The sequence below is a fragment of the Hydrogenophaga pseudoflava NBRC 102511 genome (assembly GCF_001592285.1).
GTDB classification, from domain to species: Bacteria; Pseudomonadota; Gammaproteobacteria; order Burkholderiales; family Burkholderiaceae_C; genus Hydrogenophaga; species Hydrogenophaga pseudoflava.
Map to the genome: position 1 here is coordinate 57,123 of NZ_BCWQ01000015.1, position 56,073 is coordinate 113,195.

The following is a 56,073-nucleotide window of genomic DNA, read 5'->3' on the forward strand; positions in this document are numbered from 1 at the left end:
GTCGTCGGCACCACGGGCGAGTCGCCCACGGTGAGCGTCGAAGAGCACTGCGAGATCATCCGCGTCTCCGTCGAACAGGCCGCCAAGCGCGTGCCGATCATGGCCGGCTGCGGCGCCAACTCCACCGCCGAAGCCATCGAGCTGGCGAAATTTGCCCGTGGCGTCGGTGCCGACTGCCAGCTGCAGGTCGTGCCCTACTACAACAAACCGACGCAAGAAGGCCAGTACCAGCACTTCAAGGCGATTGCCGAAGCCACCGGCGACCTGCCCATCGTCCTGTACAACGTGCCCGGCCGTTCCGTCGCCGATATGAGCGTGGACACCGCACTGCGCCTGGCGGCGGTGCCCGGCATCGTCGGGATCAAGGAAGCCACCGGCAACATCGAGCGCGCCCAGTGGCTGATCCGCGAGGCGCCGGAAGGCTTTGCCATCTACTCGGGCGACGACCCGACGGCGGTCGCCCTGATGCTGTGTGGTGGCCAGGGCAATGTCAGCGTGACCGCCAACATCGCGCCCCGACTGATGCACGAAATGTGTATGGCCGCCATCGCCGGTGACGCCCGCAAGGCGATGGAGATCCAGCGCCGCCTGATGCCCGTGCACAAGAACCTCTTTGTCGAAGCCAATCCGATCCCCTTGAAGTGGGCGATGGAACGCATGGGCCTGTGTGGTGGCACCATGCGCCTGCCCCTCACGCCCATGAGCTCCCCGTTGGAACCGGTGGTCGAGGCGGCACTCAAAGAGAGCGGCCTGATCTGATCACGCCGCTGCCAGGTCCCACCAAGACGTCATCCAAGCTGCCCATGTCCATCACCTCACGCTCTCTGTCTTCGCGCATCCGCCCCACCGTGTCGCTCCGCTGGGGCGCCGTGGCCATGGCAGCCTTTCTCGCCACGGGCTGCTCCGTGCTCGAGGAAGACAAGATCGACTACCGCAGCGCCCGCCAGGTCAACTCCCTCGAAGTGCCGCCGGACCTGACCCAGCTCAGCCGCGAGTCGCGCTACCAGGTGCCTGGCGCCACCGTGACGGCCAGCGGCTACCAGACGGCCCAGCCAGTTGCGGGCTCCTCCGACACCGCCGCCAGCAAGATCGGCGATGTCCGCATCGAGCGCGCGGGCAGCCAGCGCTGGCTGGTGGTGGACCGCCCTGCCGACAAGGTGTGGGGCCCCGTCAAGGACTTCTGGCAGGAGAACGGCTTTGTGCTCACCCTGGACCAGGAAACCCTGGGGGTGATGGAGACCGACTGGGCCGAGAACCGCGCCAAGCTGCCGCAGGACGTCATCCGATCCACACTGGGCAAAGTGTTCGACAGCCTCTATTCAACGGGGGAGAAGGACAAGTTCCGCACCCGGCTGGAGCGCAACCCGTCGGGCGCTACCGAGATCTACATCAGCCACCGCGGCATGATCGAGGTCTACACCGATGCCCGCAAGGACCAGACCGTCTGGCAGCCACGCGCAGCCGACCCCGAGCTTGAAACGGAGTTCATGCGCCGGCTGATGGTCAAGCTCGGCGTGACCGAGGCCCAGGCCAAAGCGGTCACCGCATCGGCGCCGGCTCCTTCTGCGACCCGTGTGGTCACCGTCAACAACCAGCCCACCGTGCAGCTGGAGGACGACTTTGATCGTGCCTGGCGCAGGGTCGGCCTGTCGCTGGACCGCACCGGTTTCACCGTCGAAGACCGTGATCGCAGCCAAGGCGTGTATTTCGTTCGCTACGTGCCCGCAGACGCCACCGCCGAGTCGGCCAAGCCCGGCTTCTTCAGCCGTCTTTTCAGCAGTTCGCCCGCCCAGGCCAAGCCGGTGCAATACCGGATTGCCGTGCGCAGCAGCGGCACGAGCACCACGGTGTCCGTGCTGAACGCCCAGGGACAACCCGACACCACGGCCGACGGCCAGCGCATCGTCGAGTTGCTGGCCGCTGATCTGAAGTAAGGGCCACGCAGGCAAAAGAAATGCCGCCCGAGGGCGGCATTTCTTTTGGCCGGACGATTCGGACCTGGGCCCGAACCGGCTGGGCAATTACTGAGCGGGCTTGGCGGCAGCCTTGGCAGCTTCGGCGGCCTTGTCTGCAGCTTCCTTGGCAGCGTCGGCGCCAGCCTTGGCGGCGTCGGCGGCGGCACCAGCGGCGTCCTTGGCGGCATCGGCAGCAGCGCCAGCGGCGTCGGCAGCAGCCGCACCGGCAGCGGCGCCAGCGGCGGCACCAGCGTTGGCAGCGGCAGCGCCAGCATCCTTGGCGGCATCGACAGCGGCGCCAGCGGCGTCCTTGGCAGCTTCAACGGCGGGGGCTGCAGCGGGAGCAGCAGCTTCCTCCTTCTTGCCACAAGCGGTCAGGGCGATGGCGGCGAGCAGGCTGGCCAGCAGAACGGTCTTTTTCATGGTGATTCCTCAGGATGTGGATGAAAACAAAAAAATGAATCAACCACAAAAAAACCCGAATCGATGATCCGGGCTTGGTTGACCCAGTCGCTTACCGCTATTAACGATTGCGATCTGGAACGAAATCATACGCCGGAACTGCAAATCCGTATTTACCCTTGTCAACTTTTTCTTTTGTTGACAGTTGGCGTTGCAAAAACACACGCCGTTAGGATTCTTGTCACAAACCGAGGACCGTCGCAGGAAACGAAGGGCAGCCCTGCTGCCAGCAGGCCTGCAACCGTTCCTGGAGCAGCGTTCGGCGCTCGGGTCGGCGACTGGCGACCATCAGACAACGGCCGATGTCCAGCCGCTCCATGGTCCAGTCGGGTGACCAGATGGCACTGGGCAGTTCACCCCCCGCCACCGCGCGGCATGCGTGGGCTTCGACGATGTGCGACCAGGTCGTGCGCCACTGCACGAGCCTGGGATGCAACTCGCGCAGCCGGTCAAAGTCCATGGCCATGAACTGGATCTTTCTGCCGCGACAGGCCCAGTCATTGAGGGCGTCAATGACGGACCTCTCGCCCAGAGGCCAGTCGGCGAAATCAGGATCACTGAGCACAATCTGGGTCCAGCCATCGCGGGCGGCGGTTTGCAATGCCAGCCGCACCAGATCCGCAAACTCGCGGCGCCCCTGAATACGCCCTTCCGGCAATGCCGGGAGATCGTCCGGTATCGGCTGTTGCGTCATCTCTCAGTCCTTTTCACCACCCGCCGTGGACTCCGCATGGAGCCAGCCGGCCTCGAACCAGTCCTTCAACAGGGCCTGAGCGTCGGCGCTGGCACGGCGCACCTGCGCCGCACCCAGGCGACGTTGATCTGCCAGGACGCGCATGAGGCGAGCGTCGGCTCCGCCGGCCCGAAAACTCTCTCCGTTGATGAACAGGTGCCTTGCGTCGTACATCATTCGGGTGCGCCGGTCCAGGCGCAACGCCGTCCCAGGCTGCCATGGGCCCACAGGCTCTTCGAACCACACACGGGGCTTGGGCTCGGTCATCACTTCGCCGAGGGCGCAGGCCAGCGAAGTGCGCTCGGCGAGCATGCGCTGCAGGGCATCGGCCGCGAATGCCTCCAGTGAGGCCGGCATCGCGGCCGGGTGGTCGGTGGCCTCCTGCCCGGGGTCGCGGTACAGCGTGCTGTCCTCGAACTCGTCGGCCATGCGTTGGAGCAGTTCGCCGGCGAGCCCTCCGCGCTGGGGCACGCGGAATCCCGCCGAGTAGGTCATGCAGTCGTCGCCGACGGCAATGCCGTCGTGTGCCCAGCGCGGCGGCAGGTACAGCATGTCCCCGGGGTTGAGCAGGTGCTCCTGCTCGGGCTCGAAGTTGCTCAGTATCTTGAGCGGAACATCAGGCTCCAGCGAGAGGTCCTTTTGCCGCCCGATGCGCCACAGACGCTGGCCGCTGGCCTGCAGCAGGAATACGTCGTAACTGTCGAAATGGGGCCCTACACCACCGCCATCGCTGGCCCAGGAAATCATCAGGTCGTCCAGGCGCGCGTCGGGCACAAAACGGAACCGGCCCAGCAGATCGTGCGCCGCGTCCAGGTGAAGGTCCACCCCCTGCACCAGCAGGGTCCAGCGCTTCTGTTTCAGGGGCGGAAAGGCCGTGCGGGCAAAGGGACCGTGCCGGAGCTGCCACCCGGCCGGCTTGTGCACGATCAGGCGGGACTCGACCGATTCCTGCGCGGCCAGCGCAAACAGCTCGGGACGTGTGAGCAGGGGCTGGAAACCGGGGAAGGCATTGCGGATCAGCAGGGGCTTTTTCTGCCAGTAGCGCTGCATGAACCGGGCCGGCGACATGCCGCCCAGCATCTGCGCCGGCAGGTCCACAGAAGGAGCGCCTGCGATGGAATCGGTGTGTGGTGTCATGGGACAATTGTCGGATGAAAATCACCGAACAATGTGTGGTCGCGCTGACCTGGACACTCAAGGACACGCTGGGCGAAGAACTCGATGCACTGGACGAGCCCGTCGAGTTCCTGGTGGGTGGCAATGATCTGCTGGCCAGCCTGGAGAAGGCGCTCCAGGGCCACGAGGCCGGCGATTCGCTGGAACTGCAGCTGGAGCCGCACGACGCCTTCGGTGACTACGACGACCGGCTGCTGTTCCTGGAGCCGCGCCACCTGTTTCCCGAGCACCTGGAAGAAGGCATGGGCTTCGAGGGACTGCCGGAGGGTTGCAGCGCCGCTGCCCCCAAGGACCGTCTGTTCTTCGTCAGCGACATCTACCCGGACCACGTGGTCATGGACGGCAACCACCCGCTGGCGGGCATCGCGCTGCGCATCCGGCTGAAAGTGCACGACGTGCGCGAGGCCGAGGTCAGCGAAATCGGCCGGGGCACGCTGGGCACCGGCTTTTTCCGGATGCAGGTGGACCCCTCAGGTCCCGGCGACGAACCGCCTCAGGCTCCCACCCTGCACTGACGCAGCGCGCGGGCTGCGCCGGTCAGCCGCGCCCGGTCGATCCGTAACCGCCCGCGCCGCGTTCGCTGGCCTGGGCGAAATCACTCACCACATTGAAGCGGGCCTGCACCACGGGCACGATGACCATCTGCGCAATGCGCTCCATGGGTTCGATGGTGAAGGCCACATCGCTGCGATTCCAGGCGCTCACCATCAGCTGGCCCTGGTAGTCGCTGTCGATCAGACCGACCAGGTTGCCCAGCACGATGCCGTGCTTGTGGCCCAGCCCCGACCGGGGCAGGATCATGGCGGCGTAGCCCGGGTCGGCGAGGTGGATCGCCAGCCCGGTCGGCACCAGTTGCCAGGCGTTGGGCGCCAGGGTCAGCGGCGCGTCCAGGCAGGCACGCAGATCCAGGCCCGCGCTGCCGGCCGTCGCGTAGGAGGGAAGCTGGCCCGCCATGCGCGGATCCAGCACCTTGACATCAATCTGCATGTTTCGGGTTCCGCAGAAGGGGCTCACTGCCCCGTCTTCTCGCTCTTGAGTTCGTCTTCCAGCGCCTTGGCAGGATCGACCTCCTCTTCATCAGCGGGTTCGGCCGCATCGCCTTCGGCGGGCTGCTCGGCCCCCTCCATGCCCTGGGTCGGGTCCTGCTCCTCTTCCTGTTCGAGGCCCGGCATGTTGTTGAGCATGTCGGTCACAGTGGCGTCGTCCACCTTGGCGGCGGCCTCGATATTGCCGATCACCAGCTTCGGGTAGGCAATGACGACGGACACCATGATCAGCTGCAGGATGATGAAGGCGATGGAGCCCTTGTAGATCTGCGCCGTGGTCACCGCAGGGATGCGCTGCTTGGTCACCTGGTCGGTGTAGTCGTTGCGGGCAGCCACCGAGCGCAGGTAGAACAGAGCGAAGCCGAAGGGTGGTGTGAGGAACGAGGTCTGCAGGTTCATCGCAAGGATGATGCCGAACCAGATCAGAGCCATCTCCGGCGGCGCGCCTTCAGGCAGCAGCTCCGGCAGCACCTTGGCCGCCACTGGCGCGAGCATCGGCACCACGATGAAGGCGATCTCGAAGAAGTCGATGAACATGCCCAGCACGAAGACCAGCAGGTTCACAATGATCAGGAAGCCCAGCGCACCGCCCGGCAGCTTGTCGAACAGGTGCTCGACCCAGATGTGACCGTCGGCTGCGTTGAAAGTAAAGCTGAACACGGTGGAGCCGATCAGGATCGACAGCACGAAGATGGCCAGCTTGGTCGTGTTCTCGCCGGCCTGCCTCATCAGGTCGAGGCTCAGGCGCTTGCGCGAGGCCGCCATGATCAGCGCGCCCAGGGCGCCCATGGCGCCGCCTTCGGTGGGCGTTGCAATGCCCAGGAAGATGGTGCCCAGCACCAGGAAGATCAGGACCAGCGGCGGGATCAGCACGAAGGTGACCTGCTCGGCCAGGCGGGACAGCAGGCCCATGCGGGTGATGCGGTTGACGATGGCCAGGGCCAGAGCCAGCAGCGAGGCCACGGTGATGGACATGATGACCACCTCGTCGCCTGCGGCCTCCATTTCGCGCCCGATCATCGGGTTGATGATGGCGTTGTGGTTCTGGGCCCAGATGTAGCCAGCCACGCCGCAGATCGCCAGCAGCACCAGCAATGAACGGTGGCCGCTCGCGCCGTTGGGTTCGCGGTAGATGCGCGCCTCCTGGGGCAGCGCCGGCACCCAGTCGGGCTTGAAGATGGCCACGGCCGCGATGAAGGCCAGATACAGGCCCACCAGCATCAGGCCGGGCAGCAGGCCACCGGCGTACATGTCGCCCACCGAACGGCCGAGCTGGTCGGCCAGCACGATCAGCACCAGCGACGGCGGAATCGCCTGCGCCAGCGTGCCCGATGCGGTGATGGTGCCGGTGGCGATCGTCCGGTTGTAGCCGTAGCGCAGCATGATGGGCAGCGAGATCAGGCCCATTGAGATCACGGCCGCAGCGACCACGCCGGTGGTGGCGGCCAGCAGCGCGCCCACCAGGATCACGGCCACGGCCAGGCCACCGCGCACGGGGCCGAACACCTGGGCCACAGTCTCCAGCAGGTCCTCGGCCATCCGGCTTCGCTCCAGGATGATGCCCATGAAGGTGAAGAACGGAATGGCCAGCAGGGTGTCGTTCTGCATGATGCCGAACACCCGCAGCGGCAGGGCCTGGAACAGGTTGGACGGAAACAGCCCGACCTCCATGCCGATGAAACCGAAAAAGAGGCCAGTGGCGGCCAGAGAAAACGCAACCGGGAAGCCCATGAGCAGGAACACCAGCAAGCCGGTGAACATGATGGGCACGAAATTGGATGCAATGAATTCCATGATGGTTCTCTCGCCTCTTATTGCGCGGCCTTGAGGCGCTGCTGCTCTTCTTCCAGCAGTTGCTGGGCCAGGAGTTCTTCTTCGCTCGGACCTTCATGGGCCAGCACGTCCGGACCGTTGCCGGTCAGGAAGGCGATGCGCTTGATGAGCTCGCTCAGGCTCTGCAGCGCGAGCAGCGCAAAACCGGCGGGAATCAGCGCATACACCGGCCAGCGGATCAGGCCGCCCGCGTTGGACGACATTTCGCCGGATTCGTAGGCGTTCACGAACAGCGGCCAGCCCAGCGTGGCCATCATGTAGCACAGCGGAAACACGAAGACGATGATGCCGATCACGTCCACCCAGTTGCGGCCGCGCGCGCTGAACTTCGACGAGATGAAGTCGATGCGCACATGGGCATTGCGCAGGAAGGCGTAGCCGCTGCCCAGCATGAACACCGCCGCGAACAGGTACCACTGGATTTCCAGGAAGGCGTTGGAGCTGGTGTCGAAGAGCTTGCGCACGATGGCGTTGCCGGCACTGATCATGGTGGTCGCCAGGATGAACCACATGGCGAGCTTGCCGATGCGCTCGGTCAGCGCGTCGATCAGGCGGGAGAGCGTGAGGAGGAATGACATGAAGGTCCCCTTGTGTTGAAGGGTGCAGGCGCGAGGGATTCAGAAAAATGTCAGGGTACCTTCCACGCAAAAAAACCCCGTGGGGACGGGGTTCTTTTTGCGGAAGGCCGTGAAGCTTACAGCTTCTGGCGCTGCATGAAGTTGTCGAAGTTGGCTTCGGTGAAGCGGAACCAGACGTTGGCGTCCTTGCGGAAGGCCGAGTAGTCGGTGTAGATCTTCTTCCAGGCTGGGTTGGTGTCGTTCAGCTCGGTGTAGAGGGCCATCGATTGCTTGAAGGCCTCGTCCATGACGGCCTTGGGGAACGGCAGCACCTTGGCGCCGTTGGCCACCAGGCGCTTGATCGCCTGCGGATTGCGGGCGTCGTAGCGGGCCTGCATCTCGGTGTGGGCGTAGGCCGTTGCAGCTTCAACAATGGCCTGGTATTCCTTCGACAGGGCGTTGAAGGCGGCCTTGTTGATGTAGAAGTCGAGTTGGGCACCGCCTTCCCACCATCCAGGGTAGTAGTAGTTCTTGGCAACCTTGAAGAAGCCCAGCTTCTCATCGTCGTACGGACCGACCCATTCGGTCGCGTCGATGGTGCCCTTTTCCAGCGCCTGGTAGATCTCGCCGCCAGGAATGTTCTGCGGCACACCACCCATGCGGGTCAGCACCTTGCCGGCAAAACCGCCAATGCGCATCTTCAGGCCCTTGATGTCGGCCACGGTCTTGACTTCCTTTCGGTACCAGCCGCCCATCTGGGACCCGGTGTTGCCGCCAGGGAAGTTGATGATGTTGTACTTGTCGTAGAACTCGCGGAACAGCTTCATGCCGTTGCCGTCGAAGTACCAGGCGGTCAGCTGGCGGCTGTTCAGGCCGAAAGGAATGGCCGTACCCATGGCGAAGGTGTCGTCCTTGCCGAAGTAGTAGTAGGGGGCGGTGTGACCAGCTTCGACGGTGCCTTGCTGCACACCGTCCACGATGCCGAACGCGGGCATCAGTTCACCGGCGGGGTGCACGGAGACGACGAACTTGCCGCCGGACATCGCATTGACTTTTTCCGCGAACACTTCGGCGGCACCGTAGATGGTGTCCAGCGCCTTGGGGAAGCTGGAGGCCAGGCGCCAGCGGATGGCGGCCTGTGCATGCACAGCGGGGGCTGCTCCTGCGGCCAGCACACCGGCGATGCCGGCGTGCTTGAGGATGGAACGACGATCCATGTTGTATGACTCCGTGGTTGGTATTTCATGCCCGCCCGGAAGGGTCGGGGACTTCTGCAGTCCGGGCCATTGTAGGAACGCCCCCCCCCCCTTCCGTGGGGGTTTTCCCTCGAAATCAGAGCAAGATCGTGAACGCTTTCAGGCTTTTGCAAGCTTGCTGCACTCAAACCGTGCAGGCTTTCGAAACGCCTCAAACAGGCCGTGAAATTTCTTCAACGCGGTCGTTCAGGCGGCCGCCTTGAGACCACCGGAGCCACCCAGCACGTCGGCAAAACGCTGCCTGATGGACGACTCGATGCCGCTGGCATCCAGCCCCACATTGGCCAGCAGCCTGGCGGGATCACCGTGCTCGATGAACTCGTCGGGCAACCCGAGCTGCAGCACGGGCATCGACAGACCCTCGGCCTGCAGGGCCTCCAGCACGGCACTGCCGGCGCCACCCATGACGCAGCCCTCTTCCACCGTGACGAGCGCCTGGTGGCTGTGCGCCATCTCGCGCAGCAGGTCCATGTCAAGCGGTTTGGCCCAGCGCATGTTGGCGACGCTGGCACCGAGCGCCTCGGCGGCCGCCAGCGCCGGATGCAGCAGGGTTCCAAAGGCCAGGATGGCCACGCCATGACCACGCCGCCGCACCTCGCCCTTGCCGAACGGCAGCCCATCCAGACTGGCCGGCACCGCCGCGCCCACACCGGCACCGCGCGGATAGCGCACCGCCACCGGGTGGTCCTGGTGGTGGGCCGTCGACAGCAACTGGCGCGTTTCCGCTTCGTCCGACGGACAGGCGATCGACATGTTGGGGATGCAGCGCAGGTAGGCGATGTCGTAGGCACCGGCGTGGGTCGCGCCATCGGCACCCACCAGGCCCGCGCGGTCCAGTGCGAACACCATGGGCAGCTTCTGCAGCGCCACATCGTGGATCAGCTGGTCGTAGCCCCGCTGCAGGAAGGTGGAGTAGATCGCGACCACCGGCTTCATGCCTTCGCAAGCCAGCCCGGCGGCAAAGGTCACCGCATGCTGTTCGGCGATGCCGACGTCGAAATAACGGCCCGGGAACCTCTGGTGGAACTCCACCATGCCCGAGCCTTCGCGCATGGCGGGCGTGATGCCCACCAGCTTGGGGTCGGCGGCAGCCATGTCGCACAACCACTGTCCGAACACCTGCGTGAACGTGGGTTTGGGGGGCGTGGCCGGTTTGACCAGGCCCACGGCGGGATCGAACTTGCCGGGGCCGTGGTAGGCCACGGGGTCCGCCTCGGCCAGCTTGTAGCCCTGCCCCTTCTTCGTGACCACGTGGAGGAACTGCGGCCCCGCACCGTTGTCCAGCAGGTGGCGCACGTTCTCCAGCGTGGGGATGAGCGAGTCGAGGTCGTGCCCGTCGATGGGGCCGACGTAGTTGAAGCCGAACTTCTCGAACAGCGTGGCCGGCACCACCATGCCTTTGGCGTGCTCTTCCAGCCGCTTGGCCAGTTCGAACAGCGGCGGCGCGCCCTTGAGCACAGTCTTGCCGACGTTCTTGGCGGCGGCGTAGAACTGGCCGCTCATGAGCTGGGCCAGGTAGCGGTTGAGCGCGCCCACCGGGGGCGAGATCGACATGTCGTTGTCGTTGAGGATCACCAGCAGGCGGCCGTGTTCGACACCGGCGTTGTTCAGCGCCTCGAAGGCCATGCCCGCGGTCATGGCGCCGTCACCGATGATGGCCACCGCGTGGCGGCTCTCGCCTTTCATCTTGGCGGCCAGTGCCATGCCCAGCGCCGCCGAGATGCTGGTGGACGAGTGGGCGGTGCCAAAGGTGTCGTACTCGCTCTCGTCGCGGCGCGGAAAACCGCTGATGCCACCGAGCTGGCGCAGCGTGGACATGCGGTCGCGGCGGCCGGTCAGGATCTTGTGCGGGTAGGTCTGGTGGCCCACGTCCCAGACCAGCCGGTCTTCGGGCGTGTTGAAGACATAGTGCAGCGCCACCGTGAGCTCCACCGTGCCGAGGTTGGAGCTGAGGTGCCCGCCGGTTTTCGAGACGCTCTGCAGCACATGGTCGCGCAGTTCGTCGGCCAGGGGGCGCAGCTGCGTGCGGGACAGGCGCCGCAGGTCGGCCGGGGATTCGATGGTGGACAGCAGGTTGCTCATGGGGCAGGTATTTCGCTTGAGGGCGGCTTTCCGGGTTCAGGACGCGCGGCGGCCAACCCAGTCGGCCAGCGCATGCAGGGTGTCGGTGTGGGGCAAGGCACTGGCGGACAACGCCTGGTGCGCCTGGTCCAGCACCTCGTCGGCGTAGGCCTGGGCCGACTCCAGGCCCATGAGCGACACAAAGGTGGGCTTGTCGGCGGCGGCGTCCTTGCCCGCGGTCTTGCCCAGCGTCGCGGAGTCGGTGGTGACGTCCAGGATGTCGTCGACCACCTGGAAGGCCAGGCCGATGCAGGCGCCGTAGGTGGACAACTGCCGCAGCACGGCCGCGTCCAGGGCGGCGGTGGACGCGCCCATCATGACGCTGGCCTGCAGCAGCGCACCGGTCTTGAGACGGTGCATGCCCTCCAGGGCCTTCTGGTCCAGCGCCACGCCGACGCTGGCGAGGTCGACGGCTTGCCCCCCGGCCATGCCGGATGCACCGGCCGCCACGGCCAGCTGGCGGCACAGGCGGGCCGACAGCGCCGCAGGCACCGAACCGTCGTCGGGCACCAGCAACTCGAACGCCAGGGCCTGCAGGGCGTCGCCGGCCAGCAGCGCCTGCGCCTCGCCGTACTTCACATGCACTGTGGGCTTGCCCCGCCGCAACACATCGTTGTCCATGCAAGGCATGTCGTCGTGGACCAAGGAATACGCATGGATGAGCTCCACCGCACAGGCCGCCCGCATGGCCACTGCAGGGTCGCCCTGCACGGCCTCGCAAGCTGCCAGCGCCAGCAGCGGGCGCAGGCGCTTGCCGCCGTCCAGTACCGCATAGCGCATGACCAGCCCCAGACCCGCCGGCGCATCGGCCAGCACCCAGTTCGACAGGGCCTGCTCCACGTGCTCCTGCTGGCGCACCCGCCAGGCCACGAACGCGGTGTTGTCCGACAGGCCCGCGCTCATTGGCCGTCCCAGGGTTTGGGCTCGCCGTTTTCGAGCACCTTGATCTGCTGCTCCACCGCCTCCAGCCGGGTGCGGCAGTAGGCCAGCAGCTCGGCGCCGCGCTGGTAGCGACCCAGCAGCTGGTCCAGCGGCAACTGCCCCGCATCCAGCTGGGCGACCAGCTGCTCCAGCTCCTCCAGCGCGGCCTCGTAGCTGGCCGGGGTGGCAGACGCTTCGGCCGAGCGGCTTGATCGGGTGGACTTTGTGGGGGTCGGAGAGGTCATTCGCTGAAGTCGATTGCGGGTGGCAAACACCCGACGGACACCCTGCGGACGGCAGGGCCAGCGCGCGATTTTATCCCCCGGTCCGCTCAATCTCCAGCCACCGCAGGGGCCTGGAAGGGGCGGGGTACAATCCCGCCTCTTTTTTGTTCAACTGACGGGCCTCGCACGCCCGGAGGGACGCAGCACTTCACCCATCCCGCGCAGATCGTTCACTCGCTCGAGCGCTTCACCCTGCCCCTTCATAGGGGGAGTCTTTAGGTCAAGACCACCATGTCTGATTTGAGTCTTCAATTGCAGCAGGCCGCAAGCCAATTGCCGGTTTCCAGCTACTTCGACGAGGCATTGTTCCGCAGGGAACTTGAAACGATCTTTCAGCACGGGCCCCGCTACGTGGGGCACGTGAACGCGGTTCCCGAGCTGGGCGACTACTTCGCCCTGCCACAGGAGGGTGAAGGACGCGCGCTGGTTCGCACCGCCAACGGCGTCGAACTCGTCTCCAACATCTGCCGCCACCGACAGGCCGTGATGCTCAAGGGCCGCGGCAACCTGAACCAGAACGCCAAGGGTCACAGCGGTGGCCACATCGTCTGCCCCCTGCACCGCTGGACCTACAGCGGTGGCCAGTCGGCCAACAGCAAGCTGGGCAACCTGCTGGGCGCCCCGCATTTCTCGCACGACCCCTGCGCCGATCTCAAGCGCTATTCGCTGCGCGAATGGAACGGCCTGCTGTTCGAAGACAACGGCCGCGACATCGCCGCCGATCTGGCGAACATGGGTCCGGCGTCCACGCTGAGCTTCGAGGGCATGGTGCTGGGCCACGTCGAACTGCACACCTGCAACTACAACTGGAAGACCTTCATCGAGGTCTATCTGGAGGACTACCACGTCGTGCCCTTCCACCCCGGACTGGGCAACTTCGTCACCTGCGACGACCTGCAGTGGGAGTTCAAGCCCGAGTACTCGGTGCAGACCGTGGGCATCCAGAACCTGCTCAAGTCCGGCAGCGCCACGTACCAGAAGTGGCACGAGGTGCTGATGCAGTACCGCAACGGCGAGCTGCCCGCACAGGGCGCGGTGTGGCTGACCTACTACCCGCACATCATGGTGGAGTGGTACCCGCACGTGCTGACGGTCTCGACCCTGCACCCGCTGGGGGTCGACAAGACACTCAACATGGTGGAGTTCTACTACCCCGAGGAGATCGCCGCCTTCGAACCCGGTTTCATGGAGGCGCAGCGCGCCGCCTACATGGAGACCTGCATCGAGGACGACGAGATCGCCGAGCGCATGGACGCGGGCCGCAAGGCCCTGTACGAGCGCGGCGACAACGAGGTCGGTCCCTACCAGAGCCCGATGGAAGACGGCATGCAGCACTTCCACGAGTGGTACCGCGGCCGCCTCGGCGACGCGCTGAAAGGCTGAGACCCCATGCAGGCCCTCTGGATGCTGCTGGCGTCCCTGTTTTTCGCCAGCATGGGGGTCTGCATCAAGTTCGCATCCGCGCACTTCAACAGCTTCGAGATCGTCACCTACCGCGGTCTGGTGGGGGTGGTGTTTCTCTACGGGTTCACCCGGTTCAGCGGCGTCTCGCTGCGCACCACGGTGCCCATGATGCATGTCTGGCGCAGCGTGGTGGGCACCATCTCGCTGACCGCCTGGTTCTACGCCATTGCCATCCTCCCGCTGGCGACGGCGATGACGCTCAACTACATGAGCAGCGTCTGGATCGCCACCTTCCTGCTCGGCGGTGCCCTGCTGACCCAGGGCCGCAATGCGCCGGTCCGGCAACAGGCTCCCCTGTTCCTGACCGTGCTGGCGGGCTTCGGCGGCGTGGCGATGATGCTGCGCCCCACCCTGGCTCCCGACCAGATGCTGGGCGCACTGGTTGGCCTGATGTCCGGCATCTTCGCGGCCTTTGCCTACCTGCAGGTGTCGGCGCTGAGCCGGGCGGGTGAGCCCGAGAGCCGCACGGTGTTCTATTTCTCCATCGGGGCTGTGGTCGCCGGCCTGATCGGCATGCTGTTCGTCGGTGCCACGCCATGGAGCTGGCCTTCCGCGCTCTGGCTGCTGCCCATCGGGCTGCTGGCGCTGGGCGGCCAGCTGTGCATGACCCGTGCCTACGCCAGCGGTGCCACCATGGTCGTGGCCAACCTGCAGTATTCGGGCATCGTGTTCGCCGGCATCTTCGGACTGACCGTGTTCGGCGACCGGCTGCCCCTGATCGGCTGGGCCGGCATGGGCCTGATCATCGTCAGCGGCATTGCGGCGACCGTGCTGCGCACGCGAACCGTGCCCCACGCGCCGGCAGAAGAGCACTGAATCCGTGCGCGCCTGCACGCGGCGGGTGGGTCTTTAGGACTTTGGTGTGATGGTCAGTGGTCCCTCTGTGCAGGAAAATCAGTCGCATGTACACCACCCTCATTTCCGCCGCGCAGCTGCGGCAACTCCTGGACGACCGCCAGCCGGTGCTGGTGATGGACTGCAGCTTCGACCTGATGAACCCCGCCGCCGGGCGCCAGCAGTTCGAAGCCGCCCACATCCCCGGCGCGGTGCATGTGGACCTGGACGAGCACCTGAGCGACAAGACCGGGCCCGACCGCGCCAGTGGCGGAAGGCATCCCCTGCCCTCCCGCGAAACATTTGCCATGCGTCTGCAGGCGCTGGGTCTGAACCCGGGCCAGCAGGTGGTGGCGATGGACCGGCAGGGCGCGAACTACTGTGGCCGGCTCTGGTGGATGCTCAAGTGGTGCGGCCACGAGGCCGTGGCGGTGCTCGACGGCGGACTGGCCGCCTGGGAGGCCGCGGGCGGTGCGGTCGCCGAAGGTCCGTCGCCGCCGCCCGCCAACGGCCGGTTCGAACTGCAGCCCGCCCGCGCCGAGACCCTGGCCGCGCCCGACATCGCACGCCGGCTGGGCCAGCCCGACCTCACACTGGTCGACGCACGCGCCGCGGCCCGCTTCCGCGGCGAGGTCGAACCACTGGACCCGGTAGCGGGCCACATCCCGGGGGCGCTCAACCGGCCGTTCACCGAGAACATCGGACCGGACGGCCGCTTCAAGCCGGCCTCCGAACTGCGGGCCGACTTCGAGCGCCTGCTGGGGTCGCGCGACCCGGCTGCGGTGGTGCACCACTGCGGCAGTGGCGTGAGCGCCATCCCCAACCTGCTGGCCATGGAAATCGCCGGCTTCGGACGCACAGCCCTCTTTCCAGGCAGCTGGAGCGAATGGTGCAACACGCCAGGCCTGCCCTGTGCCCGGAGTCAAGTTCCCGGCTGACGGGACGATAGGTCAGACACGCGCCCATGCGCCAACCGATGCCTGAAGCCCTGTCCCGCGTGTCCAGCCCGTCCTCCGAACCCTCTTCCAGTCCACTGCGGGCCATCGGTCTGCTGGTGGCCATTGCTGCCACCGTCCAGGCACCCCTGGTGTATCTGAGCACATCCAACCTGTCGGAGGTGATCGCGCCCGCGCTGATCGCGCTGTCGGCCTGGACGGTCCTGCTGTTGCTGAGCAAGGGATTCCAGCGACTCGTAGCACCGCTGCTGGTGACCGCGGTCCTGATCTCGACGGTGATCGCCATCGTGGCTTTCGGCTCGGTGCGCACCGCCGCGGGCTTCCTGTTCGTGGCAGTGGTGGCCGGTGCCGGCATCTTCCTGCCCCGGCGCGCGCTGTTCGTCACCGTGACCCTGAGCGTGGTGGTCCTGGGCGTCCTCACCTGGATGGAGTGGAGTGGCTGGTTCAAACCGGCCAACTTCAAGGTCGGGTTCACGGTGTGGCTGACCCAGTCCATGACCATGGTCGTGGTGGCGATCATGGTCTACCACAGCCGCAGCCGGGCCCAGCAGGCGCTGGATCTTCAGCGCCGCGAGCTGGAGCGGCGCATCCGCAGCGAGCAGGAACGGGACCAGAGCCTGGAGCGGTTCACCCGGATCTTCCGCAACAGCCCCAGCCCGATGATTGCGCAGTCGGCCCGCAGCGGCCTGATCCTGGACGTCAACCCGGCCTTCGAGCGCTGCTACGGACACACCCGCGAGGACGTGCTCGGCTGCACCGACGCCATGCTCTGGGCCGAACCGGAGCAGCGCGCCCTCTACCTGGAACAACTGTTCGCCCTGCGCCGCGCAGACCAGGTCCATGTCCAGGGACTGCGGGCCGACGGCAGCCGCTTCGAGGCGCTGATCAGCAGCGAGATGGGTGACGATCCGCAGGACCGGCTGATCATCACCACGGTCACCGACATCACCGAGCAGAACGCCACCATCGAACGCCTGCGGCGCTCGGAGGAGCGCTTCGCCAAGGCCTTCAACTTCAGTCCGATGAACCTCGCGATCACGCGCCTGTCCGACGGCCGGATCCTGGAGGTCAACCGGGCGGGGCTCATCCACGACAACGTCGGCGCGGACGGCCTGCGCGGCTGGACCACTCTGGAAACCGGCGCCTGGCTCACACCAGCCCACCGGCAGGCCTACGTCGACCAGCTCAAGCGCGACGGGCGGGTGCTGGCCTACGAGAGCCAGATGCGCGGCAGGGACGGCAAGCCGGTCGACGTGAGGCTGTGGGCGGTGCTGATCGACATCGAAGGCGAAGAGTGCATTCTGTCGTCCACAGTGAACGTTTCGGAAGAGAAGCGGCGCGAGGCCTTGCTGCTGAGCGTGGCGCAGGGCATGACGGGCGAAACGGGCACGGCCTTTTTCACCGCGCTGGCCCGCCACGCAGCCCCCGCCCTGAAGGCCGACGTGGTGATGGTCAGCGAGCTGATGCCCGACCAGGAGGTGCAGACACTGGCGATGTCCATGGACGGCGCCCTGGTACCCAACATCGTCTATGCCCCCGAGGGCACCCCCTGCGGCGAGGCCCTTTCGCGCAGCGACCTGTGCGTCCACGAGCAAGGCCTCGCCCACACCTACCCATCGCTATCGTCGATGACCGGGATGCAGGCCAGCGCCTACATCGGCCAGAGCCTGCGCGACCAGGACGGCACCGCCATTGGCTTGCTCTCGGCCATGTGGCGCCAGCCCATCACGCTCACCGCCGAGATGCGCGCGCTGATGTCGATCTTTGCGAGCCGGGCCACGGCCGAACTGATGCGGCTGCGGCGCGAGCGCGAAATCCAGCAACTCAACGCGACGCTGGAGCAACGGGTGCAGTCGCGCACCGCCGAATTGCAGAAGCTCAACGCGGAACTCGACTCGTTCGCCTACTCGGTGTCGCACGACCTGAAGTCGCCATTGCGTGCGATCGACGGCTTCACGAGCCTGCTGAGCGAACAGTTGCAGGGACGGCTGACCGCCGATGAGGAGCAGCTGCTGCAGCGCGTGCTGGCGTCGACCCACCGCATGAGCACCCTGATCGCCGACATGCTGGCACTGGCCCGCGTGAGCCAGGGCAAGATGGCGCTGAGCCCGACCAATCTGAGCGAGATCGCCGAACAGGTGATGCGCGCGGAACAGGCCAAGCACCCGGGCAGACCTCTCGCGTGGCGCATCGAGCCGGACCTGGTCAGCGTCTGCGACGCCCGGCTGGCGCGCATCGCGCTGGAGAACCTGCTGGGCAACGCCATCAAGTACACCCGGGACCAGCCACAGCCGCTGATCGAGATGGGGCGCTGCAAGGACGGTGGCCCGGGCCGCGCGAGCTTTTTCGTGCGGGACAACGGCGTAGGCTTCAATATGGCCTATGCCGACAAGCTGTTCAAGCCATTCCAGCGCCTGCACGGACCGAGCGAGTTCGAAGGCACGGGCATCGGCCTGGCCACGGTGCGCCGTATCGTGGACCGGCACGGTGGCCAGATCCAGGGTGTCGGCAAGCCCGGGGAAGGCGCCGAGTTCCGCTTCTCCCTGACACCCGCGCCAACATCCCGATGAACGCGCCAGCCCCCCTCCCCGCCGCTGAGGCGACCGGCCAGCCGCCCAGTCTGCAGCGCTACCAGGAGCGATCCCTGCTGGCATTGCTGCTGTGCATCGGAATCGCCGGTCCGCTGGTGGCGTTCGGCGTCCATCTGAGGGACGGCCTGGTGGCGCTGACCTGGGTGGCCCTCGCTTTCTCGCTCACCGACTACCTGCTGCTGGTCCTGTACGCCACGCGCCTGCGCCCGCTGGTGGCGCCGCTGCTGGTGTACACGCTGATCTTCACGTCGGGTGCGGCCATCGTGGCCCATGGCACGGTGCGCAGCATGGCCGCGCTGGTCATGATCGCGGCGGTGGTCGCTGCGGGTGTTTTTCTCTCACGCAGGAACATGCTGGTCAGCGGCGCGCTGGGCATCGCCATCCTCGGGGTGCTCAACATCGCCGAGAACCTGCAGCTGATGCCGACGCCCGAGACGCGCACCGGCTGGACCGTGTGGATTGTGCAGACCACCATCCTCATCAGCCTGATGATCACGGTCAACCTGGGCCGGCGGCGGCTGCTGGACGCCTACCGCAGCCAGAACCTGGCACTGGAGCACAGCCGCGAGGTCGAGCGCCTGCTGCGCCAGAGCCAGGACCGTTTCCAGGCCCTGTTCCGCAGCACGCCGGCCGCCTGCCTGGTGCAGTCGCTGGACACGCAGGACGTGCTCGACGCCAACCAGGCCTTCCAGTCGCTGTTCGGATACACGAACGAGGAGCTGGTGGGTCATCCTCCACCCAGGGTGTGGGCCCGCGACGAGGAACAGACCGAGTTCCGCCGGCTCATCGACACCCAGGGGCGGGTTGGCGGCCTCCGGGGACTGGCCCAGCGCAAGGACGGGTGTGCGTTCCCGGCCATGGTGCATGCCGAGGTCACGCAGAGCGCCACCGAACGGCTGCTGATCGCGGTGGTGTTCGACCTGTCGGCCGATGTGGCCTCGCGCCGCGAACTGGAGATCTCGCGCGAGCGCTTCTCGAAGGCGTTCAACTTCAGCCCGCTGGGCATGACCATCACCCGCCTGAGCGACGGCCGCTTCGTCGAGGTCAACCCCGCCAACGAGCGGGTGCTGGGATGGACACAGGCGGAATTCGAAGGCAAGACGTCGATGGAGGTGGGCGTCTGGGTTTCCGAGACCGACCGCAACCACTATGTGGCCACCCTTCGGCGCGACGGCCGGCTGCAGGGATACGAGACCCGGATGCGGACCAAGGCGGGTGCCATCGTTCCCGTGAGGGTGTGGGCGGAGATCATCGAGATCGACAACGAGCCTTGCGCCCTCTCCTTCACCCTGAATGTGGACGAAGAGAAGCGGCGCGAAGCCATGCTGCTGAACGTGGCCGAGGGCGTCTCTGGCGACACGGGCGAGGCCTTCTTCCGCTCGCTGGTCGAGCACCTAGCCGACGCCATCGGCGCCGACGGCGTCGTGGTGGGCGAGGTGGATCCTCTGAAACAGATGAACACCCTGGCCCTGGTGTGGGACGGCCGGTTGCTCCCCAACAGCACCCACCCGCTGCACCGGACCCTTTGCGAACAGGCCCTGCTGCAGCCTGCACTGCTGCGCTTCGAGAGTCCCCGCCCTGCCCACCTGAACCTGGTGCCGCCGTTTTCGGAAGCCCCGCTCCAGTCCGTGCTGGGCCTGCCGCTGCGCGATGGGGACGGCTCGGTGGTGGGCCTGCTCATCGCCGTCTGGCGCCAGCGGCCGCCACCGAACGCCCAGCTGGACGCCCTGCTGACCATCTTCGCCAGCCGCTGCAACGCCGAGCTGCAGCGGCTGCGCCGCGACCGTGAAATCCACAAGCTGCACGACACGCTGGAGCACCGTGTGGCGGCGCGCACCGCCCAGCTGCAGTACCTCAACCGCGAGCTGGACTCTTTCGCCTACTCCGTCTCGCACGACCTCAAGTCGCCGCTGCGCTCCATCGACGGCTTCAGCCACCTGCTGCGCGAGCAGATGGCCGGGCGCATGACCGCGGAGGACATCGACCTGTTCGAGCGCATCGAGGCTTCGGTCCATCGCATGAACAGCCTGATCACCGATCTGCTGGCGCTGGCGCGCGTGAGCCAGGGCACCCTGCAGCGCATGAACACCAACCTCAGCGAGCTGGCGCACGACGTGATCCGCCAGGAGCGCCACCGTGATCCGACGCGCGAGGTCGAGGTGGCGATCGAAGAAGGGCTGTATGCCGACTGCGACCCGCGCATGGCGCAGATCGTGCTGGAGAACCTGCTGGGCAACGCCTGGAAATACACCCGCCAGACCGCCAACGCCCGCATCAGCTTCAACCGCGCCGAGCCAACGGCTCCGGGTGGTGCGCCGGTGTTCTGCATCCGCGACAACGGAGCGGGCTTCGACATGGCGCGGGCCGAACGCCTGTTCAAGGCCTTCAACCGGCTGCACACCAGCAGCGAGTTCGAGGGCTCCGGCATCGGGCTGGCCACGGTGCGGCGCATCCTGGAGCGCCACGGTGGCCACATCTGGGGCGAAGGCGCCGTGGGCCAGGGCGCCCGTTTCGAGTTCTGTTTCGGCAGCGAGGCGACCGGCTGAGGCCGCTGGCGGGCTCAGTGGGCGTGCGCCATCCCGCTGACCAGGGTCACCAGGGCAATGCCCGCCAGCAGCCAGGCAATCTGGGCGACCGTCGCGCGAAGGCCGAGCCGCTTCTGCAACTGGGGAATCAGGTCGGCCAGCGCCACATAGACGAAGCTGCTGGAGGCCGCGACCAGGAAGTACGGCAGCCAGTCTTCGAGCTGGCCCAGCAGCAGGTAGCCCACCAGCCCGCCCAGGGCCGTCACCGTGCCCGCCAGCGACACCTTCACCAGGGCCGCGCGGCGCGTGCCCGAGGTCTGCTGCAGAACGACCAGATCGCCCATGTGGTGGGGCACCTCGTGGGCCAGCACCGCCAGCGCGGTCACCGCACCCAGCCGCAGGTCGGCCACAAACGCCGAAGCGATCAGGATGCCGTCGCCGAACGCATGCACGCTGTCGCCGGCCAGCACCGTCCAGCCGCCGGAACGGGCGCCATGCCCGTGGTCGTGGTTGTGACCGTGCGCATGGTCATGACCGTGGGCGTGCGCATGCCCGTGTCCATGGTGCCCACCGCCGTGGTGGTGTTCATGGCCGTGGTGCCACAGCTCGGCCTTGTCCAGCAGGAAGAAGAACACCAGACCACCCAGCAGCAGGGAGAAGAGTTCGTGCGCGCCCGCCTGGCTCTCGAACGCCTCGGGCAGCAGGTGCATGAAGGCGGTGGCCAGCAGCGCCCCGGCAGCCAGGCTCAGCATGTGCTGCGTGAACCGCGCCAGCACCCCCATGCCCAGCGCCGCGGCCAGCCACACGCTGCCCACCCCCGCCGCCACGGTGCCCAACAGGATCGCAATCAGGGTCATGAAATGTCGTCAACCAAAAGAAAGGGCCGCACAGGCGGCCCGGGGGTGGGGTCTGCAGGGCAGCGTCAGGCGACGCCGTGCTGCTGGAACCAGGCCTGTGCCCGCTTCCAGCCGTCTTCGGCCGGCTCCTTGCGGAAGCTCGGCCGGTAGTCGGCGTGGAATGCGTGCGGCGCGTCCGGGTACACCACAAAGCTCGACACCTTGGCCGCCGCATTGCCGGCCGCCAAAGCGGCTTTCATCTTATCAACCGTGTCAAGCGGAATGCCGGTGTCGGCCGCGCCGTAAAGACCCAGCACCGGACCGTGCAGGCCGGCCGCCACATCCACCGGGTGCTTCGGATTGAGGTCGCTGGTCTGACCGACCAGCCGGCCGTACCAGGCCACACCGGCCTTCACCGCCGGGTTGTGCGCCGCATACAGCCAGACCTGGCGCCCGCCCCAGCAGAAGCCGGTCACGCCCAGCTTCTTGGCATCGCCGCCGTTGGCCGCGGCCCACTTCACCGTGGCGTCCAGATCGGCCATCACCTGGGCATCCGGCACCTTGGAGATCACCTCGGCGATCAGCTTGGCCATCTCGCCATAGCTCTGCGCATCGCCCTGGCGCACGAACAGCTCGGGTGCGATGGCCAGGTAGCCTGCCTTGGCAAACCGGCGCGCGGTGTCGGCGATGTACTCGTGCACGCCAAAGATCTCCGACAACACCAGCACCACCGGCAGCCCGGTCTTGCCGGCCGGCGCCGCGCGGTAGGCGGGCATCTTGAAGCCGTTGACATCGATCATCACCTCGCCCGCGGTCAGCCCGTCGGTGGACGTCTTGATCGCCGTCTGCGCCATCACCGGCAGCACCGAGGCGGCGTAGCCCACTCCCAGGGCGGCCTTGAGTGCGGTGCGGCGGGTGGCATGGCCGTGCGAAGCCTTCGCGTCGAGCAGGGCCTGGCTGTCGGTGATCAGGTCGGTGTTGAGCATCGGTGTCTCCTTGTGGGTGGTTGAAAAGGGGATGCGGCGCGCACGGGTCGGGCACACAATGGCGCGCATCGGAGGACAGCGCCATGACCCTGACCGGACCCATTCTGCAGTTTCTCGGATGCCAGGGTGGCGTCTGGGGTTTGAGCCTGATGATCGTCTGCGACGCCACCGATCCGCAGCCGGCGCTGCGCCTGAATGTGCCGGCCGAGCTGGTCAACGGCGCCAGCGGACCGGTGCCCGGCCTGGACGCCACCGCCTGGCGCTTCGACATCGCGGTGCGCCAGACGGCGATGCCCCAGCGCATCGGCTACCGGCTGGCCGGCCGCAGCCACAGCTTCCAGGTGCCGGCCCTGGGCGCCACGCCAAGCATGGCCTACGTCTCATGCAACGGCTTTTCCGACGCGCGCACCCGCAAGACCATGAAGTCACCCAACGCGATGTGGGCCCGCATGGGCCGCCTGCACGAACAGCAGGAGCGCGTCGACGGCATTCCGGTCGGGCCGCTGGAGCTGCTGCTCATGGGCGGCGACCAGATCTACAGCGACGACATCTGGGCCACCGTGCCCGAGCTGCGGGCATGGACCGAGGTCGAGTGGTTCACCCGCACCCACATGCCCTTGAGCGACAGCCTGCGCGCCGCGCTGCAGACCCGTTTCGCCGGGTTCTACCTGGAACGCTGGAACCAGCCCGAGACTGCCGCGCTGCTGGCCTCGGTGCCCAGCGTGATGATGTGGGACGACCACGACATCATCGACGGCTGGGGCTCACACCCGTGCGAGTTGCACGGCAGCCCCGTGTTCCAGGGCCTGTTCGAGGTCGCCCGCTCTGCGTTCGAACTGTTCCAGCGCCAGATGCTGGGCGCACCGCCGCCCGCCACCCTGAACGCCCAGACCGCGCACAACAGCGCCTACCGCTTCGGCAGCACCGGCCTGCTGGTGCTCGACCTGCGCAGCGAGCGCCGGCCGCGCAGCGTAACCACCGACGCCGCCGGACGCAGGACCGTGCTCGCCGACCAGGTGATGAGCCCGGCCAGCTGGAGCGCCGTCTACGCCTGGCTCGACGCCCAGCTGGCCGCCGGCGACCTGCGGCACCTGCTGGTGATGAGCAGCATCCCGGTGATGCACCCCAGCTTCGAGCAGCTGGAGACGATGCTCGGCGCCCTGCCGGCCATCGAGGAACTGGAGGACGACCTGCGCGACCACTGGACCAGCCACCCCCACCAGGCCGAGCGCCTGCGCCTGGTGCGCCGCCTGCTGGACGCCAGTGCGCGCGGCCTGCGGGTGACCGTGCTCTCAGGCGACGTGCACGTGGCCGCCATCGGCGTGATCGAATCGGACCGCAGCGACCTTTCGCCCGAGGCGCGCAGCCTGACCCAGCTCACCAGCAGCGGCGTGACCCACCCGCCGCCGGCCGGCGTGGCGCGCTACTTCCTCGAAGAGGCCTGCAAGCAGACCGAGACCCTGGAGCCGGGGCTCACCGGCCAGATGGTGGAATTCCCGACCGCCCGGCGGCGGCTGATCGGCTGCCGCAATTTCATGACCCTGCAGGCCGACGCGCCGGGCGGCGCGAACCGGCTGTGGGCGAACTGGTGGGCAGAAGGCGTCGACCACCCGTACACGAAGGTGGTGCTGCCGGTGGGTTGAGACCGCGGGCGCTCAGTGCGCCTGGTCCCAGTTCGCCCCCACGCCCACCTCGGCCAGCAGCGGCACCTTCAGCTGCGCCACGCCCGCCATCAGGCGCGGGATCTCGGTGCGCAGCCAGTCCAGTTCGGCTTCGGGCACCTCGAACACCAGTTCGTCGTGCACCTGCATGATCATCTTCGTGCCCTTGCCCTGCTCGTCCAGCGCCTTCTGCACCGCCACCATGGCCAGCTTGATCAGGTCGGCCGCCGTGCCCTGCATGGGCGCGTTGATGGCCTGGCGCTCCAGCGCGGCCAGCTTGGCGCCCTTGGCGTTCTTGATGTCCGGCAGCACCAGCTTGCGGCCGAACACGGTCTCCACATAGCCCTGTTCCTTGGCGAGCGCGCGCGTGTCGTCCATGTACTGCTTGACGCCGGCAAAGCGCGCGAAGTAGCGGTCGATGTAGGTCTTGGCGGCCGCGTTCTCGATACCCAGCGACTTGGCCAGGCCGAAGGTGCCCATGCCGTAGATCAGGCCGAAGTTGATGGTCTTGGCGTAGCGGCGCTGCTCGCTGCTGACCTCCTCGGGCTTGATGCCGAACACCTCGGCCGCGGTGGCGCGGTGCACGTCGTGCCCCTCGTGGAAGGCGCGCAGCAGGGCCGCATCGTCGCTCAGGTGGGCCATGATGCGCAGCTCGATCTGCGAGTAGTCGGCGCTGGCGATCACATGGCCCGGCGCGGCCACGAAGGCCTCGCGCACCTTGCGGCCTTCGGCGGTGCGGATGGGGATGTTCTGCAGGTTGGGGTCGTTGCTGGACAGGCGCCCGGTCACCGCCACGGCCTGCGCGTAGTGGGTGTGCACGCGGCCGGTGCGCGGCAGCGCCAGCTGGGCCAGCTTGTCGGTGTAGGTGCCCTTGAGCTTGATGAGGCTGCGGTGTTCCAGGATCTTGGCCGGCAGCGGGTAGTCCTCGGCCAGCTTCTCCAGCACCTCCTCGTCGGTGCTGCGCGCGCCGGTGGCGGTCTTCTTGATGACCGGCAGGCCCAGCTTGTCGAAGAAGATCTCGCCCAGCTGCTTGGGGCTGCTGAGGTTGAAGGGCTGGCCCGCGATTTCATACGCCTCCTGCTCCAGCGCGAAGATGCGCTGGCCCAGCTCATGGCTCTGTTTGGCCAGCGTGGGCGCGTCGATCAGCACGCCGTTGCGTTCGATGCGGTAGAGCGTTTCGCTGCTGGCGATCTCCAGCTCGTAGATGAACTTCAGCTTCGCGTCGGCTTCGATCTGCGGCCACAGCACTCGGTGCACGTCCAGGGTCTGGTCGCTGTCCTCGCACGAGTATTCGGCGGCTTTCGCCACGTCCACCCGGGCAAACGGGATCTGGTGCGCGCCTTTGCCACACAGGTCTTCGTAGCTGATGCCGCCGCGGCCCAGGTGGCGCTCGGCCAAGCTCGACAGACCGTGCGGCTTGTGCACTTCGAGCACGTAGCTCTGCAGCATGGTGTCGTGCGCGTAGCCCTGCACCTCGATGCCGTGGTTGGCGAAGACGTGGCGGTCGTACTTGATGTGCTGGCCGAGCTTTTGCCTGGCCGGGTTTTCCAGCCAGGGCTTGAGCCGGGCCAGCACCTCGTCCAGTGGCAGCTGCTCGGGCGCGTCCGGGCCTTCGTGCCTGAGCGGGATGTAGGCGGCTTCGCCCGGCCTCACGCTGAAGCTGATGCCCACGATCTGCGCGACCATTTCATCCAGCGAGGTGGTTTCGGAGTCGATGGCGGTCAGCTCGGCGGCCTCCAGCTTGTTCAGCCAGGCGTCGAAGGCCTCCCAGGTGAGGATGGTGTCGTAGGCGAGGTTCGACGCCCTCGGAATGTCGGACGCCGGATCGCTGAACAGGTCGTTGGTGGAGCCGGGCACAGGGGCGGACGCAGCCGCGGGCACAGCCGCCTCGCCGCCCCCCAGCGCCTTGGCCAGGCCCTTGAAGCCATAGGTCTCGTAGAACGCGCGCAGCGGCTCCTTCTGCGGTTCGCCCATGCGCACCGCATCCAGCGCCGGCAGGCCGGGCACCCAGCCGTTGAGGTCGCAGTCGGTTTTGATAGTCAGCAGCTGGCGGCCGGTGGGCAGCCAGTCCAGCGCCTGGCGGAGGTTCTCGCCCACGGCGCCTTTCACTTGGTCCGCCTGCGCGATCAGGTTGTCGATGGAGCCGTACTCCTGCAGCAGCTTCACGGCCGTCTTGGGGCCGACCTTGTTCACCCCGGGCACGTTGTCGATGGAGTCGCCCACCAGCATCTGGTAGTCCAGCATCAGGCGCGCGGGCACTCCAAACTCCGCCTCCACCCCGGCCAGGTCGCGCACCTTGCCGCTCATGGTGTCGATGATGGTGATGTGCTCGTTCACCAGCTGCGCCAGGTCCTTGTCGCCGCTGCTGATCAGCACCTCGATGCCCTGACTGGCCGCCGCGACCGCCAGGGTGCCGATCACGTCGTCGGCCTCGACACCCGGCACGTCCAGCACCGGCCAACCCGAGAGGCGCACCACCTCGTGGATCGGTGCGATCTGGCTGCGCAGGTCGTCGGGCATGGGGCTGCGGTGCTGCTTGTACTCGGGGTAGAGCGCGTCGCGGAAGGTCGGGCCCGAGGCGTCGAACACGCAGGCGGCCCAGGTGGACGGGTGGTCCTTGAGCAGCTTCTGCATCATGTTGATCATGATGCGGATGGCGCCGGTCTTCTGCACTGTGCCGTCGGGCAGGGTGGTGCTCATGGCGTCGCCGCCAGCGAAGAAGGCGCGGTAGAGGTAGCTGGAGCCGTCGACCAGCAGCAGGCGCGGGGTGGATTGTTCGGACATGGGGGCGATTGTCGGGGATGCCAGGGTGCGGCGCAGGCGCTCCATGCCTACAATGCGGCATGCGCGCCCCAACCCTGCTCCGATCCCTCCCGCTGGCCCTCGCCATTGCCGCGTCCCTGCCCGTGCTGGCACAGACCGGCACCCCGGCGCCCACCCCGGTCGAACAGCCCCGGCTGCCGGCGGGCGAGGCCAAGGTGATCGAACGCATCACGCACGAAGACGCTGGCTCCCGCATCGACGAGGTGCGCATCGGCGGCCAGACCCGCAGCATCGACGTGCAGCCCAAGAACGGCGCCCCGGCCTATGAAATTGCCCCCCAGAGTGGCGCGGATCTGCCCACCGAAGGCCAGGGCAGCAGCGGCCGCAGCCGCTGGCGCCTTCTGAGCTTCTGACCCTTTCCCGTTTCCATGGCCGTTTACACCGAAGTCCCGCAGGACGAAGCCGCTGCGCTGCTGCGCGAACTCCAACTGGGTGAGCTCACCGCCTTGCGCGGCATCCAGGGAGGCATTGAAAACACCAACTACTTCGCCACCACGGTGCTGGACGGCGCCGAGACCGAGCACGTGCTCACGGTGTTCGAGCGCCTGGGCTTCGAACAGCTGCCGTACTACCTGCGCCTGATGAAGCATCTGGCCCAAAAGGGCATCCCGGTGCCCGAGCCTGCTGCCAACACCAAAGGCGAGATCCTGCACCGGCTGCAGGGCAAGCCCGCGGCCGTGGTCAACAAGCTGGCCGGGCACAGCGAACTGCGGCCCTCTGTGGTGCACTGCGAGGCCGTGGGCGCCATGCTCGCACGCATGCACCTGGCCGGCCAGGACTTCGCCATGCAACAGCCCAACCTGCGCGGCCTGGCCTGGTGGAACGAAACCGTGCCGGTGGTGCTGCCGCACCTGAGCGACAACCAGGCCACCCTGATCCGCAGCGAACTGGCCTACCAGAACCACGTGGCCGCGCAGTCCGCCTTCAAGGCGCTGCCCCATGGCCCGGTGCACGCCGACCTGTTCCGCGACAACGTGATGTTCGACGGCGACCGCCTCTGCGGCTTCTTCGACTTCTACTTCGCCGGCAACGACAGCTGGCTGTTCGACCTGGCTGTCACCCTCAACGACTGGTGCATCTTCCACGGCGACGAGGCGGCCGACGGCCTGCACGACGAGCGCCGCGCGCACGCCATGCTGGCGTCCTACCAGTCGGTGCGACCGCTGACGGCGGCCGAGCGCCAGCTGCTGCCCGCCATGCTGCGCGCCGGCGCGCTGCGCTTCTGGCTCTCGCGCCTGTGGGACTGGCACCTGCCGCGCGAGGCGGCCATGCTCAAGCCGCACGACCCGGGCCATTTCGAGCGTGTGCTGCGCGAGCGCGTGCGCCAGGCCCGCGACCTGGCGGACTCGCTGCGCGACGCCGGCGGCGTGCCCGCCTGAGGGCCGTGCCATGAAGCTGCGCACCGTGCCCGCATCCACCGGCCTGCAATGGGTCCGGCTGGGCGTAAAGACCTTTCTGCGGCAACCCCTGGCCATGTCGGGCCTGTTCTTCATGTTCATGGCGGTGGTGTCGGTGCTGGCCCTGGTGCCGTTTCTTGGCACCGCCCTGGCCACCCTGCTGACCCCGGCGGTCAACCTGGGCCTGATGTCGGCCTCGCGCGAGGCCGAGGCCGGGCGGTTCCCGATGCCCAAGCAGCTGGTCACCGCCTTCCGTGGCGGCCCCGCCAAAACCCGGGGCATGCTCACCCTGGGCGGTCTGTATGGCCTGGGGCTGCTGGTGATCCTGCTGCTGGTGGGCCTGCTGGAAGGCAACCCCGAGGGCGCCGCCACCATGACCGCCGAAGAGGCCATGCGCAGCATGGTCACCAGCCCTGCCCTCTGGTTCGGGCTGGTTGCCATGATGCCGCTGCAGATGCTGTTCTGGCACGCGCCCGCCCTGCTCTTCTGGCACGGCGTGCCGCCGGTCAAGAGCCTGTTCTTCAGCCTGATGGCCTGCTGGGCCAACAAGGGCGCGCTGCTGGTGTTTCTGCTGGGCTGGACCGGGCTGTTCGTGGCCTTCAGCGTGTCCCTCAGCCTGCTCAGCGCCCTGCTCGGTGGCGCGCAGGCCGCGGGCCTGATCGTCTACCCGGCGGTGCTCTTCATGGCCTCGATGTTCTTCACATCGATCTGGTTCACGTTCCGCGACAGCTTCGACGACAGCGAGCCCGCAGGGGTGGTGGCGACGGACGACTTCGCGCCCCACTGAGCGGCCTCCAGGCCCCGGCGGCCGTTGCGGTGCAACTCCATCGCCCGCAGGAACAGCGCTTCCACCTGCAAGGTGATCTGCGGCCAGTCCAGCGGCTCCACCGAGGCGCGGGCCTGCCCGGCGGCCCGAGCCACCCGTCCCGGCTCCCGCGCCAGCGCCACCGCCGCCTGCACAAAGGCCCGCTCATCACCGGCCGGCACTGTCCAGCCGTTGTGGTCGGACTGCACCCACTCGGCTGCTGCGGCGCAAGCGTAGGCCAGCACCGGCAGCCCGCTGGCCAGTGCCTCCAGGGTCACGTTGCCAAAAGTCTCGGAGAGGCTGGGAAACAGCAGCAGGTCGGCCGAGGCGTAGCTGCGCGCCAGCTCGGCCTGGGTCTGCGAACCCATGAACCGCGCCTGCGGGCAGCGCCGCTCCAGCGCATCGCGCATCGGCCCGTCGCCCACGAACACCAGGCGCACGCCCTCGTGGACCGCCTGCATGGCTTCGAAAGTCTCCAGCACCAGGTCGAGGTTCTTCTCGGGCGCCAGGCGCCCGACCACCAGCAGCACCAGGTCGCCGGGGCCAGCGCCCCAGTGCGCCCGCAGCGTGTTGTCGTGAAGGCCGGGGTCGAACAGCCGGGTGTCGACGCCGCGCGCCACCACCTGCAAGCGCTCGAAGCCCTGTGACAGCAGCTCGGCGCACAGGGCGCGGGTGGGCACCATGGTGCACAGGGTCTGGTTGTGGAACTTGCGCAGGTAGGCCGCAATTGGCCGCCGCAGCCAGCCCAGGCCGTAGTGCTGGCTGTAGCTGTGGAAATTGGTGCGGAAGTCGGACGTGACCGGGATGCGCAGCTGCCGCGCCGCCTTCAGCGCCGACCAGCCCAGCGGCCCTTCGGTGGCGATGTGGACCAGGTCGGGGCGCTGCAGCGACCACGAGGCCATCAGCGCCTTGCGGCCCGGCAGCCCGAGCTTGAGCTGGGGATAGCGCGGGATCGGCATGCCGCGCATCAGCTTTTCTTCGAACCCGATGTCCCGCGCGCCGCGATCGCCCGTGGTCTGCCGGGGCCGCACCAGCTGCACCTGGTGGTTGCGCTCGCACAGGCCCTGCACCAACCGGGACAGCGTCAGCGCCACACCATTGACCTCGGGTGGCCAGGTTTCCGTGACCACCGCCAGACGCAGCGAGGGGCGCGCGGCAGGAAAGTCCTGCAGCACGATGTCTTGGGAGTCGGGTGTCGTCATGCCCCGATGGTCCGCCCGGGGCGCAACAGATTTGTGACAGCGCACCCGCCGATGTGACCGCCTGAAGACCGAACCGTGAAGCCCCGGTGTTGTCACCGCGATTTCACGCAATCGCGACACGATGCGCACACCCCCAACCCCTTGCAGGAGCCCGCATGACCGCGTTTTTCGACGCCCTGAAGACCCAGCGCTGGGACGACCACCGCTACTACCACCACAACCGCATCAACCAGACGCTGCACTTCATCAGCGCGGTCAGTTTCGTGGTGGCCTACGGGTGGCTGGTCATCGACCCGGTGGTCTCGGCGCTGATCGGCTGGCTGGTGTCGATGACGACGCGACAGTCCGGCCACTTCTTCTTCGAACCCCTGGGCTACGACCATGTGAACCAGGTCACCAACGAATACAAGGAGGAGATCAAGGTGGGCTACAACCTGCGCCGCAAGGTGGTGCTGATCGCCATCTGGGCCGCGGTGCCGCTGGCGCTGCTGGCCAGCCCCGACCTGATGGGCCTGATCGAGCCGCACACCGACTGGACGGGCTACGTGCGCGACGTCGGTGCCGCCTGGCTGGCGCTCGGCGTGGCCGGGCTGCTGTTCCGCACCGTGCACCTGTTCTTCCTCCGCGACGTGCAGACCGGCCTGGTGTGGATGACCAAGATCCTCACCGACCCGTTCCACGACATCAAGCTCTACCACCGGGCCCCGCTGCAGCTGCTGCGCGGCGAGCTGTACGACCCCGCGCACGGCCGCGCCTGACGCCGTTCAAGGGCGTGCGGTCCTCCTCGTCATGCGCCCGGTCGGCGCCCCAGGGCGGTGGCGATCACCTCGCGCAGGATGCCGCGGCGGATGCCCCGGTTGCTCTGCCCCGCCACCGGTGCCCACCAGCCCTGCTCGCGCATGTCGCGCCCGGCGCGCACGAACTTTTCCAGCACGGCGTCGAAGTCGGCGTCGCTGACGTTCAGGCTGAAGATCAGCCGGCCCGTGCCCACCCAGCTCAGCGCCACACCGTGCCAGCGCAGCAGGTACTGCAGCATCCAGTTGTAGCGCGAGGGCTCGGTGTAGTTGATGGTCCAGATGCTGTGCAGGTTGGTCGCGCGCATGGGCAGGCCCTCGCGTTCCATGGTCTCGTTGAAGCGCCGGGCCCGTGCGTTCCAGCGCTCGTCCTGCCCTTCGTACACCGCCTGCACCTCGGGCGTCTGCAGGCGCTCCAGGAACACCGACATGCCGCCCATCACCTGCGGGTGCGCGTTGAAGGTGCCGCGCGCCAGGCAGAGGTCGGCCGGCCGGTCGGCGCGGAAGCGCTGCATCAGCGCGTGGCGGCCGCAGACCACGCCCACCGGGTAGCCTCCGGCCAGCGTCTTGCCGTAGGTGACCATGTCGGCCTTAACGCCGAAGTACTCCTGCGCGCCGCCCGGCGCGAGCCGGAAGCCGAGGAACACCTCGTCGAAGATCAGCACGATGCCGCGCTCGGTGCAGACCTCGCGCAGGCGCTGCAGCCAGGCGGTGTAGGCGGCGCGGTCGAAGTGGGCCTGCCGGCCACTGTCGACCAGGGCGGAGTCGGCGGGCGGCACGCGGTTGGTGTGCAGCGCCTGCAGCGGGTTGACCAGCACGCAGGCGATGTCGCGGCGCGTGCGCAGCACCCGCAGGCTGCGTTCGCTCATGTCGGCCAGGGTGTAGGTCTCGCGCGGTGGCAGCGGGTTGCCGGGGCCGGGCTGCACGTCCTCCCACCAACCGTGATAGGCGCCGGGGAAGCGCACCAGGTGGCGCTTGCGGGTGTGGAAGCGCGCCAGCCGAACCGCCTGCATCACGGCCTCGGTGCCGGACATGTGGAACGAGACCTCGTCCATGCCCGAGATCTCGCGCAGGCGCTGGACGTTGCCCGCCACGCAGGGGTGGTAGGCGCCGAGCACCAGCCCGAGGTCCTGCACGCGGGCCGCACCTTCGGCCATGCAGGCCTTGTAGAAGTCCACGCCGAACACGTTGACGCCGTAGGAGCCGGTGAGGTCGTGAAAGCGGTAGCCGTCCAGGTCGGTCAGCGTCACGCCGTCGGCCGACTGCACGAAGGCGCCGACCTTGAGCCGCTCGCTCACGATGGGGCTGAACTGGAAGGGCACGCGGTAGCGGCCGGTGAACTGCAGATCGGCCAGGCCTTCGCGGGCCTGCGCCGTCATCGCCAGCGTCTTCGGATGGCGGCTGGCGAGGCCGGCGGCGAGCGCCTCGAAGGCCGCGCGGCGCCGGGCCACCACCTCCGGCGCTGCACCGTCGCAGGCGAAGAACTCGGTCTCGTCGTAGGCGTAGCCCGGCAGCCAGCGCGCCAGCCGCTTGGCCATGCGCGAGTGCCCGGCCAGGGAACGGTGCTTGGCGCGCGAGAGGTCGATCCGGCGTTTGATCATCGGCGCTGCGAGGGCGAGCGCGCCCGCCGGCAGGGCAATTTCCAACAAGGACATGGGTTCGGGCTCCAGAGGGGATGTCGGCCCTGTTTCTATTTCAAGCGCGTGTCATCTCCATGAATCCCGTTGCCACCCTGCGCCGCATCGCGCAGCACGAAGACCTCAACTTCCTGCTGACCAACCGCGTGCCCCGCATCGCCCTCACCCACGCCATCGGCTGGTGGAGCCGCATCCGCCACCCCTGGGTGCGCGACCTCTCGCTGGCGGTCTGGAAGGCCTTCAGCGACCTGGACCTGAGCGACGCGAAACAGCAGCGCTTCGCCAGCCTGCACGACTGCTTCATCCGCGAGCTGCGCCCCGGCGCCAGACCAGTGGACCCACGCACCGGCGTCATCACCAGCCCCAGCGACGGCATCGTCGGCGCCTGCGGCCGCATCGAGGCCGTGGACGGCGAGCCCCAGGTGTTCCAGGCCAAGGGCTTTCCGTACAAGCTGGCCGAGCTGCTGGGCGACTCGGCCCACACCGCCGCGCTGTGTCGCGAACTGCAGGGCGGCAGCTATGTGACCCTGCGGCTCACGTCCAGCATGTACCACCGCTTCCACGCACCCTGCGACGCGCGGCTCGAACACGTCACCTACATCAGCGGGGACACCTGGAACGTGAACCCGATCGCGCTGCAGCGCGTGGAGCGCCTGTTCTGCCGCAACGAGCGCGCGGTGCTGCACCTGCGCCAGCCCGATGGCGCGCGCCTGCTGCTGGTGCCGGTGGCGGCGATCCTGGTGGCGAGCATGCGCCTGCACGCGCTGGACGTGCCGCTGAACCTGCGCTACCGCGGCCCCAACGAGCTGCCCTGCGACGCGCCCTGCACCAAGGGCCAGGAGCTGGGCTGGTTCGAGCACGGTTCGACCATCCTGGTGTTTGCACCGCCAGGGCACGTGCTGGCGCCGGGGCTGGCCACCGGGCAGACGCTGCGCATGGGGCAGCCGTTGCTGGTGCGCGAGGACAGGCGGCGTTCAAGCTGACGTCAGCTTTCTTTCACAAAACCGTCATCAAAAGCCGCTGGCCGGCCGGTAAGCTCGGTTGAACGGTTGTCTGACACCACGTCCGCACCGAACCACCAACGTTGGAAGAAAGGCCTCATGTGAAAGCCCTGAAGAAAGCCCGCAAGCTGATCGAAAACGCGCCCGAGTCCAGTGAAGCGCGCATCCTGTCGGCCCTGGTCGTCGCCCTCGAGTCGGAGGCGGCCTACCCGGTCAACGACCTCTACAAGCTCAACTTCGACAACTTCGAACTCGCGCTCGACCTGCTCAAGGAATGGCGCCTGGACCGCTACTACATGAGCAAGGTGCGCCTGCTGGACCTGTCGGTGCAGCTCGGCGACATGGAGAAGGCCGCAGCCGCCCCGGCCGCCCGGGAGGCGACGGCCAAGGCGGACTGAACCGGCCCGGGCTAGCGCCACCAGGGCGGCAACGCCCCGCGCTGGCGCAACTGCACGCGCCAGCGCTGCAAGGCCAGGAACTCCACCAGCCCACCCGCCAGACCACACACCACCACCCCCGCCTGCACGCACCGGCACAACAGGGTTGGCCGCGCGGGGCGGCGGGAAGGATCGCTGAAGCTGGCGGTCATGTTCTCTTCATTGCACAGGTCGGAGCCCCACGGTAGGGCCGGTCTGTGACAACCCTGTGTCACCCCGCCCATGAGCACCGCCCACCCGCTGCCCGAGTTGCAGACGCTCGAACGGCTGATCGAGCTGGGCGGCCAGCACCTGCAGGCGCGGCCGGTGCGCCATGTCTCAATCCCCGGCGGTCCGGGCTTTCCAGTCTGGGCCATCACCCTGGGCAGCCCCGATCCGCACTGCCCCGGCGTCGGCTACTTCGGCGGCGTGCACGGGCTGGAGCGCATCGGCGCGGAGGTGGTGATCGCCTTTCTGCAGAACATCGTCACCCGGCTGGGCTGGGACCGTTCGCTGCACCGCTTGCTGGAAGATGTGCGGCTGGTGTTCATGCCCATCGTCAACCCCGGCGGCATGTGGGCCGCGACCCGCGCCAACCCGCGCGGTGTGGATCTGATGCGCAACGCTCCGGTGGAGGCGCGCGAGAAGGTGCCCTGGCTGATGGGCGGCCAGCGCCTGAGCGCCGGCCTGCCCTGGTACCGCGGCCGCCTGGGCGATCCGCTGGAAACCGAGAGCGCGGCGCTGTGCGAGGTGGTGCAGGCCGAGCTGCTGGCGCGCCCGTTCTCGCTGGCGCTGGACTGCCACTCGGGCTTCGGCATCAGCGACCGGCTGTGGTTCCCCTTCGCCCACACGCGCAAGCCCATCCCCCACCTGGCCGAGGTGCGGGCGCTCAGGACCATCTTCGAGCAGGCGCACCACCACCATCCCTACATCATCGAACCGCAGAGCGCCCAGTACCTGACCCACGGCGACCTCTGGGACCACCTCTACCTGCAGGCCTGCACCGACCCGGCGCGCACCTTCCTGCCGCTGACGCTGGAGATGGGATCGTGGCTGTGGGTCAAGAAGAACCCGCGCCAGCTGTTCTCGCGCAAGGGCATCTTCAACCCGCTCATCGGCCACCGGCAGCAGCGTGTGCTGCGGCGCCACCTGGCGCTGCTGGACTTCCTGGCGCGCGCCGCCGGCAGCCATGCGCAGTGGACACCCGCGCCGCACGAGCGCGCCGATGGCCACGCCCAGGCGCTGGCCGACTGGTTCTGAAAGGATGGCAGCCATGAGCAACTGGGTGTTCCTGCGCGGACTGACCCGCGAATCGGCGCACTGGGGAGATTTCCCGCAGCGCTTCGCAGCTGCTCTGCCCGGCGCCCGCGTGCACCTGATCGATCTGGCCGGCAACGGCCTGCGCTGCCACGAGCGCAGCCCGGCCGCGGTGGCCGCCATGGTGGCCGACGGCCGGGCGCAGTGCCAGCGCCTGGGCCTCACCGGCCCGGTGCACCTGCTGGCCCTGTCGCTGGGTGGGATGGTGGCCACAGAGTGGCTGCACAGCGCGCCCCAGGACATCGCGTCGGCGGTGCTGGTCAACACCAGCATGCGGCCCTTCAGCCCGATGCACCGGCGGCTGCGGCCGCACAACCTGCCGACGCTGCTGCGGCTGGTGTTTGGCCGCCCCTCGCCCGACGCGGCCGAGCGGCTGATCTGGCGCATGACCAGCGCGCAGACCGGGGTGGACGAGGCGGTTATGGCCACCTGGGTCGCTGCGCGGCGGCAGCGCCCGGTGCAGGCGGCCAACGCGCTGCGGCAGCTGCTGGCGGCGGCCCGCTTCCGGGCCCCCGCCCAGGCGCCGCAGCGGCCAGTGCTGGTGCTGACCAGCCGAGGAGACCGGCTGGTCCACACCAGTTGCTCGGAAGCGCTCGCGCGGGCCTGGGGCAGCCCGCTGGCGCGGCACCCCGGCGCGGGGCACGACTTGCCGCTGGACGACCCTGGGTGGGTGATCGAACAGGTGCGCGACTGGGTGGAGCGGCGGTCGTCACGGCCATGACACACGAGGCGCCTAGGCTGCGGCGCTTTGTGTCCATCCCTTCCATCGCCACCATGCCCCTGTTCCGCCTGACCGCGCCGGCCTTTGCATCCGCGCTCACTTTCGTCGTCGCATTCGCCACCACCACACCCGCCCTCGCCGCCCCGCCCACGGGCCGCTTCGCCATGGTCCACCACCTGCCGGTGGACGGCGTGGCCGAGATCATCACCGCCACCCCCGACGGCCGGACCCTGCTCTACACCAGCGCCGATGCTGGCGCCCTGGGCCTGGTGGACATCCGCGATCCGGCCCGCCCGGCCCACCTGCCGCGCGTGGACGTGCGCCTGGGCGGCGTGGGTGAGCCCACCTCGGTGGCGGTCAGCCCCGACGGGCGCTACGCCGTGGTGGCCATGCGCATGGACGACGACGTGGCCAACGCGCGCCGCGGCTTCCTGCGCATCTACGACGTGCGCGACCCGCAAGCGGTCCGGCATGTGAAAGACATCACCGTGGGCGTCGGCCCCGACTCGCTGGCCCTGGCCGGCAGCGGCAAGACCCTGCGTGCCATCGTTGCCATCGAGGACGAAGAGACCGACGCCAAGGGCGACGCCACGCTGGACGGCAAGCGCCCCGGCCGCATCGACGTGGTGGGCCTGCAGGACCTGTACGTGGCCACCTCCAGCGGCCTGCAGAGCATCGAGCTGGTGGAAGCGCTGAAGTCCCTGCCCGGCGCGATCTACCCGCAAGACCCACAGCCGGAGTTCGTGTCCATCTCGCCGGACGGCCGCACCGCCGCCGTGACGCTGCAGGAGAACAACGCCGTGGCCCTGCTCGACCTGCGCCACCCGCGCCAGGCCCGTCTGCTGCGGGTGCTCTCCGCCGGCACGGTGGAACGCAAGGGCAACGCCGACCTGCAGCGCGACAAGGAGATCGGCTTCAAGGACAGCTTCAGCGGCCGGCGCGAACCCGACGCCGTCACCTGGGTGTCCAACGACGTGTTCGCCCTGGCCAACGAGGGCGACGGCAAGAAGGGCGCGGACGGCAGCCTGCCCGGTGGCCGCGGCTTCACCCTCATGAACACCCGCGGCGCCGTGGTGTACGAAACCGGCGAGCGCACCGAGCAGCAGGCGGTGCTGCACGGCCACTACCCCGACAGCCGCTCGGCCGCCAAGGGTGTGGAGATCGAGGGCATCACCAGCGCCCGCTTCGGCGGCCGGCCGTACCTGCTGGTGGGCTCGGAGCGCGGCGCCTTCCTGGAGGTGCACGAGGTCAGCGACCCGCAGCAGCCGCGCTTCGTGCAGCTGCTGCCCACCGGAATGTCGCCCGAGGGCATCACCACCATCACGCGCCGCGCCGACGGCCAGCAGCTCGCTGTGACGGCCAACGAAGGCGACGGCTCGATCAACCTCTACCGCTTCCACGCCCAGGGCGCGCCAGCGGGCGAACCGCAGATCGTCGCGCGCGATGGCTCCATGCCCTGGGGCGCGCTCTCGGGCCTCACCACCGACGGCAGCCACCTCTACACCGTGCCGGACAACGCGTTCGGACAGTCGCGCATCTGGCGCCTGAACATGGCCGAGGCCGCGCGGGGCCGCGTGGTGATCGACCAGGTGGTACCGCTGACCGAGCAGGGCCAGCCGCTGAAGGTGGACCCCGAAGGCATCGCCCGCGTGGCCGATGGCTTCTGGATCGCCTCCGAAGGCGCCACCGTCGACGGCAACGAGCTGATCAAGGTGAACGCGGCCGGCGCGGTGCAGCAGCGCATCAAGCTGCCCGCCAGCGTGCAGGCGAAGTTCGCGAATGCGAAGACCAGCACCGGCTACGAGGGCGTGGCCGCCAGCGCCGACGGACAGACGCTCTACATGGCCGTCCAGCGCGGCTACGACCTGTCCAGGCCGCAGGCGGCCATCCTCAAGCTGCACCTGCCCACCATGGCCTGGACCAGCGCGTTCTACCCGCTGGAGCAGCACAGCAAGGACGCCAAGACCTACTGGATGGGGCTGTCGGAAATCCAGCTCATGGAAGGCGGCCCCGGCAGTCAGGACGACCGCCTGCTGCTGCTCGAACGCGACAAGGGCGGTGGCGAAGGCCGCGCCATCCACGCCGAGGTCAAGCGGGTCTACAGCGTCGACGCGGCCGATGTGGTCGAGGGCGCGGTGCTGAAAAAGACCTTGGTGAAGGACCTGCGCCAGGACTTCCACTGGCTGCACGAGAAGGCCGAAGGCATGGTGGTCTTCCAGGGCGGCCTCTGGGTCGTGAACGACAACGACGGCGCCGGCTGGACCCGCCTGCTCAACGCGGGCAAGCCTTGATGAAAGCCCTGTGACAGCGTTGTCTGCTGCGTGTTTTGTAGCAACAGCGACACACTGTCACGAAGTTTTTATACCCGCCGGTTGCAATGGCACCACCTGAATGTCTTTTGCATCAGGTGGGCATCCGCCCCACACGTTCCAACGAATCCAACAAGGAAACATCATGAAGAAGAGCCTGATCGCTCTGGCCGTGCTGGCCGCTTCCGGCGCCGCCATGGCCCAATCCTCCGTCACCGTGTACGGCCGCGTCGACCTGTCGGTCGGCAGCCTCAAGGAGCTCGACAAGGGCAGCCAGACCAAGCTGTTCAACGGCGGTGACGGCGGTCTGACGACCTCGCGTCTGGGCTTCCGCGGGTCCGAAGACCTGGGTGGAGGCCTCAAGGCCAACTTCAAGCTGGAGCACCGCCTGAACGCCGACGACGGCACCTCGCAGGACCCGTTCTGGAAGGGCGAGTCGACCGTGAGCCTGGCCGGTGGCTTCGGTGAAGTCAAGCTGGGCCGCAGCTCCACCATCTACGACGAAGTGCGTGGCCTGGCGCTCAGCTCCAACGTGTTCGACTCCGCCTTCACCCCCGCCTCCAACGGCGTCTGGGGCTCGGGTGGCGACTACAGCAGCCGGTTCAACAACAAGATCACCTACGCCCTGCCCAAGCTGGGCGGCGTGTACGGCGGCATCGAGTACGCACTCGACGAAGACGCCACGGTGGACGCCAACATGCTGGGTGCCAAGATCGGCTACAAGGCCGGCCCGCTGGACGTGGCCCTGGGCCTGCAGCAGGAAAAGGGCAAGGACAACGACTACATGCTGATCGCCGCCGCCTACGACCTGGGCGCCGTGAGCCTCTCGGGTGGCTACAACACCCGCCGCGGCAACGACGAAAAGGGCGACGACAACGAGCTGACCGTGGGCCTGAACGTGCCGATGGGCAACGTCAACCTGTCGTTCGGCTTCGCCACCAGCAAGACCGAAATCGGTGGTTCCACCGCCGCCAAGTCCTCGGGCTTCGGCGTCGGCGCCACCTACGCCCTGTCCAAGCGCACCAAGGTGTACGGCGGCTTCCGTTCGCACAACGTGAAGGACGGCGCCGGCACCAAGACGGCCGACACCCGCCTGTTCGCCGTGGGCCTGCGCCACGACTTCTGAGCACCCTTTCCGGGGAAGTTGCGCAGGGGGAACTTCCGAATCCGCAATCAGAGTCTGCGCAACATTTTGATGCCACCGGCGGTCACACGCCGGTGGCTTTTTTCATTCGTCGACCGGGGTGAGCTTGGCCACCGACAGCGCCAGCCACTTGACACCGTGGCGGCTGAAGTTCACCTGCGCCCGGGCATCGGCGCCGGCGCCTTCGAGCGCCAGCACCTTGCCTTCACCGAACTTGTTGTGGAACACCTTCTGGCCGGTGCGGATGTCCACACCGCGGTCGGGTTCGCTGGCCTTGGGCGGCGGCGTGCCGCTGCCGGTGGACAGGAAACCCGGCGACCAGGCCGGGTTCGCGGCCGGTGATCCGCCGGTGGCGTACAGACCCCGGCGCCCGCCCTGCCACCCGCCCACCGACGGCGCCGCGGCGGCCCAGGCCGGTTGTGGCGGCGTGAGCCACTTCAGGCAGGCCTCGGGCAGCTCGTCGAAAAAGCGGCTCTTCATGTTGTAGCGCGTCTGGCCGTGCAGCATGCGCGTCTGCGAATGGCTCAGGTACAGGCGCTTGCGCGCGCGGGTGATGGCCACGTACATCAGGCGGCGCTCTTCCTCCAGCCCGTCGCGGTCGCTCATCGAGTTCTCGTGCGGGAACAGTCCTTCTTCCAGACCGGTGATGAACACGCAGTCGAACTCCAGGCCCTTGGCGGCGTGCACCGTCATCAGCTGCACCGCGTCCTGCCCGGCCTGGGCCTGGTTGTCGCCGGACTCCAGCGCGGCGTGCGTGAGGAAGGCGGCCAGGGGGCTGAGGGTTTCGCCGGTTTCGGCGTCGGGGGCCAGCGATTCGTTCAGCAAAGGCGCGTCCGGGTCCAGGCCCTGGCTGACCGGGCTTTGCGACAGGCTCGTGCCGTGTTCATCGACCGGCAGCGCCACCGCGTCGCGGCCGAAGCCCTCCTGCATCACGAAGCTCTCGGCGGCGTTGACCAGTTCCTCCAGGTTCTCCACCCGGTCCTCGCCTTCGCGCTCGTTGCGGAAGTGTTCGATCAGGCCGCTCTTGTCGAGCACCAGCTCGATGATCTCCTTGAGGGTCATGGCCTCCGTCTTCTCGCGCATCACATCCAGCAGCGCGACGAAGTTGGCAATGGCGGTGCCGGCGCGCCCGGTCACGCCGCTCACCGCGTCGTGCAGCGAGCAGCCGCTGGCACGCGCCACGTCCTGCAGCTGCTCCACGCTGCGCGCGCCGATGCCGCGCGGCGGAAAATTCACCACGCGCAGAAAGCTGGTGTCGTCGTGCGGGTTCTCCAGCAGCCGCAGGTAGGCCAGCGCGTGCTTGATCTCGGCGCGCTCGAAGAAGCGCAGGCCACCATACACGCGGTAAGGAATGGCGGCGTTGAACAGCGCGGTCTCGACCACGCGGCTCTGCGCGTTGCTGCGGTAGAGCACCGCCATCTCGCTGCGCGGCGTGCCCTCGCGTTCGAGCTGCTTCATCTCGTCCACCATCCACTGCGCCTCGGCGAAGTCGCTCACCGATTCGTAGACGCGCACCGGTTCGCCCGCGCCCGCGTCGGTGCGCAGGTTCTTGCCCAGGCGGCGGCTGTTGTGGCTGATGAGCTCGTTGGCGGTGTTGAGGATATTGCTGGCGCTGCGGTAGTTCTGCTCCAGCTTGATCTGGTGCTTCACCTGGAACTCGCGCACGAAATCGGCCATGTTGCCCACGCGCGCGCCGCGGAAGGCGTAGATGCTCTGGTCGTCGTCGCCCACGGCGAACACGGCGTTGCCCGAGGCCGGCAGGCCTTCGAGCGGCGGCGAGGAGAACATCTTGATCCAGGCGTACTGCAGGCGGTTGGTGTCCTGGAACTCGTCGATCAGGATGTGCTTGAAACGCCGCTGGTAGTGCACGCGGATCGGGTCGTTGTCGCGCAGCACCTCGTAGCTGCGCAGCATCAGCTCGCCAAAGTCCACCACGCCTTCGCGCTGGCACTGCTCTTCGTAGAGCTGGTAGATCTCGACCTTGCGCCGCGTCTCGTCGTCGCGCACCACCACGTCGCGCGGGCGCTGGCCATCTTCCTTGCAGCCGCTGATGAACCACTGCAGTTGCTTGGGCGGGAAGCGCTCATCGTCCACGTTGTGCTGCTTGCACAGGCGCTTGATGGCCGAGAGCTGGTCCTGCGTGTCCAGGATCTGGAAGGTCTGCGGCAGGCCGGCCGCCTGGTGGTGCGCGCGCAGGAAGCGGTTGCACAGGCCGTGGAAGGTGCCGATCCACATGCCGCGCACGTTCACCGGCAGCATGGCGGTCAGGCGGGTCATCATTTCCTTGGCCGCCTTGTTGGTGAAGGTCACTGCCATGATGCCGCCCGGCCCCGCCTGACCGCTCTGCAGCAGCCAGGCGATGCGGGTGGTGAGCACCCGGGTCTTGCCCGAGCCGGCACCGGCCAGGATGAGGGCGTGTTCGGGCGGCAGGGTGACGGCCGCGGCCTGCTCGGGGTTCAGGCCCGCGACCAGCGGGGTGGGATCTTCAAACAGCATCCGGGGATTGTAGGAAGCGGCCCGCCATACAGCCCTTCGTATAGCCCTCATATGCGCACGGCGCCACCCACGCCGGGTGGCATCGGCCTAGAATCAATCACCGGGCCCAAGCAATTGCGCCCGGTTTTTGTTTTCCGGCGTCCGGAAGACGCGAACCGGCCAGTTCCAAGCGCCTTTTCACCAACCCACCCCCGACCGCGGGGTGACTGAAAGGCCCACATGGAAATCTTCGACTACGACAACATCCTGCTGCTGCCGCGCAAATGCCGCGTGGAAAGCCGCAGCGAATGCGACCCCTCCATCGAGTTCGGCGGCCGGCGCTTCAAGCTGCCGGTGGTGCCTGCCAACATGAAGACGGTGCTGGACGAGTCCATCAGCGAATGGCTGGCCGCCAACGGCTACTTCTACGTGATGCACCGCTTCGACCTGGACAACGTGGCCTATGCGAAGCGCATGCGCGAGAAGGGCCTGTTCGTCTCGATCAGCTCGGGCGTGAAGGCACCGGACTACGAGGTGATCGACCGCCTGGCCGCCGATGGCGTGGGCGCCGACTACATCACCATCGACATCGCGCACGGCCACGCCGAAAGCGTGCGCCTGATGATCGAGCACATCAAGAAAAAACTGCCGAACGCCTTCGTGATCGCCGGCAACGTGGCCACACCCGAAGCCGTGATCGACCTGGAGAACTGGGGCGCGGACGCGACCAAAGTGGGCGTCGGCCCAGGCAAGGTCTGCATCACCAAGCTCAAGACCGGCTTCGGCACCGGCGGCTGGCAGCTCTCGGCGCTCAAGTGGTGCGCACGCGTGGCGACCAAGCCCATCATCGCGGACGGCGGCATCCGCCACCACGGTGACATCGCCAAGAGCGTGCGCTTTGGCGCCACCATGGTGATGATCGGCTCGCTGTTCGCCGGCCACGAGGAATCGCCCGGCCAGACGGTCGAGGTCGACGGCAAGCTCTACAAGGAGTACTACGGCTCGGCCAGCGACTTCAACAAGGGCGAATACAAGCACGTCGAAGGCAAGCGCATCCTCGAGCCCATCAAGGGCCGGCTGGCCGACACGCTGCGCGAGATGCAGGAAGACGTGCAGAGCTCGATCAGCTACGCGGGTGGCACGCAGCTGAGCGACCTGAAGAAAGTGAACTACGTGATCCTCGGCGGCGAGAACGCCGGCGAGCACCTGTTCATGTGAGGTCCAGCAGCTGGCGCGCCAGGTGGTTCAGCCGGTGGCGCGGCTGCACCAGCGCGTCCAGCACGCTGAAATGGTTGAGGCCCGGCAGGGTCTCACAGATCGGCACCACGGCCTCGCCCCAGGTCTCGCGGATCAGGCGGGCCTGGCGCTGGAACTCGGCGCTCTCGTCGCCGCCGGCCACGCTCAGCAGCACCCCCCGCTCCTCCTCGGTGTCGGGCTGCGCCTTGGGCAGCCAGGCCGGGCTCGCCATGCGCACCTGTTCGGGCGTCAGGCGCAGCGAGTCCTTGAGGAAGGGTGTGTGGCGCAGCGGCTCCAGGTCGAACACGCCGGAGATCGACAGCGCGTTGTAGACCAGGTCCTCGGGCAGATCGGGCGCAAAGCGCGACCATTCGCAGGCCAGCAGCATCGCCGCCAGGTGCCCGCCCGCCGAGTGGCCGACGACGGAAATGCGGCGCGGGTCGCCGCCGTGCACCGCGATGTGGCGGTAGGTCCAGACCAGGGCCTGCACCATCTGCATCGTGATGTCTGAAATCGTGACCGCCGGGCACAGCGCGTAGTTCGGAATCACCACGCAGGCGCCCTGCTTCACGAAGGCCGGAGCCAGGAAGCTGTGGTCCGACTTGTCCAGGCTGCGCCAGTAGCCGCCGTGAATGAACACCAGCACTGGCGCCAGCGGGTCGCTGTCGCGGCGCTGAGCGGGGAACAGGTCCAGCGTCTCACCCGGTCCGTGCCCGTAGGCCAGGTCGGGCAGGCAGACCAGATGTTCGCGCGCTGCCTTCGAATCACGCGCCCAGCGCTCGAAGTACTGCGCATGGTCGGGTACCAGGGCGCGGTTGTTGTACTGGGCGTCGAGCCAGGCCGGGTCGGGTGGGAGGGGCGTGTTCATGGCTGGAAATTGTGTCACGGGGAAGCGTCAGGCCATTGACAGCCTGCTGGCGACCGAGTTGACGTATTCTGTATACAGAGTACAGAATACACATCATGACCGCCCAGTTGCTGCAACTCGAAACCGCGCCCGACCTGGTCGACCAGGTCTACCGCGCCCTGCTGGATGCCATCAGCGCGGGCGCGCTGGCGCCCGGGCAACGGATCACGCAGGAAGAGCTGGCAGAGCGCCTGGCGGTCTCGCGCCAGCCGGTGATGCAGGCGCTGCGCCTGCTCAAGCGCGACGGTTTCGTGCAGGACGCGCCGCTGGCGGGCAACGCCGGCCGCTGCCGTGGCCTGCAGGTGACGCCGCTGGACCCGGCCTGGATCGCGCAGGTGTATGAGGTGCGCGGCGCGCTGGACACCCTGGCCGCCCGGCTGGCCGCCGAGCGCCGTGCGCACCTCGATCCGGCGCTGATCGAACAAGGCCGCCAGGCCGTGGAAGCCGGCGACATCAAGGCCATGATCGACGCCGATCTGGCCTTTCACCGCGCGCTCTACCAGGCCTCGGCCAACCCGCTGATCGAACAGAGTGCCCTGCTGCATTGGCACCACATCCGCCGCGCCATGGGCGAGGCCCTGCAGCACGATGGCCTGCGCGACCCGGTCTGGGACGAACACACCGCCATCGCACAGGCCGTGGCGCAGGGCGATGCGGAGCATGCCGAAGCCCTGATGCGCGAGCACAGCCTTCAGGCCAGCCTGTACCTGGGTGCCCAGGCAGCCCCCGCTGCCAGCGCGCCCAGCCCCGACAACTCCGTGGTTCGTTGAACCACTTCAAGCGGTTTCCGGGACACTCCCGGAAACCGCTTTTTTTTTATTCCCCCGGATTCATGACCTCCGCATCCGCCACCGCGCCCCTGTCCATTGCCGTGCTGGGCATCGGCATGATGGGCTTTCCCATGGCCCGCCGCCTGTGCGAGGCCGGCCACCGCGTCAGCGCCTGGAACCGCTCGCGCGCCAAGGCCGAGCGCCTGCTGCCTGTCGGCGCCCAGGTGTTCGACCGCCCGGCCGACGCCGTGGCCCAGGCCGACCTTGTGGTCTGCTTGCTCGAAGACGGCCACGTGGTCGAAGACGTGCTGTTCGGCTTGGGCACGACCGATGGCCTGCGCCCCGGCAGCCTGGTGATCGACATGTCGTCCATCCAGCCGCGCCAGGCACGCGACCACGCTGCGCGGCTCGCCGCGTTGGGCGTGCACCACCTCGATGCGCCGGTCTCGGGCGGCACCGTCGGCGCCGAGGCTGGCACGCTGGCCATCATGGCGGGCGGCAAGCCAGCCGATTTCGAGCGCGCCCTGCCCGTCTTTGCCACGCTCGGTCGTGCCACCCATGTGGGCCCGCACGGCTCGGGACAACTGGCCAAACTGGCGAACCAGATGATCGTGGGCATCACCATCGGCGCTGTGGCCGAAGCCCTGCTGCTGTGCGAGAAGGGCGGCGCCGACATGGGCAAGGTGAAGCAGGCCATCAGCGGCGGCTTTGCCGACAGCCGCATCCTGCAGGTGCACGGCCAGCGCATGGTCGAGCGCGACTTCGCCAAACGAGCCGCCATCACGGTGCAGCTCAAGGACATGCGCAATGCGCTCACCACCGCCAGCGAAGTCGGGTTCGATGCACCGATCACCGGCCTGTTCGAGCAGTTGTTCGCCCAGGCCGCCGAGCACGGCCTGGCCGATCTGGACCACTCGGCCCTGTTCATGGAACTGGCCAGCCGCAACGGGATGAACTGAATCAGGAGGGGAAATCCCCCCCTTATCTCCCGGTCCGCAGGCGCTGGCCTGCCGAGAATCTCCAGGGTATGCACCGCAATCCCAAGGAGCCCCTGGCGTGAACCCGTCCACCCTGATCGGCATGGTGGCCAGCGTGGCGCTGATGGCCGTCATCCTGCTGTTCGGCTCCGACAAGCCGGGCAACTTTATCGACGCCCCCAGCATCGCCATCGTGCTCGGCGGCACGCTGGCGGCCACCTTCCTGAGCTACCCGCTGCGCGAGGTGCTGCGCGTGTTCCACCTGGTCTCGCAGGTGATGCGCGAGGAAAAGCTCAACACCAAACAGGACATCGAGGAGCTGGTGGGCCTGTCCAAGCTCTGGGTGCAGGGCGACCTGCAGGCGGTGGAGAAGGCGCTGACCCACGTGACCAACCCCTTCCTGCGCACCGGCGTGCAGCTGGTGATCGACCGCACGCCCGAGGAAGAGATCATCGACCTGCTGCAGTGGCGCATCGCCCACCTGCGCCAGCGCGAGGCGGCGGAGGCGCAGCTGTTCCGCGTCATGGCCAGCTACGCGCCGGCCTTCGGCATGCTGGGCACGCTGCTGGGCCTGATCAACCTGATGGACCTGGTCGGCAGCGGCGACATGGGCGCCATCGGCTCCCAGCTGGCCATCGCCCTGGTCACCACCTTCTACGGCGTGCTGCTGGCCAACCTCGTGTTCAAGCCCATCGCTGTGAAGCTGGAGCGCCGCACCGAGCAGCGCCTGGTGCTGATGAACATGGTGCTCGAAGGCATCTCGATGATGTGTGTGGGCCGCAGCCCCTCGCTGATGCGCGAGACGCTCAAGGCCTTTGTCGCCCAGTACGACGACGAAATCGATGACCGCCGGCGCCCCGCACGCCCGGCCACCCGCTGAGCCATGGCCGTCGTTCCACAGACAGGCCCGTCCCCTGCACGGCAGCTCCGCGTGTCGACCGCGGTCGGCCGCTACCGGCGCTGGCACGTCGATTCCCGCGTGGAGGTGGAAGAAGAGGGCTGGCTCATCACCTACCTGGACGTGATCACGCTGATCCTGGTGCTGATGGTGGTGCTGCTCGCCTTCGCGGGCCCGGGCAAAGGCAAGGACGGCCAGCAGGTCAAGGCAGACAGTGCGCCCACACAGGCCAGCGGACCGGTGCCCGGCGCACCCTACCCCAGCGGCAGCATCGTGCCGCCCGCGGTGCCGCCGACCTCGCCCGAGCCACTGGCCGTGCCAGCCGCCCCTCCCCTGCCCAAGACGCTCAACGGCCTGCCGCTGGACCAGCTGGGTGCGGACGTGGAGATCATCATGACGGACGACGCGGTGCGCTTCCGCATCAGCAGCGAGATCCTGTTCGAGTCGGGCGCGGCCCACCTGGCCGCAGAAGGCCAGCCCGTGCTGGACCGGCTGATTCCCCTGCTCAACAGCGATCCGAACCTCCGCCTGGTGGTCGAAGGCCACACCGACAGTGTCCCGATCCAGACCGAGCGCTTCCCCTCCAACTGGGAGCTGTCCACAGGACGCGCCGCCGCTGTGGCGCGCTACCTGATCGAACGGGGCGTGGCACCGCAGCGTGTGCAAGCCAGCGGCTTCGCCGACACGCGCCCGCTGGGCTCGCGCGACAACCCGGTCGACCGGGTGCACAACCGGCGCGTGGAGCTGACGATGGAGCGGATACCGTCGGACCTCGGGACTCCCAGATGACCGGACCGCCAACACGGAAGGGCTGAAAACTCGGCTACCCTCGGGTCCAGCAGACACGTCGTCCTTGTTTCTGGACCCTCCTCCCGCATGTCAGTTCCCACAACGACGCCCGGACCCATTCACGCGGCGCCGCCGACATCTTCCCTGGCCATCGAATCGCTGGTGATCGCACTTGTGTTCACCGCCCTTGCGTTCTGGCTGAACGCCAACCAGAGCCTTTCATGGGCCGACGAGGGCTTGCTCTGGTATGGCAGCCAGCAGGTGCACGCAGGCAACGCTCCCGTGCGCGACTTCTATTCATACGATCCGGGGCGCTACTACTGGACCGCCGCGTTCTACAGGCTGGTGGGCGACCAGAGCTTGCGAGCCACCCTGTTCGCTGCCACAAGTTTTTCGTGGGTGGCGCTGACGGCCCTTCTGATTTCGCTTGGAAAGTCCGGACTGGCCCGCCCTTGGCGAATCGTGCTGGCACTCGCCATCACCGTGGCCTTCGCATATCCCCGCCACAAGGTCTTTGACCAGTCGCTGTCGCTGCTGCTGGCCAGCGCGATTCTGCTCGTGCTCGCCAGGCCCCGGTCGGGTAGATACTGGTTCCTGTTCGGGGTACTGACAGGCCTAGCCGCCTGCATGGGCCGCAACCACGGCGTGTTCTTTGTGGCTGGCGCCATGCTCACCGGGGGCTACCTTCTGTGGACCGGCGCAGCGGTGCGGCTGGGCACCACCGTTGCAGCGTACGCGCTGGGCACCGCCATCGGATACCTGCCCGTCCTGGCCCTCTGCGTGGTCGAACCGGGCTTCGGGCCTGCGTTCTGGGAATCGATCCTGCTGACCAGCCAATGGCAGCTCAAGCTGCCGGTCGCGTTTCCATGGCGCGTCAGCACCGAAGGCCTGCCTGCCCTCCGGGCGCTGCACTTGCGCGTGTTCTCGTGGATGTGTCTGGCCATACCTGGCAGTTACCTGGTCGCCCTGGCCTGGACTGCAGTCCGGGCACGGCGAGGCACGGCCTCTCCATTGATGCTTTCGATGGCCGCGATGTCCCTGGCTGGTATCCCCTACCTGCATCAGGCATTTGATCGGGCCGACTTCGACCACTTCGTTCAGGGCGTCCTTCCTGCCTTTGCACTGTTTGTCTGCGTGGCAGCGGCCGCGGCGTCGGGGCGCTGGCTGCAGGCTGCAGGCCGCGGTTGCGGCATTCTTGCGCTGGGTCTGCTCGTGCTCCTATGGCTCCCGTATGTCCCCCACGTGCGCATGTCGCTGATGGAGCGACAGGCCCCGGGATCAACCGCGCAGTTCGACATGGACGGAACGAGCTATCGAATCGAGCAGTACCAGGCGAGGCTGCTGACCACGGTGCAGCGCATGGCCCTCCAGTGCCACGTGAGCGACCGCCAATTCCTGGCCGCCCCCCACTTCCCGGGCCTCTACGCGTTTCTCGGCATCCAGGCGCCCGCCTGGGAAAGCTACTATCTTCACAACCGGCCTCAGCCCATGCAGGAGCGGCACCTGCGTGCCATGGGAGAGGTGAAACTGGCGGTTGTGGCGACCGAATCGACCATCGACCAGCTTGATCGCCTGCTGTTCCGCAACATGCACCCGGCCAGCCAGGAGCTTCTTGACAGTGAATTCGAAAAGTCGCTGTTGCTGGAGTTTCCATATCCCCTCACGATTTACACCCGTCCGAAGTCATGCCCAACAACGCCGTCAACTCCCTGACATCCGGTTCGCCAGCTGTCTCCATCGTTGTTCCGGTCTACCGCAGCGCCCAGATCCTTCCCACGCTGGTGGAAGAAACCCGCCAGGCCATGCAGTCACTGGGGCTTGAAAACCGCTTCGAGATCGTTTTCGTGAACGATGCAAGCCCGGACAACAGCTGGGAGACCATCCGCACGATCGCCGCCCAACACTCGTTCGTGCGTGGCCTGCGGCTGCGCAAAAATGTCGGCCAGCACAACGCGCTGATGGCAGGCCTGCGCCAGTCCCGCGGAGAACTGGTCGTCCTGATGGATGATGATCTGCAGCACCCGCCCCAGGCCATCGGCGCCATGATCGACGCCCTGTCCAAAGGGTTCGACGTCTGCTACACGCGGTATCGCAACCGCCAGCATGCGACGTGGAAACGCCTCGGAAGCCGATTCAACGATGCCGTCGCGAGCCTCTTGCTCGACAAACCCAGGAACCTGTACCTGTCATCGTTCAAGGCCATGCGCCGCCCGGTGGTGGACGAGGTCATCAAGTACGACGGCCCCTTCACCTACCTCGATGGCCTGATCCTGGGTGTCACTGGCTCGATCACGAGCGTGGACATCGAGCATCGAAGCCGGCTCGAAGGAGCCAGCAATTACACGGTCCGGAAACTGATCTCCCTCTGGCTGAAAATGGCCACCAGCTTTTCCGTCGCCCCTCTTCGGCTGGCGACCTATCTGGGCTTCCTGCTGTCGGGCATCAGCGTGCTGATGATTCTCTTTGTGGTGGTTTCCCGCCTGACCCATCCGGATTTCGCGCCAGGGTGGGCCTCGTTGATGGCCGCCATCCTGCTGATCGGAGGCATACAGACCTTCTGCATCGGGCTGATCGGCGAGTACCTCGGCAGGACCTATCTGAAGATCAATGGCAAGCCCCAGTACTCCATTGCCGAAGTCACTGACCAACCGGTGCAAGCCCCATGAGTCGCCCCGAATTTGACGAGTTTGCAGGACGCTATGACGAGTTGCTGGCGGGCTCGATGCCGGAAGGTCTCAACGAAGATGCCTATTTCGCCAGCTACAAGATCGACCTGGTCGCCAGCCGGCACCCCCGCAACACGGTCCACCGGATTCTGGACTACGGCTGCGGCGAGGGGCGGAGTCTTCCCTACCTGCGCGACCGGTATCCAGACGCACAACTCTGGGGTTTCGATGTTTCCGAGCAGTCGATCTCGATGGCATCCCAACGGGTACCGGACGCGAGAGTCTCGGCCGACTGGCGGGAGATCACGGCCACGCACTTCGACCTGATCATCGCTGCCAACGTTTTTCATCACATCCCGCTGGACGCGCGTGAAGCGGCCCTGAGCGACTGCCGCGACGTGCTGGCCCCCGGCGGTTGCCTGTACGTGTTCGAGCACAACCCGTACAACCCGGTCACCCGCCACGTGTTCGAGAACTGCCCGTTCGACGTTCATGCGGAAATGCTGACGATGCGCCAGACCACCCAACTCGCCACCAACAGCGGTCTGCATATCCTTCACCGGGCATATACCCTGTTTTTTCCCAGGCCCCTGAAGGTGCTGCGCCCGCTCGAACGTTTCATGGGCAGGCTGCCTCTCGGAGCCCAGTACTATGTACAAATGGGTCGGTGAGCTCAGGCTGCTGCGCCGCTACATCGGAAGTGGTGCCGTCAATACCCTGGTAGGTGTCGCGGTCATCGTAGGCCTGACCTGGCTCGGCCTGAACCCGTTTCTGGCGAATGCCATCGGCTATGTTGTGGGCCTGATCACGGGCTACGTGGCATCCCGCTTCTATACCTTCCAGAGCCGAGGACCGGTGGGCCAGGAGACGGCGCGCTACCTGACCGCCTTCGGCGTCGCTTACGGAATCAACGTCGCCACGCTGCACGTGTTTCTGTCCTTTGTTCCACAGCATCCGGCGGCGGGTCAGGTGCTGGGAGCGGTGGCGTATTCCTCCTCCATGTATTTGTTCAGCAGGTTTTTTGTTTTCACGCACCGCGACAGGGGTGCTTTGGTAAAATCCAGGCCGCCGGGGACGTAGCTCAGCTGGGAGAGCGTCGCGTTCGCAATGCGAAGGTCGGGAGTTCGATCCTCCTCGTCTCCACCACACCATCACCAAGATCGGCCCACGGCCGATGTCCGGCCTCACATCCGCCAGCGCCCCCAGACCTTCTGTGGCCTTCGACTGGCCGCCACGTGGTGCCACGCTTTCCGCAAAAACACACCTCGCCAATCAGTGAAAACCCGAAGACTGATAAAATAATATGATACACACCATATGTGTGCTTTTTTGTTGCCCATCCAAAGGAAGTCCTGTCCATGAACACCGAACTGAAACTGGCCGTGTTGGCCGCCGCTGTTGCGCTGGCCGCCTGTGGCAAGAAAGAAGAGGCCGCTGCCCCAGCCGCTGAAGCCACCGCACCCGCTGCGGGCGAGCTGGTGGTCCGGATCGGCCACGTGGGCGCCACCAGTGGCGCGGTGGCCCATCTGGGCAAGGACAACGAAAATGGCGCCCGCCTGGCCATCGAAGAACTCAACGCCGCGGGCGTGAAGATCGGCAACCAGACCGCCCGCTTCGAGCTGCTGGCCGAAGACGACGCCGCCGATCCCAAGCAGGCCACCGCGGCCGCGCAGAAGCTGGTCGACACCAACGTCAACGGCGTGGTCGGTCACCTGACCTCCGGCGCCACGCTGCCGGCCTCGCTCATCTATCACGAGGCCGGCATTCCGCAGATCACCCCCTCGTCCACCAACCCCAAGTTCACCCGCCAGGGCTTCCCCGGTGCGTTCCGTCTGGTGGCCGACGACACCCAGCAAGGCGGTGCCATGGGTCGCTACACGGTGCAGGGCCTGAAAGCCAAGACCGTGGCCGTCATCGATGACCGCACCGCCTATGGCCAGGGCCTGGCCGACGAGTTCGAGAAGGCCGCCAAGGCCGCCGGCGCCGAGGTGGTGGGCCGCGAATACACCAACGACAAGGCCACCGACTTCAACGCCATCCTCACCTCGCTCAAGGACAAGAAGCCGGACGTCATCTTCTTCGGTGGCATGGACGCCGTGGGCGGCCCGATGCTGCGCCAGATGAAGACGCTGGGCTACACCTCCAAGCTGGTGGGCGGCGACGGCCTGTGCACCGCCGAGATGATCACCCTCTCGGCCGAGGCCCTGGGCGACGGTCAGGTGTACTGCGTGGAGGCCGGTGGCGTGGACGGGGATGAAGTCGCAGCCAACGACAAGTTCCGCGCCGACTTCAAGGCCAAGTACGGTGTGGACGTGCAGGCCTACGCCGGCTACGCCTACGACGGCGTGAAGCTGCTGGCCAGCGCCATGCAGGCCGCCGGTTCGGCCGACCCGAAGCAGTACCTACCCGCGCTCAAGGCCATCCAGTACCAGGGCGCGTCCGGCAAGGTGGTGTTCGACGACAAGGGCGACCGCCAGAACGCCGCACTCACCCTCTACACCTTCAAGGCAGGCCAGCGCGAGAAGCTCGCCGTGATCCGCTGACCGTCCCCCGCGGGTGGCCGGGCAACGGCCCGGGCACCCGCACACCACCCTGATCAGGGTTTTCCCTTTATCGCCAAGTCCTATAGAGGACTAGAGTTCATACCCATGAACTCTTCCCTCCGACTGGTGACATCCCCGGAACCCGGCGTCAGCCGCTACGCCACGCTGGCACAGGCGCTGCGGGCCCGCGTGGTGGCGGGCGAGTGGTCGCCCGGCTCCGCCCTGCCCGCCGAAAGCCAGCTGGCCAAAGAACACGGCGTGGCCCTGGGCACCATGCGCCGCGCGCTGGAACTGCTGGTGGAACAGGGCTTCATCGAGCGCATCCACGGCCGCGGCACCTTCGTCCGCCAGGGGCTGGCCGGGGCGTCCATGCTGCGCTTCTTCCGTTTCGACAGCGGCACCGGCGAGGTGCCCGTCTCCCGCATCCTGCAGCGCAGCCGGGTCAGCGCCCCGGCGGCCGTCTCGCGCGCGCTGGGCATCGGCGCCGGCGAGCCGGTGCTGCGCGTGCACCGCCTGCGCCTGATGGCCGAGCAGCCGCGCCTGTTCGAGGAACTCTGGCTGCCGCTGGACCTGTTCGCGCCGCTGGCCGACGACGACCTGGCGTCCTGGGACGACCTGCTCTATCCCATGTTCGCGCGCAAGCTGCAGGTGCACATCCACCGCGCGCTGGACGACATCGGCTTCGGCCAGCTCAGTGCTGCGCAGGCCCGCCACCTGGGCCTGCCCGCCGGCCACCCCTGCGCGCAGGTGCAGCGCTCGGCCTACGACCTCTCGGGCCGCTGTGTGGAGCTGCGCATCACGCGCGGCGACGCGCACGCCTTCCACTACACCGTCAACATCACCTGAAGGAGACACCATGGTCCACCCGAACCCGCCCGCTCAAGGCTGGATGCCCTCGCGCCGCCACCTCATCGCCTCGGCCGGCGCTGCTCTGGCCGCGCCCTGGATCGGCGCCCAGGCCCAAGGCAGGATCGCCGGCGGCAAGCCGATCACGCTGGTCGTGTCCTACCCTCCCGGCGGCGGTGCCGACCTCATGGCCCGCACCATCGCACCCAAGCTGGAAGCCGCGCTGGGCCAGACCGTGGTGGTGGAGAACAAGGCCGGCGCCAGCGGCCAGCTCGCGGCCGGTCACGTGGCCCGCGCCGCGGCCGATGGCAGCGTGCTGCTGCTGGACGCGTCGTCGTTTGCGGTGAACCCCTCGCTGTTTCCCAGGCTGCCCTATGACACGGCCACCGCCTTCACGCCGCTGGCCGTGCTGGCTACCTTCCCCAACGTGCTGGTGTGCACGCCGAGCTTCGAGGCGAAAGACGTGAAGGACGTGATCCGCCTGGCCAAGGCCAAGCCGCTGAACTACGCCTCCTCCGGCAACGGTTCGGCCCAACACCTGGCCGGCGCCCTGTTCGAGCAGCGTGCGGGCGTGGACCTGACCCACGTGGCTTACCGCGGCGGCGGCCCGGCCATGAACGACGTGATGGGCGGCCAGGTGCCGCTGTTCTTCGCCAACGTGGCCTCGTCGCTCGGCCACATCAAGGCCGGCAAGCTGCGCCCGCTGGCCGTCACCAGCCGGCTGCGCGCCCGCTCGCTGCCCGATGTGCCGACCATGGCCGAGGCCGGCGTCAGCGGCTACGAGGTGCTGGAGTGGAACCCCATCCTGGCGCCCGCCGGTCTGCCGGCCGACGCCAAGGCCACGCTCGTGGCCGGCATCCGCAAGGCGCTGGACGACGCCGAGGTGCTGGGCCGCATCCGCCAGCTGGGCGGCGACGTGTTCGCCGACGCCAGCCAGCAGAGCGCCGGTCAGTTCATTGCGGCCCAGCAGGCGCTGTGGGCCAAGGTGATCAAGGACCGCAACATCACCACCGGATGAGCGCACACACGAACCACATCCCAACGGGCTGGGACGGCCATGTGCACGTGTTCGACCCCGCGCACCCGGCACAGGCCGGCCATTACCGGCCGGTGCTGCGCGACCTGCCCGAGATCGAACAGGCCGCGGCCCCGCTGGGCGTAGGGCACCTCGTGCTGGTGCAGCCCAGCGTCTACGGCACCGACAACGCGCTGATCCTGCGCGCGCTGGCCCGCGAGCCGGGCCGCCACCGCGGCGTGGCCGTGGTGGACACCACCGTGACCGACGCCGAGCTCGACACCATGCACGCACTCGGCGTGCGCGGCGTGCGCTTCAACCTGGTCTCGCCGGTCGGCAACGGGCCCGAGGCCTTTCGCGCGCTCGCTCCGCGGCTGAAGGCGCGCGGCTGGCACGTGCAGTGGTACGCGCGGCACGACCAGCTCGCCACCATCGCCGACCTGCACGCCGGCAGCGGCCTCACCGCCGTGCTCGACCATCTGGCCGGCCTGCACGCCGGCGTCGCTGAAGACGACCCCGCGTGGATGGCACTGCAGCAACTGGCCGACCAGGGCGCCTGGGTCAAGCTCTCGGGCTGGTACCGGCTGCAGGCGCAGGCGCCCTACGACGCACTGGATGACCACATCCGCCGCGTGGCGCAGACCCTGGGCGAGCGCCTGGTCTGGGGGTCCGACTGGCCGCACACCGCGTTCGCCCCCGACGCCCTGCCGCCCTACGACAGCGTCTGGCACCCCGTGGTGCAGGCGCTGGGCGAGGCCCGCGCCGCCAGCGTGCGCAAGGCCGGCGCCTTGCTCTACGCCTGATCCGCAGCGAGACTCGCGCCATGCGCATCCTGCTTGCCGAAGACGAAACCGAACTGGGCACCTGGCTGGTCAAGGCCCTGGGCCAGAACGACTTCCAGGTCGACTGGGTGAACGACGGCCGCCTGGTGCGCCGCAGCCTCAAGGCCACGAAGTACGACGCGCTCATCCTCGACCTGGGCCTGCCCGGCCTGGGCGGGCACGATGTGCTGACCGACCTGCGCGAGGCCGACGAGCGTCTGCCGGTGCTGATCCTCACCGCGCGCGATTCGCTGATGGAGCGGGTCAACTGCCTGCACGGCGGCGCCGACGACTTCCTCGCCAAACCCTTCGACGTGGCGGAGCTGGAGGCGCGGCTGGTCGCGCTGATCCGCCGCTCGCGCGGGCA

At 67.6% G+C, this 56,073-nt stretch carries 50 protein-coding genes, 1 tRNA gene and 1 pseudogene (2 of these 52 running past the window's edge); 34 read left to right on the forward strand and 18 right to left on the reverse strand.

Features of this window, described 5'->3' with window-relative positions; translation table 11 throughout:
- Positions 1–759, forward strand: the 3' portion of a protein-coding gene (gene dapA / locus HPS01S_RS17625) for a 4-hydroxy-tetrahydrodipicolinate synthase (RefSeq protein ID WP_066159003.1). The gene continues 126 nt to the left of window position 1, outside the view; only the last 759 of its 885 coding nucleotides appear in the window; its start codon lies beyond the left edge, outside the window; its stop codon occupies positions 757–759.
- Between the two features lie 44 nt (positions 760–803).
- On the forward strand, positions 804–1,934 hold the full coding sequence (gene bamC, locus HPS01S_RS17630; protein WP_066159006.1) for an NlpB/DapX family lipoprotein: 1,131 nt from the start codon (positions 804–806) through the stop codon (positions 1,932–1,934).
- A gap of 87 nt (positions 1,935–2,021) precedes the next feature.
- Here the strand turns inward: bamC and HPS01S_RS17635 are convergent, their stop codons facing one another.
- From HPS01S_RS17635 to HPS01S_RS17645, 3 genes are all read right to left on the reverse strand, one after another.
- A complete protein-coding gene (locus HPS01S_RS17635; protein ID WP_066159009.1) occupies positions 2,022–2,378 on the reverse strand; it encodes a hypothetical protein in 357 nt (118 codons plus the stop codon).
- 220 nt (positions 2,379–2,598) lie between these two features.
- A complete protein-coding gene (locus HPS01S_RS17640; protein ID WP_066159012.1) occupies positions 2,599–3,111 on the reverse strand; it encodes a hypothetical protein in 513 nt (170 codons plus the stop codon).
- 3 nt (positions 3,112–3,114) lie between these two features.
- Positions 3,115–4,287 carry a JmjC domain-containing protein gene (locus HPS01S_RS17645; protein WP_066159018.1) on the reverse strand — a complete coding sequence of 391 codons (1,173 nt, stop codon included), beginning with the start codon at positions 4,285–4,287 and terminating at the stop codon, positions 3,115–3,117.
- Between the two features lie 14 nt (positions 4,288–4,301).
- Between HPS01S_RS17645 and HPS01S_RS17650 the strand changes: the two genes are divergently transcribed.
- A complete protein-coding gene (locus HPS01S_RS17650) occupies positions 4,302–4,841 on the forward strand; it encodes an FKBP-type peptidyl-prolyl cis-trans isomerase (RefSeq protein WP_066159019.1) in 540 nt (179 codons plus the stop codon).
- A 22-nt stretch (positions 4,842–4,863) separates the two neighbouring features.
- Here the strand turns inward: HPS01S_RS17650 and dut are convergent, their stop codons facing one another.
- The 7 genes from dut to HPS01S_RS17685 all read right to left on the reverse strand — a co-directional run bounded on the left by dut (position 4,864) and on the right by HPS01S_RS17685 (position 12,305).
- A complete protein-coding gene (dut, locus tag HPS01S_RS17655; RefSeq protein ID WP_066159022.1) occupies positions 4,864–5,313 on the reverse strand; it encodes a dUTP diphosphatase in 450 nt (149 codons plus the stop codon).
- 23 nt (positions 5,314–5,336) lie between these two features.
- The gene (locus HPS01S_RS17660) at positions 5,337–7,166 is read right to left on the reverse strand and encodes a TRAP transporter large permease (protein WP_066159025.1); all 1,830 of its coding nucleotides are present in this window, start codon (positions 7,164–7,166) and stop codon (positions 5,337–5,339) included.
- Between the two features lie 17 nt (positions 7,167–7,183).
- Positions 7,184–7,783 (reverse strand): TRAP transporter small permease subunit, encoded by a 600-nt coding sequence (locus HPS01S_RS17665; protein WP_066159027.1) that lies wholly within the window; start codon positions 7,781–7,783, stop codon positions 7,184–7,186.
- A 116-nt stretch (positions 7,784–7,899) separates the two neighbouring features.
- Complete coding sequence (locus HPS01S_RS17670) at positions 7,900–8,979, reverse strand: TRAP transporter substrate-binding protein (protein WP_066159030.1); 1,080 nt, start codon at positions 8,977–8,979, stop codon at positions 7,900–7,902.
- 225 nt (positions 8,980–9,204) lie between these two features.
- On the reverse strand, positions 9,205–11,100 hold the full coding sequence (gene dxs / locus HPS01S_RS17675) for a 1-deoxy-D-xylulose-5-phosphate synthase (RefSeq protein WP_066159033.1): 1,896 nt from the start codon (positions 11,098–11,100) through the stop codon (positions 9,205–9,207).
- Between the two features lie 36 nt (positions 11,101–11,136).
- Complete coding sequence (locus tag HPS01S_RS17680) at positions 11,137–12,042, reverse strand: polyprenyl synthetase family protein (protein ID WP_066159035.1); 906 nt, start codon at positions 12,040–12,042, stop codon at positions 11,137–11,139.
- Positions 12,039–12,305 carry an exodeoxyribonuclease VII small subunit gene (locus HPS01S_RS17685; protein ID WP_066159037.1) on the reverse strand — a complete coding sequence of 89 codons (267 nt, stop codon included), beginning with the start codon at positions 12,303–12,305 and terminating at the stop codon, positions 12,039–12,041. Before HPS01S_RS17685 ends, HPS01S_RS17680 begins: the two co-directional genes overlap by 4 nt.
- A 270-nt stretch (positions 12,306–12,575) precedes the next feature.
- On the opposite strand from HPS01S_RS17685, the gene HPS01S_RS17690 reads away from it, so the two are divergent.
- The 5 genes from HPS01S_RS17690 (at position 12,576) to HPS01S_RS17710 (ending at position 20,735) form a co-directional block, all read left to right on the forward strand.
- On the forward strand, positions 12,576–13,727 hold the full coding sequence (locus HPS01S_RS17690; protein WP_066159040.1) for an aromatic ring-hydroxylating oxygenase subunit alpha: 1,152 nt from the start codon (positions 12,576–12,578) through the stop codon (positions 13,725–13,727).
- A gap of 6 nt (positions 13,728–13,733) precedes the next feature.
- Positions 13,734–14,624: a DMT family transporter gene (locus HPS01S_RS17695; protein ID WP_066159043.1), complete on the forward strand. Its 891-nt coding sequence runs from the start codon at positions 13,734–13,736 to the stop codon at positions 14,622–14,624.
- A gap of 86 nt (positions 14,625–14,710) precedes the next feature.
- Entirely contained in the window at positions 14,711–15,580 is an 870-nt protein-coding gene (locus tag HPS01S_RS17700; protein ID WP_066159045.1) for a sulfurtransferase, read from the forward strand.
- Between the two features lie 26 nt (positions 15,581–15,606).
- On the forward strand, positions 15,607–18,168 hold the full coding sequence (locus HPS01S_RS17705) for a PAS domain-containing sensor histidine kinase (protein WP_157576423.1): 2,562 nt from the start codon (positions 15,607–15,609) through the stop codon (positions 18,166–18,168).
- Complete coding sequence (locus HPS01S_RS17710; protein ID WP_066159051.1) at positions 18,165–20,735, forward strand: PAS domain S-box protein; 2,571 nt, start codon at positions 18,165–18,167, stop codon at positions 20,733–20,735. The genes HPS01S_RS17705 and HPS01S_RS17710 overlap by 4 nt, the downstream gene beginning before the upstream one ends.
- Positions 20,736–20,749: 14 nt before the next feature.
- Here HPS01S_RS17710 and HPS01S_RS17715 read toward each other — a convergent pair whose 3' ends face one another.
- Positions 20,750–21,571 (reverse strand): ZIP family metal transporter, encoded by an 822-nt coding sequence (locus HPS01S_RS17715; RefSeq protein ID WP_066159054.1) that lies wholly within the window; start codon positions 21,569–21,571, stop codon positions 20,750–20,752.
- A 65-nt stretch (positions 21,572–21,636) separates the two neighbouring features.
- Positions 21,637–22,536 carry a dienelactone hydrolase family protein gene (locus HPS01S_RS17720; RefSeq protein ID WP_066159057.1) on the reverse strand — a complete coding sequence of 300 codons (900 nt, stop codon included), beginning with the start codon at positions 22,534–22,536 and terminating at the stop codon, positions 21,637–21,639.
- Positions 22,537–22,619: 83 nt separating this feature from the next.
- Between HPS01S_RS17720 and HPS01S_RS17725 the strand changes: the two genes are divergently transcribed.
- Positions 22,620–24,179, forward strand: a complete 1,560-nt coding sequence (locus tag HPS01S_RS17725; RefSeq protein WP_066159060.1) for an alkaline phosphatase D family protein — start codon at positions 22,620–22,622, stop codon at positions 24,177–24,179.
- 12 nt (positions 24,180–24,191) lie between these two features.
- Here HPS01S_RS17725 and polA read toward each other — a convergent pair whose 3' ends face one another.
- Entirely contained in the window at positions 24,192–26,981 is a 2,790-nt protein-coding gene (gene polA, locus HPS01S_RS17730; protein ID WP_066159207.1) for a DNA polymerase I, read from the reverse strand.
- 59 nt (positions 26,982–27,040) lie between these two features.
- Here polA and HPS01S_RS17735 point away from each other — a divergent pair, with 59 nt between their 5' ends.
- The 3 genes and pseudogenes from HPS01S_RS17735 to HPS01S_RS22375 all read left to right on the forward strand — a co-directional run.
- Positions 27,041–27,373, forward strand: a complete 333-nt coding sequence (locus HPS01S_RS17735) for a hypothetical protein (protein WP_066159063.1) — start codon at positions 27,041–27,043, stop codon at positions 27,371–27,373.
- A gap of 15 nt (positions 27,374–27,388) precedes the next feature.
- The gene (locus HPS01S_RS17740; protein ID WP_066159066.1) at positions 27,389–28,399 is read left to right on the forward strand and encodes a homoserine kinase; all 1,011 of its coding nucleotides are present in this window, start codon (positions 27,389–27,391) and stop codon (positions 28,397–28,399) included.
- A gap of 10 nt (positions 28,400–28,409) precedes the next feature.
- Positions 28,410–29,093 (forward strand): annotated as a pseudogene (locus tag HPS01S_RS22375) (BPSS1780 family membrane protein); the annotation flags it as partial.
- Here the strand turns inward: HPS01S_RS22375 and HPS01S_RS17750 are convergent.
- Entirely contained in the window at positions 29,081–30,424 is a 1,344-nt protein-coding gene (locus tag HPS01S_RS17750; protein ID WP_157576426.1) for a glycosyltransferase family 4 protein, read from the reverse strand. The pseudogene HPS01S_RS22375 and the gene HPS01S_RS17750 sit on opposite strands and share 13 nt — an antisense overlap.
- 155 nt (positions 30,425–30,579) lie before the next feature.
- Between HPS01S_RS17750 and HPS01S_RS17755 the strand changes: the two genes are divergently transcribed.
- Entirely contained in the window at positions 30,580–31,182 is a 603-nt protein-coding gene (locus tag HPS01S_RS17755) for a hypothetical protein (protein WP_066159071.1), read from the forward strand.
- Between the two features lie 29 nt (positions 31,183–31,211).
- Here the strand turns inward: HPS01S_RS17755 and HPS01S_RS17760 are convergent, their stop codons facing one another.
- Positions 31,212–32,873 (reverse strand): aminotransferase class III-fold pyridoxal phosphate-dependent enzyme, encoded by a 1,662-nt coding sequence (locus tag HPS01S_RS17760; RefSeq protein ID WP_066159074.1) that lies wholly within the window; start codon positions 32,871–32,873, stop codon positions 31,212–31,214.
- Positions 32,874–32,932: 59 nt separating this feature from the next.
- Between HPS01S_RS17760 and asd the strand changes: the two genes are divergently transcribed.
- Both asd and HPS01S_RS17770 read left to right on the forward strand, forming a co-directional pair.
- A complete protein-coding gene (asd, locus tag HPS01S_RS17765) occupies positions 32,933–33,838 on the forward strand; it encodes an archaetidylserine decarboxylase (protein WP_066159210.1) in 906 nt (301 codons plus the stop codon).
- A 119-nt stretch (positions 33,839–33,957) separates the two neighbouring features.
- Positions 33,958–34,254, forward strand: a complete 297-nt coding sequence (locus tag HPS01S_RS17770) for a hypothetical protein (protein WP_066159077.1) — start codon at positions 33,958–33,960, stop codon at positions 34,252–34,254.
- Between the two features lie 11 nt (positions 34,255–34,265).
- Here the strand turns inward: HPS01S_RS17770 and HPS01S_RS17775 are convergent, their stop codons facing one another.
- Positions 34,266–34,445, reverse strand: coding sequence for a hypothetical protein (locus tag HPS01S_RS17775; RefSeq protein WP_066159080.1), 180 nt, complete (start codon positions 34,443–34,445; stop codon positions 34,266–34,268).
- Between the two features lie 70 nt (positions 34,446–34,515).
- Here HPS01S_RS17775 and HPS01S_RS17780 point away from each other — a divergent pair, with 70 nt between their 5' ends.
- From HPS01S_RS17780 to HPS01S_RS17795, 4 genes are all read left to right on the forward strand, one after another.
- On the forward strand, positions 34,516–35,532 hold the full coding sequence (locus tag HPS01S_RS17780) for a M14 family zinc carboxypeptidase (RefSeq protein ID WP_066159082.1): 1,017 nt from the start codon (positions 34,516–34,518) through the stop codon (positions 35,530–35,532).
- Between the two features lie 13 nt (positions 35,533–35,545).
- Positions 35,546–36,310 (forward strand): alpha/beta fold hydrolase, encoded by a 765-nt coding sequence (locus tag HPS01S_RS17785; RefSeq protein ID WP_084397489.1) that lies wholly within the window; start codon positions 35,546–35,548, stop codon positions 36,308–36,310.
- A gap of 53 nt (positions 36,311–36,363) precedes the next feature.
- On the forward strand, positions 36,364–38,601 hold the full coding sequence (locus HPS01S_RS17790; RefSeq protein WP_169803955.1) for an esterase-like activity of phytase family protein: 2,238 nt from the start codon (positions 36,364–36,366) through the stop codon (positions 38,599–38,601).
- 163 nt (positions 38,602–38,764) lie between these two features.
- Positions 38,765–39,745, forward strand: a complete 981-nt coding sequence (locus HPS01S_RS17795; protein WP_066159091.1) for a porin — start codon at positions 38,765–38,767, stop codon at positions 39,743–39,745.
- A gap of 102 nt (positions 39,746–39,847) precedes the next feature.
- On the opposite strand, the gene HPS01S_RS17800 is transcribed toward HPS01S_RS17795, so the two are convergent.
- Complete coding sequence (locus HPS01S_RS17800) at positions 39,848–42,259, reverse strand: UvrD-helicase domain-containing protein (RefSeq protein ID WP_066159093.1); 2,412 nt, start codon at positions 42,257–42,259, stop codon at positions 39,848–39,850.
- 219 nt (positions 42,260–42,478) lie between these two features.
- On the opposite strand from HPS01S_RS17800, the gene HPS01S_RS17805 reads away from it, so the two are divergent.
- Positions 42,479–43,456: a GMP reductase gene (locus HPS01S_RS17805; protein WP_066159096.1), complete on the forward strand. Its 978-nt coding sequence runs from the start codon at positions 42,479–42,481 to the stop codon at positions 43,454–43,456.
- Here HPS01S_RS17805 and HPS01S_RS17810 read toward each other — a convergent pair.
- Positions 43,449–44,342: an alpha/beta hydrolase gene (locus HPS01S_RS17810; protein ID WP_066159098.1), complete on the reverse strand. Its 894-nt coding sequence runs from the start codon at positions 44,340–44,342 to the stop codon at positions 43,449–43,451. The two genes, HPS01S_RS17805 and HPS01S_RS17810, sit on opposite strands and share 8 nt — an antisense overlap.
- A 95-nt stretch (positions 44,343–44,437) precedes the next feature.
- Here HPS01S_RS17810 and HPS01S_RS17815 point away from each other — a divergent pair, with 95 nt between their 5' ends.
- The 14 genes from HPS01S_RS17815 to HPS01S_RS17880 form a co-directional block, all read left to right on the forward strand.
- Positions 44,438–45,151, forward strand: a complete 714-nt coding sequence (locus HPS01S_RS17815) for a GntR family transcriptional regulator (RefSeq protein WP_066159100.1) — start codon at positions 44,438–44,440, stop codon at positions 45,149–45,151.
- A gap of 62 nt (positions 45,152–45,213) precedes the next feature.
- Complete coding sequence (locus HPS01S_RS17820) at positions 45,214–46,110, forward strand: NAD(P)-dependent oxidoreductase (protein ID WP_066159103.1); 897 nt, start codon at positions 45,214–45,216, stop codon at positions 46,108–46,110.
- Positions 46,111–46,207: 97 nt separating this feature from the next.
- On the forward strand, positions 46,208–47,008 hold the full coding sequence (locus HPS01S_RS17825) for a motility protein A (protein ID WP_066159106.1): 801 nt from the start codon (positions 46,208–46,210) through the stop codon (positions 47,006–47,008).
- 51 nt (positions 47,009–47,059) lie between these two features.
- Positions 47,060–47,815, forward strand: a complete 756-nt coding sequence (locus tag HPS01S_RS17830; RefSeq protein ID WP_066159109.1) for an OmpA/MotB family protein — start codon at positions 47,060–47,062, stop codon at positions 47,813–47,815.
- A gap of 87 nt (positions 47,816–47,902) precedes the next feature.
- Positions 47,903–49,528: a hypothetical protein gene (locus HPS01S_RS17835; protein WP_157576429.1), complete on the forward strand. Its 1,626-nt coding sequence runs from the start codon at positions 47,903–47,905 to the stop codon at positions 49,526–49,528.
- On the forward strand, positions 49,501–50,481 hold the full coding sequence (locus tag HPS01S_RS17840; RefSeq protein ID WP_084397496.1) for a glycosyltransferase family 2 protein: 981 nt from the start codon (positions 49,501–49,503) through the stop codon (positions 50,479–50,481). Before HPS01S_RS17835 ends, HPS01S_RS17840 begins: the two co-directional genes overlap by 28 nt.
- The gene (locus HPS01S_RS17845) at positions 50,478–51,152 is read left to right on the forward strand and encodes a class I SAM-dependent methyltransferase (protein ID WP_066159114.1); all 675 of its coding nucleotides are present in this window, start codon (positions 50,478–50,480) and stop codon (positions 51,150–51,152) included. Before HPS01S_RS17840 ends, HPS01S_RS17845 begins: the two co-directional genes overlap by 4 nt.
- Positions 51,133–51,561 (forward strand): GtrA family protein, encoded by a 429-nt coding sequence (locus HPS01S_RS17850; RefSeq protein ID WP_066159116.1) that lies wholly within the window; start codon positions 51,133–51,135, stop codon positions 51,559–51,561. Before HPS01S_RS17845 ends, HPS01S_RS17850 begins: the two co-directional genes overlap by 20 nt.
- Positions 51,552–51,627: transfer RNA gene (locus tag HPS01S_RS17855), tRNA-Ala, on the forward strand. The genes HPS01S_RS17850 and HPS01S_RS17855 overlap by 10 nt, the downstream gene beginning before the upstream one ends.
- A gap of 212 nt (positions 51,628–51,839) precedes the next feature.
- Positions 51,840–53,024 carry a branched-chain amino acid ABC transporter substrate-binding protein gene (locus HPS01S_RS17860; protein WP_066159119.1) on the forward strand — a complete coding sequence of 395 codons (1,185 nt, stop codon included), beginning with the start codon at positions 51,840–51,842 and terminating at the stop codon, positions 53,022–53,024.
- Between the two features lie 105 nt (positions 53,025–53,129).
- Positions 53,130–53,870 carry a GntR family transcriptional regulator gene (locus HPS01S_RS17865; protein ID WP_066159122.1) on the forward strand — a complete coding sequence of 247 codons (741 nt, stop codon included), beginning with the start codon at positions 53,130–53,132 and terminating at the stop codon, positions 53,868–53,870.
- Between the two features lie 10 nt (positions 53,871–53,880).
- A complete protein-coding gene (locus HPS01S_RS17870) occupies positions 53,881–54,888 on the forward strand; it encodes a tripartite tricarboxylate transporter substrate binding protein (RefSeq protein ID WP_066159125.1) in 1,008 nt (335 codons plus the stop codon).
- Positions 54,885–55,688 carry an amidohydrolase family protein gene (locus tag HPS01S_RS17875; RefSeq protein ID WP_066159128.1) on the forward strand — a complete coding sequence of 268 codons (804 nt, stop codon included), beginning with the start codon at positions 54,885–54,887 and terminating at the stop codon, positions 55,686–55,688. The genes HPS01S_RS17870 and HPS01S_RS17875 overlap by 4 nt, the downstream gene beginning before the upstream one ends.
- Before the next feature lie 20 nt (positions 55,689–55,708).
- A protein-coding gene (locus tag HPS01S_RS17880) for a response regulator (protein WP_066159131.1) crosses the window boundary here: on the forward strand, positions 55,709–56,073 show its 5' portion. The gene runs 304 nt beyond the window's last position; the window shows 365 of its 669 coding nt (coding positions 1–365); its start codon is at positions 55,709–55,711; its stop codon lies beyond the right edge, outside the window.

Coding starts and splice junctions, on each gene's coding strand:
- HPS01S_RS17710 (WP_066159051.1), top strand. CDS start 18,165: ATGAACGCGCCAGCCCCCCTCCCCGCCGCTGAGGCGACCGGCCAGCCG.
- HPS01S_RS17680 (WP_066159035.1), bottom strand. CDS start 12,042: ATGAGCGCGGGCCTGTCGGACAACACCGCGTTCGTGGCCTGGCGGGTG.
- HPS01S_RS17835 (WP_157576429.1), top strand. CDS start 47,903: ATGTCAGTTCCCACAACGACGCCCGGACCCATTCACGCGGCGCCGCCG.
- HPS01S_RS17695 (WP_066159043.1), top strand. CDS start 13,734: ATGCAGGCCCTCTGGATGCTGCTGGCGTCCCTGTTTTTCGCCAGCATG.
- HPS01S_RS17820 (WP_066159103.1), top strand. CDS start 45,214: ATGACCTCCGCATCCGCCACCGCGCCCCTGTCCATTGCCGTGCTGGGC.
- HPS01S_RS17705 (WP_157576423.1), top strand. CDS start 15,607: ATGCGCCAACCGATGCCTGAAGCCCTGTCCCGCGTGTCCAGCCCGTCC.
- HPS01S_RS17850 (WP_066159116.1), top strand. CDS start 51,133: ATGTACAAATGGGTCGGTGAGCTCAGGCTGCTGCGCCGCTACATCGGA.
- HPS01S_RS17685 (WP_066159037.1), bottom strand. CDS start 12,305: ATGACCTCTCCGACCCCCACAAAGTCCACCCGATCAAGCCGCTCGGCC.
- HPS01S_RS17860 (WP_066159119.1), top strand. CDS start 51,840: ATGAACACCGAACTGAAACTGGCCGTGTTGGCCGCCGCTGTTGCGCTG.
- HPS01S_RS17800 (WP_066159093.1), bottom strand. CDS start 42,259: ATGCTGTTTGAAGATCCCACCCCGCTGGTCGCGGGCCTGAACCCCGAG.
- HPS01S_RS17670 (WP_066159030.1), bottom strand. CDS start 8,979: ATGGATCGTCGTTCCATCCTCAAGCACGCCGGCATCGCCGGTGTGCTG.
- bamC (WP_066159006.1), top strand. CDS start 804: ATGTCCATCACCTCACGCTCTCTGTCTTCGCGCATCCGCCCCACCGTG.
- HPS01S_RS17790 (WP_169803955.1), top strand. CDS start 36,364: ATGCCCCTGTTCCGCCTGACCGCGCCGGCCTTTGCATCCGCGCTCACT.
- HPS01S_RS17875 (WP_066159128.1), top strand. CDS start 54,885: ATGAGCGCACACACGAACCACATCCCAACGGGCTGGGACGGCCATGTG.
- HPS01S_RS17725 (WP_066159060.1), top strand. CDS start 22,620: ATGACCCTGACCGGACCCATTCTGCAGTTTCTCGGATGCCAGGGTGGC.
- HPS01S_RS17815 (WP_066159100.1), top strand. CDS start 44,438: ATGACCGCCCAGTTGCTGCAACTCGAAACCGCGCCCGACCTGGTCGAC.
- HPS01S_RS17735 (WP_066159063.1), top strand. CDS start 27,041: ATGCGCGCCCCAACCCTGCTCCGATCCCTCCCGCTGGCCCTCGCCATT.
- HPS01S_RS17690 (WP_066159040.1), top strand. CDS start 12,576: ATGTCTGATTTGAGTCTTCAATTGCAGCAGGCCGCAAGCCAATTGCCG.
- HPS01S_RS17760 (WP_066159074.1), bottom strand. CDS start 32,873: ATGTCCTTGTTGGAAATTGCCCTGCCGGCGGGCGCGCTCGCCCTCGCA.
- HPS01S_RS17795 (WP_066159091.1), top strand. CDS start 38,765: ATGAAGAAGAGCCTGATCGCTCTGGCCGTGCTGGCCGCTTCCGGCGCC.
- HPS01S_RS17720 (WP_066159057.1), bottom strand. CDS start 22,536: ATGCTCAACACCGACCTGATCACCGACAGCCAGGCCCTGCTCGACGCG.
- HPS01S_RS17870 (WP_066159125.1), top strand. CDS start 53,881: ATGGTCCACCCGAACCCGCCCGCTCAAGGCTGGATGCCCTCGCGCCGC.
- HPS01S_RS17645 (WP_066159018.1), bottom strand. CDS start 4,287: ATGACACCACACACCGATTCCATCGCAGGCGCTCCTTCTGTGGACCTG.
- HPS01S_RS17805 (WP_066159096.1), top strand. CDS start 42,479: ATGGAAATCTTCGACTACGACAACATCCTGCTGCTGCCGCGCAAATGC.
- HPS01S_RS17865 (WP_066159122.1), top strand. CDS start 53,130: ATGAACTCTTCCCTCCGACTGGTGACATCCCCGGAACCCGGCGTCAGC.
- HPS01S_RS17635 (WP_066159009.1), bottom strand. CDS start 2,378: ATGAAAAAGACCGTTCTGCTGGCCAGCCTGCTCGCCGCCATCGCCCTG.
- HPS01S_RS17700 (WP_066159045.1), top strand. CDS start 14,711: ATGTACACCACCCTCATTTCCGCCGCGCAGCTGCGGCAACTCCTGGAC.
- HPS01S_RS17640 (WP_066159012.1), bottom strand. CDS start 3,111: ATGACGCAACAGCCGATACCGGACGATCTCCCGGCATTGCCGGAAGGG.
- HPS01S_RS17650 (WP_066159019.1), top strand. CDS start 4,302: ATGAAAATCACCGAACAATGTGTGGTCGCGCTGACCTGGACACTCAAG.
- HPS01S_RS17785 (WP_084397489.1), top strand. CDS start 35,546: ATGAGCAACTGGGTGTTCCTGCGCGGACTGACCCGCGAATCGGCGCAC.
- HPS01S_RS17845 (WP_066159114.1), top strand. CDS start 50,478: ATGAGTCGCCCCGAATTTGACGAGTTTGCAGGACGCTATGACGAGTTG.
- HPS01S_RS17715 (WP_066159054.1), bottom strand. CDS start 21,571: ATGACCCTGATTGCGATCCTGTTGGGCACCGTGGCGGCGGGGGTGGGC.
- HPS01S_RS17840 (WP_084397496.1), top strand. CDS start 49,501: ATGCCCAACAACGCCGTCAACTCCCTGACATCCGGTTCGCCAGCTGTC.
- dxs (WP_066159033.1), bottom strand. CDS start 11,100: ATGAGCAACCTGCTGTCCACCATCGAATCCCCGGCCGACCTGCGGCGC.
- HPS01S_RS17750 (WP_157576426.1), bottom strand. CDS start 30,424: ATGACGACACCCGACTCCCAAGACATCGTGCTGCAGGACTTTCCTGCC.
- HPS01S_RS17660 (WP_066159025.1), bottom strand. CDS start 7,166: ATGGAATTCATTGCATCCAATTTCGTGCCCATCATGTTCACCGGCTTG.
- dut (WP_066159022.1), bottom strand. CDS start 5,313: ATGCAGATTGATGTCAAGGTGCTGGATCCGCGCATGGCGGGCCAGCTT.
- HPS01S_RS17810 (WP_066159098.1), bottom strand. CDS start 44,342: ATGAACACGCCCCTCCCACCCGACCCGGCCTGGCTCGACGCCCAGTAC.
- HPS01S_RS17775 (WP_066159080.1), bottom strand. CDS start 34,445: ATGACCGCCAGCTTCAGCGATCCTTCCCGCCGCCCCGCGCGGCCAACC.
- HPS01S_RS17665 (WP_066159027.1), bottom strand. CDS start 7,783: ATGTCATTCCTCCTCACGCTCTCCCGCCTGATCGACGCGCTGACCGAG.
- asd (WP_066159210.1), top strand. CDS start 32,933: ATGAATCCCGTTGCCACCCTGCGCCGCATCGCGCAGCACGAAGACCTC.
- HPS01S_RS17780 (WP_066159082.1), top strand. CDS start 34,516: ATGAGCACCGCCCACCCGCTGCCCGAGTTGCAGACGCTCGAACGGCTG.
- HPS01S_RS17740 (WP_066159066.1), top strand. CDS start 27,389: ATGGCCGTTTACACCGAAGTCCCGCAGGACGAAGCCGCTGCGCTGCTG.
- HPS01S_RS17755 (WP_066159071.1), top strand. CDS start 30,580: ATGACCGCGTTTTTCGACGCCCTGAAGACCCAGCGCTGGGACGACCAC.
- polA (WP_066159207.1), bottom strand. CDS start 26,981: ATGTCCGAACAATCCACCCCGCGCCTGCTGCTGGTCGACGGCTCCAGC.